General features: G+C 64.7%; 49 protein-coding genes and 1 pseudogene (2 of these 50 running past the window's edge). 33 read left to right on the forward strand and 17 right to left on the reverse strand.

Annotated elements, in window-relative coordinates; translation table 11 throughout:
• Nucleotides 1–406: the start of a cardiolipin synthase gene (gene cls, locus F0P97_RS00730; protein WP_182285230.1), read on the reverse strand. It extends 1,040 nt beyond the left edge of the window; only the first 406 of its 1,446 coding nucleotides appear in the window; the start codon lies at nt 404–406; its stop codon lies beyond the left edge, outside the window.
• Between the two features lie 209 nt (nt 407–615).
• Between cls and F0P97_RS00735 the strand changes: the two genes are divergently transcribed.
• Together F0P97_RS00735 and F0P97_RS00740 are read left to right on the forward strand one after the other, a co-directional pair.
• Entirely contained in the window at nt 616–1,848 is a 1,233-nt protein-coding gene (locus F0P97_RS00735; protein WP_182285231.1) for an ammonium transporter, read from the forward strand.
• 26 nt (nt 1,849–1,874) lie between these two features.
• Nucleotides 1,875–2,195 carry a hypothetical protein gene (locus F0P97_RS00740; protein WP_003071883.1) on the forward strand — a complete coding sequence of 107 codons (321 nt, stop codon included), beginning with the start codon at nt 1,875–1,877 and terminating at the stop codon, nt 2,193–2,195.
• Nucleotides 2,196–2,309: 114 nt separating this feature from the next.
• Here the strand turns inward: F0P97_RS00740 and F0P97_RS00745 are convergent, their stop codons facing one another.
• The gene (locus F0P97_RS00745; RefSeq protein WP_232538078.1) at nt 2,310–3,686 is read right to left on the reverse strand and encodes a glycerophosphodiester phosphodiesterase family protein; all 1,377 of its coding nucleotides are present in this window, start codon (nt 3,684–3,686) and stop codon (nt 2,310–2,312) included.
• A 178-nt stretch (nt 3,687–3,864) separates the two neighbouring features.
• Nucleotides 3,865–4,050: pseudogene (locus F0P97_RS27935) on the reverse strand (DUF3224 domain-containing protein); the annotation flags it as partial.
• 453 nt (nt 4,051–4,503) lie between these two features.
• Here F0P97_RS27935 and F0P97_RS00755 point away from each other — a divergent pair.
• Both F0P97_RS00755 and F0P97_RS00760 read left to right on the forward strand, forming a co-directional pair.
• Nucleotides 4,504–4,947 (forward strand): (2Fe-2S)-binding protein, encoded by a 444-nt coding sequence (locus tag F0P97_RS00755; protein WP_371878535.1) that lies wholly within the window; start codon nt 4,504–4,506, stop codon nt 4,945–4,947.
• Nucleotides 4,948–4,960: 13 nt separating this feature from the next.
• Nucleotides 4,961–7,117 (forward strand): xanthine dehydrogenase family protein molybdopterin-binding subunit, encoded by a 2,157-nt coding sequence (locus F0P97_RS00760; protein ID WP_182285234.1) that lies wholly within the window; start codon nt 4,961–4,963, stop codon nt 7,115–7,117.
• Between the two features lie 3 nt (nt 7,118–7,120).
• Here the strand turns inward: F0P97_RS00760 and F0P97_RS00765 are convergent, their stop codons facing one another.
• Both F0P97_RS00765 and trpB read right to left on the reverse strand, forming a co-directional pair.
• Complete coding sequence (locus F0P97_RS00765) at nt 7,121–7,357, reverse strand: hypothetical protein (protein WP_182285235.1); 237 nt, start codon at nt 7,355–7,357, stop codon at nt 7,121–7,123.
• A 71-nt stretch (nt 7,358–7,428) separates the two neighbouring features.
• Nucleotides 7,429–8,631, reverse strand: a complete 1,203-nt coding sequence (gene trpB, locus F0P97_RS00770) for a tryptophan synthase subunit beta (protein WP_182285236.1) — start codon at nt 8,629–8,631, stop codon at nt 7,429–7,431.
• Nucleotides 8,632–8,817: 186 nt separating this feature from the next.
• Here trpB and F0P97_RS00775 point away from each other — a divergent pair, with 186 nt between their 5' ends.
• Entirely contained in the window at nt 8,818–10,266 is a 1,449-nt protein-coding gene (locus F0P97_RS00775; protein ID WP_182285237.1) for a DUF2868 domain-containing protein, read from the forward strand.
• Nucleotides 10,267–10,268: 2 nt separating this feature from the next.
• Nucleotides 10,269–11,825 (forward strand): DUF3482 domain-containing protein, encoded by a 1,557-nt coding sequence (locus F0P97_RS00780; RefSeq protein ID WP_232538079.1) that lies wholly within the window; start codon nt 10,269–10,271, stop codon nt 11,823–11,825.
• Here the strand turns inward: F0P97_RS00780 and F0P97_RS00785 are convergent.
• Complete coding sequence (locus F0P97_RS00785; protein WP_182285239.1) at nt 11,800–12,972, reverse strand: sensor histidine kinase; 1,173 nt, start codon at nt 12,970–12,972, stop codon at nt 11,800–11,802. The two genes, F0P97_RS00780 and F0P97_RS00785, sit on opposite strands and share 26 nt — an antisense overlap.
• Nucleotides 12,957–13,706: a response regulator gene (locus tag F0P97_RS00790; RefSeq protein WP_370545698.1), complete on the reverse strand. Its 750-nt coding sequence runs from the start codon at nt 13,704–13,706 to the stop codon at nt 12,957–12,959. The genes F0P97_RS00785 and F0P97_RS00790 overlap by 16 nt, the downstream gene beginning before the upstream one ends.
• 234 nt (nt 13,707–13,940) lie before the next feature.
• Here F0P97_RS00790 and F0P97_RS00795 point away from each other — a divergent pair, with 234 nt between their 5' ends.
• The 9 genes from F0P97_RS00795 to F0P97_RS00835 are packed head-to-tail and all read left to right on the forward strand — an operon-like array spanning nt 13,941 to nt 21,768.
• Nucleotides 13,941–15,329, forward strand: a complete 1,389-nt coding sequence (locus F0P97_RS00795; protein WP_182285240.1) for an efflux transporter outer membrane subunit — start codon at nt 13,941–13,943, stop codon at nt 15,327–15,329.
• Nucleotides 15,326–16,474 carry an ABC transporter permease gene (locus tag F0P97_RS00800; protein ID WP_182285241.1) on the forward strand — a complete coding sequence of 383 codons (1,149 nt, stop codon included), beginning with the start codon at nt 15,326–15,328 and terminating at the stop codon, nt 16,472–16,474. Before F0P97_RS00795 ends, F0P97_RS00800 begins: the two co-directional genes overlap by 4 nt.
• Nucleotides 16,475–16,484: 10 nt before the next feature.
• Complete coding sequence (locus F0P97_RS00805; protein ID WP_182285242.1) at nt 16,485–17,240, forward strand: ABC transporter ATP-binding protein; 756 nt, start codon at nt 16,485–16,487, stop codon at nt 17,238–17,240.
• A gap of 2 nt (nt 17,241–17,242) precedes the next feature.
• Nucleotides 17,243–18,178, forward strand: coding sequence for an HlyD family secretion protein (locus tag F0P97_RS00810; protein WP_182285243.1), 936 nt, complete (start codon nt 17,243–17,245; stop codon nt 18,176–18,178).
• Nucleotides 18,171–18,884, forward strand: coding sequence for an MtnX-like HAD-IB family phosphatase (locus tag F0P97_RS00815; RefSeq protein ID WP_182285244.1), 714 nt, complete (start codon nt 18,171–18,173; stop codon nt 18,882–18,884). The genes F0P97_RS00810 and F0P97_RS00815 overlap by 8 nt, the downstream gene beginning before the upstream one ends.
• Nucleotides 18,881–19,789 carry an alpha/beta hydrolase gene (locus F0P97_RS00820; protein WP_182285245.1) on the forward strand — a complete coding sequence of 303 codons (909 nt, stop codon included), beginning with the start codon at nt 18,881–18,883 and terminating at the stop codon, nt 19,787–19,789. Before F0P97_RS00815 ends, F0P97_RS00820 begins: the two co-directional genes overlap by 4 nt.
• On the forward strand, nt 19,782–20,150 hold the full coding sequence (locus F0P97_RS00825) for an EamA family transporter (protein ID WP_182285246.1): 369 nt from the start codon (nt 19,782–19,784) through the stop codon (nt 20,148–20,150). Before F0P97_RS00820 ends, F0P97_RS00825 begins: the two co-directional genes overlap by 8 nt.
• A gap of 12 nt (nt 20,151–20,162) precedes the next feature.
• A complete protein-coding gene (locus tag F0P97_RS00830; RefSeq protein ID WP_182285247.1) occupies nt 20,163–20,549 on the forward strand; it encodes a DMT family transporter in 387 nt (128 codons plus the stop codon).
• 1 nt (nt 20,550) lies between these two features.
• Nucleotides 20,551–21,768: a DegT/DnrJ/EryC1/StrS family aminotransferase gene (locus F0P97_RS00835; protein ID WP_182285248.1), complete on the forward strand. Its 1,218-nt coding sequence runs from the start codon at nt 20,551–20,553 to the stop codon at nt 21,766–21,768.
• Between the two features lie 75 nt (nt 21,769–21,843).
• On the opposite strand, the gene F0P97_RS00840 is transcribed toward F0P97_RS00835, so the two are convergent.
• From F0P97_RS00840 to F0P97_RS00875, 8 genes are all read right to left on the reverse strand, one after another.
• The gene (locus F0P97_RS00840; protein WP_182285249.1) at nt 21,844–23,145 is read right to left on the reverse strand and encodes an SAM-dependent methyltransferase; all 1,302 of its coding nucleotides are present in this window, start codon (nt 23,143–23,145) and stop codon (nt 21,844–21,846) included.
• A gap of 47 nt (nt 23,146–23,192) precedes the next feature.
• The gene (locus F0P97_RS00845) at nt 23,193–24,092 is read right to left on the reverse strand and encodes a hypothetical protein (RefSeq protein WP_182285250.1); all 900 of its coding nucleotides are present in this window, start codon (nt 24,090–24,092) and stop codon (nt 23,193–23,195) included.
• Entirely contained in the window at nt 24,089–25,150 is a 1,062-nt protein-coding gene (locus F0P97_RS00850) for a peptidogalycan biosysnthesis protein (protein ID WP_182285251.1), read from the reverse strand. Before F0P97_RS00850 ends, F0P97_RS00845 begins: the two co-directional genes overlap by 4 nt.
• A 153-nt stretch (nt 25,151–25,303) precedes the next feature.
• Nucleotides 25,304–26,677 (reverse strand): aspartate aminotransferase family protein, encoded by a 1,374-nt coding sequence (locus F0P97_RS00855; protein ID WP_182285252.1) that lies wholly within the window; start codon nt 26,675–26,677, stop codon nt 25,304–25,306.
• A 249-nt stretch (nt 26,678–26,926) separates the two neighbouring features.
• Nucleotides 26,927–28,837 (reverse strand): DNA helicase RecQ, encoded by a 1,911-nt coding sequence (gene recQ / locus F0P97_RS00860; RefSeq protein WP_182285253.1) that lies wholly within the window; start codon nt 28,835–28,837, stop codon nt 26,927–26,929.
• A gap of 137 nt (nt 28,838–28,974) precedes the next feature.
• A complete protein-coding gene (hutC, locus tag F0P97_RS00865) occupies nt 28,975–29,709 on the reverse strand; it encodes a histidine utilization repressor (protein WP_232538081.1) in 735 nt (244 codons plus the stop codon).
• A gap of 45 nt (nt 29,710–29,754) precedes the next feature.
• The gene (locus F0P97_RS00870; RefSeq protein ID WP_182285254.1) at nt 29,755–30,903 is read right to left on the reverse strand and encodes an acyl-CoA dehydrogenase family protein; all 1,149 of its coding nucleotides are present in this window, start codon (nt 30,901–30,903) and stop codon (nt 29,755–29,757) included.
• Between the two features lie 32 nt (nt 30,904–30,935).
• Nucleotides 30,936–32,225, reverse strand: coding sequence for a CaiB/BaiF CoA transferase family protein (locus F0P97_RS00875; RefSeq protein ID WP_182285255.1), 1,290 nt, complete (start codon nt 32,223–32,225; stop codon nt 30,936–30,938).
• Here F0P97_RS00875 and F0P97_RS00880 point away from each other — a divergent pair.
• The 6 genes from F0P97_RS00880 (at nt 32,204) to hutH (ending at nt 38,432) form a co-directional block, all read left to right on the forward strand.
• Nucleotides 32,204–33,136: a LysR substrate-binding domain-containing protein gene (locus F0P97_RS00880; protein ID WP_182285256.1), complete on the forward strand. Its 933-nt coding sequence runs from the start codon at nt 32,204–32,206 to the stop codon at nt 33,134–33,136. The two genes, F0P97_RS00875 and F0P97_RS00880, sit on opposite strands and share 22 nt — an antisense overlap.
• A gap of 262 nt (nt 33,137–33,398) precedes the next feature.
• Nucleotides 33,399–34,367 carry an ABC transporter substrate-binding protein gene (locus F0P97_RS00885; RefSeq protein WP_182285257.1) on the forward strand — a complete coding sequence of 323 codons (969 nt, stop codon included), beginning with the start codon at nt 33,399–33,401 and terminating at the stop codon, nt 34,365–34,367.
• Nucleotides 34,368–34,384: 17 nt separating this feature from the next.
• The gene (locus F0P97_RS00890) at nt 34,385–35,248 is read left to right on the forward strand and encodes an ABC transporter permease (RefSeq protein WP_198424707.1); all 864 of its coding nucleotides are present in this window, start codon (nt 34,385–34,387) and stop codon (nt 35,246–35,248) included.
• Nucleotides 35,248–36,027: an ABC transporter ATP-binding protein gene (locus tag F0P97_RS00895; RefSeq protein ID WP_182285259.1), complete on the forward strand. Its 780-nt coding sequence runs from the start codon at nt 35,248–35,250 to the stop codon at nt 36,025–36,027. The genes F0P97_RS00890 and F0P97_RS00895 overlap by 1 nt, the downstream gene beginning before the upstream one ends.
• 10 nt (nt 36,028–36,037) lie before the next feature.
• Nucleotides 36,038–36,805 (forward strand): histidine utilization repressor, encoded by a 768-nt coding sequence (hutC, locus tag F0P97_RS00900; RefSeq protein ID WP_003059699.1) that lies wholly within the window; start codon nt 36,038–36,040, stop codon nt 36,803–36,805.
• A gap of 67 nt (nt 36,806–36,872) precedes the next feature.
• Nucleotides 36,873–38,432: a histidine ammonia-lyase gene (gene hutH / locus F0P97_RS00905; protein WP_182285260.1), complete on the forward strand. Its 1,560-nt coding sequence runs from the start codon at nt 36,873–36,875 to the stop codon at nt 38,430–38,432.
• Nucleotides 38,433–38,572: 140 nt separating this feature from the next.
• On the opposite strand, the gene hutC (F0P97_RS00910) is transcribed toward hutH, so the two are convergent.
• A complete protein-coding gene (gene hutC, locus F0P97_RS00910) occupies nt 38,573–39,289 on the reverse strand; it encodes a histidine utilization repressor (RefSeq protein ID WP_182285261.1) in 717 nt (238 codons plus the stop codon).
• Between the two features lie 145 nt (nt 39,290–39,434).
• Here hutC (F0P97_RS00910) and F0P97_RS00915 point away from each other — a divergent pair, with 145 nt between their 5' ends.
• The 8 genes from F0P97_RS00915 to hutG all read left to right on the forward strand — a co-directional run bounded on the left by F0P97_RS00915 (nt 39,435) and on the right by hutG (nt 49,679).
• Nucleotides 39,435–40,907 (forward strand): purine-cytosine permease family protein, encoded by a 1,473-nt coding sequence (locus tag F0P97_RS00915; RefSeq protein ID WP_182285262.1) that lies wholly within the window; start codon nt 39,435–39,437, stop codon nt 40,905–40,907.
• Nucleotides 40,908–40,938: 31 nt separating this feature from the next.
• Nucleotides 40,939–42,660 carry a urocanate hydratase gene (gene hutU, locus F0P97_RS00920; RefSeq protein ID WP_182285263.1) on the forward strand — a complete coding sequence of 574 codons (1,722 nt, stop codon included), beginning with the start codon at nt 40,939–40,941 and terminating at the stop codon, nt 42,658–42,660.
• 152 nt (nt 42,661–42,812) lie between these two features.
• A complete protein-coding gene (locus F0P97_RS00925; protein WP_182285264.1) occupies nt 42,813–43,382 on the forward strand; it encodes a HutD family protein in 570 nt (189 codons plus the stop codon).
• A 139-nt stretch (nt 43,383–43,521) separates the two neighbouring features.
• Nucleotides 43,522–44,784: an imidazolonepropionase gene (hutI, locus tag F0P97_RS00930; RefSeq protein ID WP_182285265.1), complete on the forward strand. Its 1,263-nt coding sequence runs from the start codon at nt 43,522–43,524 to the stop codon at nt 44,782–44,784.
• 25 nt (nt 44,785–44,809) lie between these two features.
• Entirely contained in the window at nt 44,810–46,198 is a 1,389-nt protein-coding gene (locus F0P97_RS00935) for an FAD-binding oxidoreductase (protein ID WP_182285266.1), read from the forward strand.
• On the forward strand, nt 46,195–47,355 hold the full coding sequence (locus tag F0P97_RS00940) for a histidinol-phosphate transaminase (protein ID WP_182285267.1): 1,161 nt from the start codon (nt 46,195–46,197) through the stop codon (nt 47,353–47,355). The genes F0P97_RS00935 and F0P97_RS00940 overlap by 4 nt, the downstream gene beginning before the upstream one ends.
• Nucleotides 47,356–47,397: 42 nt before the next feature.
• Complete coding sequence (locus tag F0P97_RS00945) at nt 47,398–48,822, forward strand: formimidoylglutamate deiminase (RefSeq protein WP_182285268.1); 1,425 nt, start codon at nt 47,398–47,400, stop codon at nt 48,820–48,822.
• Between the two features lie 41 nt (nt 48,823–48,863).
• Nucleotides 48,864–49,679 (forward strand): N-formylglutamate deformylase, encoded by an 816-nt coding sequence (gene hutG, locus F0P97_RS00950; RefSeq protein WP_182285269.1) that lies wholly within the window; start codon nt 48,864–48,866, stop codon nt 49,677–49,679.
• 7 nt (nt 49,680–49,686) lie between these two features.
• On the opposite strand, the gene soxR is transcribed toward hutG, so the two are convergent.
• Nucleotides 49,687–50,157: a redox-sensitive transcriptional activator SoxR gene (gene soxR, locus F0P97_RS00955; RefSeq protein WP_043002921.1), complete on the reverse strand. Its 471-nt coding sequence runs from the start codon at nt 50,155–50,157 to the stop codon at nt 49,687–49,689.
• 340 nt (nt 50,158–50,497) lie between these two features.
• Here soxR and F0P97_RS00960 point away from each other — a divergent pair, with 340 nt between their 5' ends.
• The 4 genes in view from F0P97_RS00960 to alkB are tightly spaced (at most 12 nt apart) and all read left to right on the forward strand, a layout consistent with a single transcriptional unit that may run on beyond the window.
• A complete protein-coding gene (locus F0P97_RS00960; protein ID WP_182285270.1) occupies nt 50,498–51,697 on the forward strand; it encodes an efflux RND transporter periplasmic adaptor subunit in 1,200 nt (399 codons plus the stop codon).
• Nucleotides 51,698–51,709: 12 nt separating this feature from the next.
• Nucleotides 51,710–54,904 carry an efflux RND transporter permease subunit gene (locus F0P97_RS00965; RefSeq protein ID WP_182285271.1) on the forward strand — a complete coding sequence of 1,065 codons (3,195 nt, stop codon included), beginning with the start codon at nt 51,710–51,712 and terminating at the stop codon, nt 54,902–54,904.
• Nucleotides 54,897–56,369, forward strand: coding sequence for an efflux transporter outer membrane subunit (locus F0P97_RS00970; protein WP_182285272.1), 1,473 nt, complete (start codon nt 54,897–54,899; stop codon nt 56,367–56,369). Before F0P97_RS00965 ends, F0P97_RS00970 begins: the two co-directional genes overlap by 8 nt.
• Nucleotides 56,366–56,506 carry the 5' portion of a DNA oxidative demethylase AlkB gene (gene alkB, locus F0P97_RS00975; RefSeq protein ID WP_182285273.1) on the forward strand. It continues 534 nt past the right edge of the window, so only the first 141 of its 675 coding nucleotides appear in the window; the start codon lies at nt 56,366–56,368; its stop codon lies beyond the right edge, outside the window. Before F0P97_RS00970 ends, alkB begins: the two co-directional genes overlap by 4 nt.

Raw genomic sequence — 56,506 nt, forward strand, 5'->3', positions numbered from 1 at the left:
CATCCATATCGGCGAGCATCTGCGAACGGGCATGTGCACCATCGCGCATCAGCTCGGCCCTGTGGCCGGGCAGCGGCGCAAAGCCATTGATGGACGAGGCATAGCGGAAGGCCGGCAGCCATTGATCGGCCATGGTCGGAAGTGCCTGCGGGCTGCGGCCGGCATCGGTCGCGGCGCCGCTGCGGGACTGGCAGAACTCGCGCACATTGAGTCTTCTGCGGCCGGGCACGCGGCCCAGGGCCACCTCGCCAAACAGGTAGTACAGCAGGCAGCTCACATAGGGCAGCAGCACGATGACCATGAGCCAGGCCAGTCGCACATCGGGCCGCATGTCTCTGCGCAGCAGGATGCGCAGGCCGAAGCCGGCAATCAGCAACACATGAAGAGTCAGCAGCAGCCAGGTCATGAATCAGTGCAGCAACGATGGACCTTGTCGAGCATAACGGGCTCTGCCCCAAGCACAAGCTGCAAGCCCTGATTCATATGCAATGAGCTCGAACTCTTTGATGAAAAAGTGCGGATTGCTATCATTAGTGTAGCGGCAGAGCATCGGCATGGCACTGGCATGGAACCTGCTTCCTTTTCTTGTCAAAGCAAACAAGCAGGGGGGAGTGCATGGAAATGGTGCCATTGACTGCCATCGACAAGGCAGATACCGGTTGGGTCATGGTCGCGTCGGCGCTGGTCTTGCTGATGACCTTGCCGGGTATCTCCCTGTTCTATGCGGGGCTGGTACGTCGCAAGAATGTGGTCAACACCATGGTGGCCGTGTTCGCTGTGGCCTGTGTGGTGACCCTGACCTGGTTCGGCCTGGGCTACTCGCTCGCGTTTACCGCCGAGTCTCCCTGGCTCGGCAATCTGGGACGCGCCTGGTTCGCCTCACTGCACTTTGATGGCCGGCGCAGCGTGATCTCGGTCAGCCATCTGGCGCCGCATCTGCCCGAAGCGGCCTATGCCCTGTTCCAGGCTGCATTCGCCATCATCACCACCTCGCTGATCGTGGGGGCCGTGGTCGAGCGCATGCGCTTTGCGGCCCTGCTGGTGTTTGCCGCGCTGTGGAGCGTTCTCGTCTATGCCCCGGTGGCGCACTGGGTGTGGGAGAGCGGTGGCTGGCTGAACCAGCTGGGCGCGCTGGACTTTGCCGGCGGTGCCGTGGTGCATGTGAACGCAGGTGTGGCGGCACTGGTCTGTGCCTTCATGATGGGGCGCAGGCGTGGCTATGGCACCGAGCCTTTCGAGCCGCACAGCCTGGGCTGGACGGCCATGGGCACTGCGCTGCTGCTGTTCGGCTGGTTCGGCTTCAACGCCGGATCGGCCCTGTCCGCCGACGGTCGTGCAGCGCTGGCCTTTGTGGTCACGCTGGTGGCGGCCTCGGCTGCGGGGCTGGCATGGATGGTGGTGGAGTGGCTGGTGCGCGGCGCTCCGACCTTGCTGGGCCTGCTCTCGGGCATGGTGGGTGGGCTGGTGGCCATCACTCCTGCCGCCGGTTTTGTGCAGGTGGGCAGTGCGGTGTGGATAGGCCTGATTGCGGGCGCTGTCTGCTTCTGGGGCGCAACCTGGCTCAAGCGCCGGCTGGGGGCCGACGACTCGCTCGATGTCTTCGGCGTGCATGGCGTGGGCGGCATTGCCGGCTCCATCCTCACGGCGGTGTTTGCCGACCCTCTGATCGCGGGTACGAGTGCCACGGTGCTGAATCAGCTGATTGCGGTGGCAGCCGTGGCTGCCTACAGCGGCGCAGCCACGGCCGGGGTGCTGGTGCTGATCCGTCTGCTGATGCCGTTGCGGGTGGATGCCGTGCAGGAAATGGAAGGCCTGGATATCAGCCTGCATCTGGAGCGTCAGCACTAGTGATCCATCAAAGACAGGAGCGGTATATGGAGGACAGCGAGCGAGTGGCGGTGGCCGCACATCTGCATGTGGTGTTGCGCCGCAAGACGGGCCGGGTGACCGATACCGAATGGATGGCCTGCAACCAGGCCTATGCACAGGCCATGGTGGCTTTTGCGCTGGAGCACGCGAGAGAGCAACAGGACGAGGAGCTGGCGCGCCTGGCCCGACGTCTGCAGGACAGCTGGAGCGGCGACAAGCCCCGGCATGCAGCGCCTGCCGAGACCGCACAGAGCGATAGCTCGGTCACCACCAAGGCCGCCGAGATACTGCGCACCTCGGCACGCTATATCGGTGGGCTGCGCTGAGGCACAAACCGGATCCGAGTGCGGTACGGCTTGGTGCCACGGATCACAATGCCTGCAATCCGTGGCAGTCCGCTGCAGCACGCTGAAGCAGGCTGTGTCGGCAACAAGCCTAGCCTATTGCTTTTTCAGCTCGGCAATATAGGCATCACGGGCCTTCACGCCATCGGCCGTGAAGTCGGTGAACACGCCGTCAATGCCCAGGCGGTAGTAAGCCAGGTATTCCTGCAGCGGGTCGCCCTTGAAGATGCCTGCGAGCCGGCTGGCCTCGCTGCGGAAGGTAAAGCTGTGCACCACCAGGCCGGCCTTGTGCGCATTGGCGATCAGGCCGGTGTCCTTGAGCGTATTGACGTCCTTGAGGCCTGCGCCGTCCTTGTAGGGAACGACGGAATGGGCCAGCACCTGGGGCTTCCAGGGACCGATGCCGTCGGCATAGGTCTTGATCTCGGCCAGGCCTGCCGGCGTCTGCATGACCGCGAAGGTGCGCGCATCGCCGGCCAGCGTCCAGCTATAGGGGCGGCCGCTGATGAAGGTCCATTCGTCGGCGGTGATATAGCCTACGGAGCCATCCCTGAAGTTGTAGTCGTTGCCATCGATCAACTGCACCCCCTTGGCCTGCATGCCCGCCTTGCGCAGATACTTCAGGCTGTCGGGGTCGAAGCTCTGGATGTAGATGGGCGCTTCCTTGCGGTTGAGATTGTTCCTGTCCAGCAGCGCCATCACGGCGTCTTCGAAGGGGTGGTCACCCGTTCCGCAGCTGTTGGCAATGGCCTGCTGGTTGTTCCAGTAAGGGTTCTTGGTCTCGGCGTAGACGGCAATCGTGCGGCCTGCCGCCTTGCCCTTGGCGAGTGCGATATCGATCACATCCTGTGCGCTGATCAGTGGCAGCCTGCCATTCCATTCGCTGGGGCGATCGGCCCGGTTGTCCAGCGTGGTGCCGCCAAACAGCGTGCGCAGCTCATGCAGGGTGAAGTCCGAGATGGACCAGTCGCCGGTGTGGTCCTCGCCATCGACCACCAGAGCCTGCAGCACCGACTTCTGATTGTTCGGGTCGATGCGGTCGCTCAGGTACTGCGCGGGGCCGTTGGCGGCAATGGCCGGGTACTTCACGTTGACCAGCACGCCGGGCGTGTTGCGCTTGCGGCCCGCCACATAGGCATTGATCTTGGCGACCTCGGCGATATTGGTGCTGTCGCTGAGCCAGGCGTTGTGGCGTGCCACCAGCTGGCAGTCGCGGCTCAGGTGCATGTCCAGCTCGATCATGTCGGCACCGGCATCGATGGCTTTCTCATACGCCATCTGTGTCTGCTCGGGGTACAGCCCCGAATAGCCGCGGTGGGCGATGACCTGGGGCTGCTTGCCGTCCAGCGTCAGAAACTGCGGCGCAGGTGCCGGCGTCGGACCGTCTCCACCGCCACAGGCACTCAGGGCAAGGGCGGCAAGCAAGGTCAGAGCAAAGACGGGGTGGCGGGTATGGGACATGGTTTCAGGCATGGATGGAGATCGCCTCATGCTTGCGGTTGTTGATGACGGTTGTGTGACCGTGCCCTCAGAGCGTGTTCAGCTCCGAAGCACAGGGCTGCGGCCGATACAGCCCCAGCTTCCTGGCGACGCAATCGGCATTCTTGTCGCCGCGGCCCGAGAGGTTGACGAGGATGTGCTGCTCCTTGGCCACATAGCCGGCAGAGTCCTTCACCGGTGTGCCGGCGCTGAGCATCTCGCCCTGGCTGACGGTCTGCAGCCCGCCGTGGAATTGCTTGTCGATGGACATGCGGCCGAGGCCGATGCCGTCGCTGTCCTGTGCATGGGTGGCCAGCGGGCGTAGCTGTACTTCAAAGAATCCGGTGATCTTTGGCATGTCTGGGCTCCTGAGGCATAAAAAAGCGCGATGCACCAGCTCCAGCCGCGCATGAAACTGCGCGGGCAGCGCGATCCACTCGTGGGCCTCGGGTTGCAGGCCATAGGCCTGGTCGAGCGCCGCCCAGCCCGTGGGGATGGCACTGGACCGCGACTATGCCATGCCAGCGTCTGGCCACACGGCGGCGGCTACCGATGGCGGCCGCCGTGCGTGGGCTTGCGCGGCAGTGGAGGTGGCGGAATGGTGGAGCATGATGAATACTGTTAATTTATGCAGTATTCATCAAAACTCCAAGTAACAGCAATACGGCGATCCGGGTCTGGGTTATTTCCCGGTTTTGACAGATTGGCGCCGCCATCCTAAATTGCGTGGCGTGTGCTTCATTGGTGTTCAATGCGAGGCGCCCCACTAGGAGAGCGGCAAACGCTCCCTCAATCCGTCGAGGATTGCATGATTACCTTGAACGTAAATGGGCGCTCGCGCCGTCTGGATGTGGCGGCGGACACGCCGTTGCTGTGGGTTCTGAGGGATTACCTGGGTTTCACCGGCACCAAGTTCGGCTGCGGAGCGGGCCTGTGCGGCGCCTGCACGGTGCATGTGGATGGCAAGGCCGTGCGCTCGTGCATCACACCGGTGTCGGTCGTGGCCAAGGCCCGCATCACCACCATCGAAGGGCTTTCCAGCGACAACACGCACCCGTTGCAGCAGGCCTGGATTGCCGAGCAGGTGCCGCAGTGCGGCTACTGCCAGTCGGGCATGCTCATGGCCGCGGCCGCGCTGCTCAAGGATAAGCCCCAGCCCACCAAGGCGGAGATCGCCGAGGCGATGACCAATGTGTGCCGCTGCGGCACCTATCCGCGGGTGGAGCACGCCATTTTGCGTGCCGCCAAGGCTTGAGGAGGGCGCCATCATGCAAGCATTGCAAGTGGATCGCCGCGACTTCCTCAAGGCCGGCGGCGCGGCGGCCAGCCTGGTGCTGGGCTTCAAGCTGCCGATTGCTGCCGCCAAGGGCCAGCCGGCCCGCGACCCGGATGACATCAACGCCTGGCTGCGCATCGCGCCCGATGGCACCGTCACCATCATGGTGCCCTCGGCCGAGATCGGGCAGGGCGTGTACACCTCGGCGCCGATGCTGATCGCCGAGGAGCTGGAGTGTGACTGGCGGCAGGTGCGCGCGCAGATCGCGCCGACCGACCCGGTGTATGCCAACCGCATGTTCAAGGTGCAGGCCACGGCCAGCAGCACCTCGTCGCGCTGGTCTTTCGAGCCGCTGCGCCGCATAGGCGCGGCAGCGCGCCTGATGCTGGTGGAGGCCGCCGCGCGCGAGTGGCGGGTGGATGCGGCCGGATGCACCGCCGTGCGAGGCCGCGTGCTGCACGCTGCCAGCGGCCGCAGCCTGGGCTATGGCGAGCTGGCGCCCAAGGCGGCGCAACTGCCGCGGCCCGATGTGGCCAGGATCGTGCTCAAGGCCCGGCCCGAGTGGCGGCTCATCGGCCAGCCGGTGCAGCGGCTGGACATTCCGCTCAAGACCAATGGCAGCGCGGTCTTCGGTGTGGATGTGAAGGTGGGCGGCATGCTCATCGGCACCGTGGCCGCCTGCCCGGTGCGCGGAGGCAGGCTCAAGCCCTTCGACGACAAGCCCGCGCTGGCGGTGAAGGGCGTGCACAAGGTGGTGCCGCTGGCTGGCAGCGCCGTGGCCGTGCTGGGCGAGAGCTATTGGCCGGCCAGACAGGGGCTGGCCAGGCTGCAGCTCGACTGGCAACTGCCCGAGGGCCCGCTGGTGGACAGCAAGGCCATGCTGGCCCAGCTGCGCGGCGCAGCGGCGCAGACCGATACCGTGGCGAAGCGCACAGGCGACCCCGAGGCCGCGCTGCGCGAGGCTGCACAGCGCGTGGAAGCAGAGTACGAGGTGCCGTACCTGGCCCACGCGACCCTGGAGCCGATCAACGCCACCGCCGACGTGCGCGCCGACCGTGCGGAGATCTGGGGCCCCACGCAGGTCTGCGGCGAGATTGCCGAGCGCCTGGCACCGCACCTGGGCCTGCCGGCCGAGCGCATCGCGGTGCACTCCACCTTCGTGGGTGGGGGCTTCGGGCGGCGCGAGGAGTTCGACGTCTTTATCCAGGCTGCGCTGGCCTCGCAGGCGGCCAGGCGCCCGGTCAAGCTGATCTGGTCGCGCGAGGAGGACATCCAGCAAGACTTCTACCGCCCGGCAGCCGCTGCGCGCTTCGCGGCCGTGCTGGGCGAGGGCGGCAGCGTGCAGGCGCTGGAGGCCCGGCTGGCCTGCTCGTCGATCTACATCCGCAACTTCCCCGACCGGGTGAAGAACGGCGTTGACCCGAAATCGGTGGAGGGTGTGGTCGATGTGCCCTATGCGCTGCCACATTTCGGCGTGCGCTATGCCATGGTCAACAGCGCGATACCGGCGGGCTTCTGGCGCGGCGTGGGCTACACGCAGAACTGCTTTTTCTTCGAAAGCTTCATCGACGAGCTGGCCCACCAGGCCAGGCGCAATCCGCTGGACTTCCGCCTCGCGCTGCTGAAAGACCAGCCCCGCCATGCCGGGCTGCTGCGGCGCCTGGCGAGCCGCGCGGGCTGGGGGCAGGCGCCTTCGCCATCGGGTGGGGACCGCCACCTGGGTCTGGCGCTGTCCGAGGCCTGGGGCTCGATCTGCGGCACGGCGGTGGAACTGTCGGTGAAAGACAAGCGCATCACCATCCACCGCGTGGTCTGCGTGGTGGATTGCGGCACCGTCATCAACCCGGCCACGGTGCAGCGCCAGCTGGAGGGCGCCACCATCTGGGGCCTCGCTGCCGCCGCCTTTGGCGAGATCAGCATCGAGCAGGGCAAGGTGCTGCAGTCCAACTTCCACGATTACCCGATGCTGCACCTGGCGCAGACGCCGCCGATAGAGACCGAGCTGATCGAGAGCGGCGCCAAGATCGGCGGTGTGGGCGAGTCGGGCGTGCCGCCGCTGGCGCCTGCGCTGGCCAATGCGCTGTTTGCCGCCACGGGCGAGCGGCTGCGTTCGCTGCCGCTGTCGCGCCATGGCTATACGCTGGCCTGAGCGTTATTGCCGGTGTTCCGGCATCAGCGACGAGTGGTGGCTGACGATCAGCCACTGCGTGCCGTCCCAGCGATAGGCGCAGCCGCCGAGGGCCAGGCATGATGCAGCCAAGGTCAATTCCCGAGGGGCTGGCATGGTGTATTCCTTTGTGTTCCAGGTGCGTGGGAGCAGCGGAATACCCCAGGGCGTAGCAGATTCGAAATCGTAAAAATGTTGGCCATCGTCAATGCGGATAGCCATTTTGCCGCCACGGGCGAGCGGCTGCGTTTGCTGCTGCGCCGTGGCTATGTGCTGGCAAAGCCAGCAGGGGCTTACAGGCCGAGCACCCGGGCCACGTAGTCGGCATCCTTGTCGCCGCGGCCCGAGAGGTTGACGAGGATGTGCTGCTCCTTGGGCAGCGTGGGCGCCACCCGCATGGCCCAGGCCACGGCGTGCGCACTTTCCAGAGCCGGGATGATGCCCTCCACACGCGACAGCGTCATGAAGGCATTCAGGCATTCCTTGTCGTCCACGGACTGGTAATCCACGCGCCCTGTATCCTTGAGATAGCTGTGCTGCGGGCCCACGCCGGGGTAGTCCAGGCCCGAGGCAATGCTGTGTACGGCGGCGGGCGTGCCGTCGGCGTTCTCCAGCACATAGCACTTCATGCCGTGAATCTCGCCGGGCTTGCCAACCGACAGCGTGGCGGCATGGCGGCCGGGCTTATCCACGCCCTCACCGGCAGGCTCCACGCCCACCAGATGCACGGACGCGTCATCCAGGAAGGCCGTGAAGATGCCCATGGCATTGCTGCCTCCGCCCACGCAGGCTGCCACATGGTCGGGCAGCTTGCCGTGCCGGGCCTGGAACTGCTCGCGTGCCTCACGGCCGACGATGGACTGGAAGTCCCGCACCATCATGGGAAATGGGTGTGGGCCGACCACCGAGCCAATCGCGTAAATGGTGTTGACGGGGTCTTGCAGATAGACCTCGAACGCGCTGTCCACGGCCTCCTTCAGCGTGGCTGCGCCGCGCGTGACGGGCACCAGATTGCAGCCCAGAATGCGCATCTTGGTGACGTTGGGGTGTTCCTTCTCGATATCCACCTGACCCATGTGAATCTCGCAGGGAATGCCCACCAGCGCACAGGCCGTGGCCAGGGCCACGCCATGCTGGCCGGCGCCGGTTTCGGCGATGACTTTTTTCTTGCCCATGAACTTGGCCAGCAGCGCCTCGCCCAGGCAGTGGTTGATCTTGTGGGCACCCGTGTGATTCAGATCCTCGCGCTTGAGATGGATCTGCGCGCCGCCCAGTTGATCGGACAGGCGCCGGGCGTGAAAGATGGGGCTGGGTCGGCCCACATAGTCGGCAAACAGTGCGGCCAGCTCGTCCTGGAAATCCTGGCGTTTGACGATCTCTTCATAGGCAGCGGCAATCTCGTCCATGCATTGCTTGAGCTCGGGCGGTACGAGCTGGCCGCCGTAGGGGCCGAAGAAGCCTTGCGCATCGGGCATGGCCTGGGGGTTCTGGGTCATGGCTTGTCTCCTTGGTGTGTGGTGCAGCGAAGCTGCATTCATAGCACACGGCGGGCTCAATGCGCTTGCAGGCAAGTCCGGATGGAATCAGTACAGAAATGAACGCAGCCCTCAAGATGAAAGCGCTGACAGCTATTGTTTTGATATTGGCGGCAACCTGCCCCTGCTCTGAAACACAATAGCAACATGAAAGCCAGCTCAGCCCGCGACATTGTCTTTGCCCATGCTCTGGAAACCGCAGCTCCACACGAGGTGCTGCCCACGGCCGAGCGTTGCACTGCCATCACGCAGGAGTGCCTGCACGCCCAGGGCAAGACCAAGGGTGGCGGTCGTGCAGCGTTCGAGAGTTTTCTGCTGGAGCGGGCACAACGCGTGATCGCTGCAGCGCAGCTGCCTGCCGACATACGAGTGATGGCCCGGCAGCGCGCCGGTATTTCGCGCTGGATGGTGCTGGCCGTGATGGCAGCAGCATTTGCGCTGGGCTTTGCGGGTCATGCGATCACGGACCCGCATCGTGTGGATCTGCTCTCGGCCTCACTGATCGGCATCGTGCTGTGGAATCTGCTGGTCTATGTGCTGTTGCTGCTGTCCTGGCTGCGCGGTCTTGTTCGGCGCAGGCAAGCAGTGATTGAACCGCTGGTGCCTGAGACAGGTCAGGACGCTGCGCTGCAGCAGCCCGTGGCAGCACCCGGCGGCTGGCTGCAAAAGCTGCAGATGAAGAAGTGGAGTGTTTCGCGCGGCACGGGGCTGCGCAAGATGGCGCTGAACTTCGAGCGCAACTGGTGGCAGGTCAACCAGAGACCGCGCCATGCGCAATGGCTCATGTGTCTGCATCTGGGAGCTGCCATGCTGGCGCTGGGAGCGCTGGCATCGCTATGGATCACCGGGCTCACCAAGGCTTATCAAGTGGGCTGGGAGAGCACTTTTCTCTCGCCGTCTGCCGTGCAGACCTGTTTGAACCTGCTGTTTGCTCCGGTGCAGCATCTGCTGGGCCTGGCGCCGTGGGGTCTGGCGCAGATCCAGGCGTTGCAGGGTTGGTCGGCCGGTGATGCCGCAGATGCGGGGCCGCGCTGGGTGCAGCTCTACAGCTGGCTGCTGGGATTGATGGTGGTGGCGCCGCGCCTGCTTCTGGCGCTGTGGCAAGGTGCCAGGGTCTGGTGGTTGAGCGAGCATCTGGCCTTGCCGCTGCAGCAGCCTTATTTCCAGAAGCTGCAGCGTGACTGGGCGGGACGCGCCACGGCGCTGCTGGTGCAGCCCTACAGCCTGGACATCACGCCCGAGCGCGAGGCCGCTCTGCGCAACCATGTGGCGCAGAGCTACGGCGCTGGTGCGCAGCTTGAGCTGCTGCCTGTGCTGGCCTATGGCTCGCCCTTGCCGGACGCTTCGGCTGTTGATGCACAGCAGGTGCTGCTGCTCAATCTGGCTGCCACGCCGGAGGCGGAAATTCATGGCGTGCTGCTGGCGCAGGCATTGAACCGCTGGGGCGCGCAGACCGATGTGTGGCTATGGGCGGCGGATTTTCGTGCGCGCAACAGCGGTGCCCCGGCGCGAGTGCAGGAGCGCGAGCAGCTGTGGCGGGAATTTGTGCGCGGCGCGGGCCTGAACGCGACCCTGGTGCCCGGCGCAGGAGTGTGATGATGAGTGAGAACAATGAGCTGGCTCTGAGTGACAGCAGCATTCAGTGGTGTCTGCTGTCGCACACCAATATCGGCAAGACCACGCTGACCCGTACGCTGATGGCCGACGATGTCGGCGAGATTGACGACGCAGCCCATGTGACCACGCAGTCACAGCGCTATCTGCTTCAGAAAACGCAGCAGGGCGATGAGCTGTGGCTCTGGGATACACCGGGTTTCGGCGACTCCGTGCGGCTTTATGAGCGCCTGCGGCAGCAGGGCAATCCGCTGGGCTGGTTTCTCAGCAATGTCTGGGATCGTTGGCGCGACAGGCCTTTTTACCTGAGCCAGCGTGCCTTGCTTGCTGCGCGCGATCATGCGGATGTGATGCTCTATCTCGTCAACGCGGCAGAAGACCCGGCCGATGCAGGCTACTGGAGCGCCGAGATGAACATCCTGGCCTGGATGAACAAGCCGGTCATCGTGCTTCTCAACCAGATCGGCAGCGACACCACCGCAGAGCAGACACAGGAAGATTTGCGGCGCTGGCAACAGGCGACGCAAAGCTTTCAAAGCGTGGTGCGCGATGTGCTGGTGCTGGACGCCTTCACGCGCAGCTGGTGGCATGAACGCAAGATGATGCAGAGCATTGCGCCATTGTTGCCTAGCTCCAAACAGTCTGCCTATCAGCGCCTGCTGGAACAGCGAGCTTTGCTGCAGCAGCAGCGAGAACAGGCGAGCCTGGCGGTCATGGCAGATCAGTTGCTGGCTGCGGCAGGTCTGCATGAAAAGCTCGATCCCGAGCAAGGCAAGCTGCTGGCGCGTGCCTGGAAAAGCCTGAGCCAACTCACCGCCAAGCTGGGCAAATCGGCAGAGGATGAAGAGCGGCTCGGAGCGCAAGCCAAGGCAGCCGTTCAGCGGCTGATGCAGGCTTTGCGTCAGGCCGATGTGCAGGCCACCCAGCGCTTGCTCGAGATTCATGGACTCGACGGTCAGGCGGCCAGTCAGATTCAGGAGCAATTGCGCAGCCAGCTTCAGATCACCACGCCTGTGGATGCGCAGGCGGCCAGCTTGTGGGGGGCGTTGACTGCCGGTGCGGCCACAGGACTGGGGGCCGATCTGATGGCAGGAGGCTTGACGCTGGGTGCCGGTGCCCTGGTGGGGGCGCTGTTGGGGGCGCTAACCTTTGGGGGAGCGGCCTGGGGAGCGAACAAGATGTTCGACCAGGAGCAGCAGAGCTTTCAGCTTTCGACCGATTATCTGAACGCCGCAGCGAGTCAGGTATTGCTCAAGTACCTGCTGATCTCGCATTTCGGCCGTGGTCGCGGTCGCTACACCAGCCCTGCTGCGCCCCGTCAATGGAGCGAGCTGACCCAGGGCACGGTGCAGACATATGCTGCGCAATGGGGGGCGCTCTGGGCGCAGCTGCGCGAAGCACATGCCGCAGGGGCGGCTGCCGATGCGCACAGAGTCGCCATGATGGAGCTTCTCTCGCAAAGCCTGCAGCAGATCATGGCCAATCTCTATCCGGGGCTGAACGCAGAGTCCGGTGTCAGAGACGGGGAAAGCGCACCGTAAACAGGGCACCGCCACGCTCGGACACGCCGGCGCTGACGGTCCCGCCCTGTGAAGTCACCAGTGCCTTGACGATGGACAGGCCCAGACCCGAGCCTTCCCGGCGGCGCTTGCCGGGAGTCTGGGCAAAGCGCTGGAAGGGGTGGGCCTGAACTTCGTCGGCAAGGCCGGGCCCCGCATCGCCCACTTCCAGGGTCACCCATGACTGGTTCTGGTGGTCGGAGGTCGTATGCACTCTGATGCTCAGCCAGTGGCCGCTGCTGGCATGACGCAACACGTTGCCGATCAGGTTGGTGGTGATCTGGCGCAAGCGATCGACGTCGGCTTTGATGTCGGTGCTGCCATCGCCGTCCTGCATGGGCAGATCCAGTGACAGCGCCATGTCCAGCTTTTGCAGCTGCGGGTGCAAGTCCTCGACGACATCGCCGACCAGTGCGGCAAGGTCTATGCGTTCCTTGCGCAGGGACAGTTGTCCTGCGTCGGCCATGGACAGGGTGTGCAGATCGCCGACCAGCCGGCCCAGATGCTCGACCTGGGCCAGCAGCGTCTTCATCTCGGCCTGGCTGGAGTCGATGACGCCGTCGCAGATCGCGTGCAGGCGAGCCTGCAACACCGTCAAGGGGGTGCGCAGCTCATGGGAGATGGAGGCGGCCGTGGCCAGGCGCTCTGCTTCCAGCGTCTCCAGCGAATCGATCATGCCGTTGAAGGCGTCGATCATCTCGGCCATCTCGCCATGGGCATTGCCCTTGACGGCTCTGGAGGCCAGATCGCCACGCTCCACGCGCGCAGCCACTTCCACCATGGAGGCCAGCGGACTGGTGATGCGTCGCGAAATCCAGAAGCCCACGGCCATGCCGAAAGGCAGGCTGACAGCCAGACCGATGACCAGCGACCATTTCTCGCCAAACAGGCGGTCGCCTTCCCAGTACTCGGAGTAGATCTGCAAGGCTCTGGGACTGTCCTCCAGATCCTGGGACTTCAGCGCTTCCAGCTCGGTTCTGACGGGGCCTGGCAGGTGGCGGTAGAACTCGCGGTACTGCAGCTCGGAAAACGCAAGCACGCCAATCGCCAGGGAGGCAATGGCCAGCAGCACGGCCGCCGTGATCCACAGACCAAAGCGGACCCAGATGCGGTTCAGTCCCAGGGCCATAGACGATAGCCAATACCGCGCACGGTCTCGATCAGTCCGTCCTGGCCGGCCAGTTGCAGCTTGCGGCGCAGTTTGGAGAGATGGGAGTCGATCACCCGCTCCAGCGCATCGCTTTCCGGCAGGCAGTTCTCAATCAGGTAGGCACGTGAGAAGCAGCGGCGTGGCTGGGCCGCCAGGCATGCCAGCAGACGGAATTCCGTGAGCGTCAGTGCCAGAGGCACGGCCTGGCCCGCATCGTCATAGACGGCTGCGCTGTGGGCTTCCACGTCGATTTCTATGGGGCCGACGCGTATGGGGGCGGCTACCGGCGCAGGCTTGGCCTGGGTGCGGCGCAGCACGGCACGCACCCGGGCCACCACCTCGGGAGGGTTGAAAGGCTTGACCACATAATCGTCAGCTCCCAGGCGCAGTGCCAGCAGCTTGTCCACATCGTCTGCCAGGGCCGTCACCATGATGACGGGGACATCGCTGTCGTTGCGAATCATGCGCAGCACATCAACGCCATCGACCTTGGGCAGATGAATGTCTAGCAGCACCAGGTCCGGGCGCAGCTGGCGAAAGCTCTGCAGGGCTTCCTCGCCGTCTTGCGCCATGCGGATGCGCAGGCCGTCGCGCTCCAGATAGGCACTGAGAACGCCCGCAATTCCGGGTTCGTCTTCGACGACAAGCACCATGGGCGTGGAAGCAGGTTGAGCAAAAGTAGTCATGGTTTTGTGTGCAGCAAAGTCATGCATCTGCTGGACTCCCTGAAACTTGTTATCTGCACATTATGTGCGTTGCCGCTGCAATAGCCGAATGGCGACGGCTCTCCATAATTCCTACATAAACCCTGCAATCTGGCGAAAGCTTGCTGCCGTTCAATGGAGAGGATGGAAAGCTGTTTCTGCTTTCTGCAGGTTCCCGGGGTACAACCTAAAGCTTGAGCCAACTGCGCTGTGATATTTCCCTCCCACGTCTCGCGTCTTCGCATGGGCAGTCTTTGTCTGTGTGCTTTGTCCTTGCTGGCAGGCTGTGCCGCGCCCGAGGCAGTCAAGCTGGACCGAACCACGCCACCTCGATGGCAGCAGCAGGAGTCGGCCCCAAAGCCGGCCTCTGCGGAGCTGGCCCAATGGTGGCGCGCCTGGAATGACCCTGCTCTCAATGCGCTGGTGGACGAGGCGCTGGCCCAGAATCTTGATGTGGCTCAGGCCGTGCTGCGCCTGCGTCAGCAGCGCTTGCTGGCCGGTACGGCCGATGCGGCTTTCCGCCCCACGGTCAGCACCGGAGCGCGGACCTTGCAGGATATTGCAGCAGTTGATACTTACTTCCATGCCAGCATTGATGTGAGCTGGGATCTGGGCCTGTTTGGCGATTCAGCCGCGGCACGCCGTGCAGGCGCGGCCGGCGTGCTGGACGCACAAGCCCAGCTGCATGCGTCGCGGGTGGCCCTGGTGGCCGATGTGGTGCACCGTTATCTCGATATCCGGCTGGCCCAGGTGCAGCGCAGTCTTGCAGAAAAGCAGGTGCAGCAGGCAAGGCGACAGCTGCAGCTCTTGCAGATTCGGCATGCGCAGAGGCTGGCCGATGCCCAGTCTCTGGAGCAACAACAGCTGCAGCTGCGCACCGCAGAGTCTCAGCTGTCCATCCTGAACGAAGCCCAGGCGCGTGCAGCCCATGCGCTGGCAGCCTTGCTGGGGCGGGAACGCGCCGAGCCGCAATGGCTGCAGCCAAGTGCCGATGTCGCGCTGCCCGTAGTGCAGGCGCTTGCCGTGCTGCCGGCAGACCTGCTGCGCAACCGCCCCGATATTCAAAGCGCCGAGGCCGCGGTGGAGCAGGCCGCGGCCGAGGTCGGCGTGTCGCGCGCGGCGCTCTATCCGCGGTTGACCCTGACGGGGTCCTTGTTGTATGCCTACAACCTGACGCGCAATCACCGCACGACCTCGGACTCCATTCCCATGGTCGGTCCGCAGATCGATATTCCGCTCTTTGACTGGGGTCGCCGCCGTGCGGTGGCGGACGGCAAGGAGCTGGCGCTGCAGGCCAGCATCAAGGCCTACCGCCAGGCCGTGCTCAATGGCATTGCCGAGGCTGAAACCGCCCTGGCAGCCGTTGCTGCTCAGCAGCAAAGGCAGCAGCAGCTGCAGTCCGAGCAGCAGGTTCATGCCGGGCGCGAGAAGGCCCAGGCAGTGCGCCAGCAACTGGGCCTGTCCAGTGAATTCGCGGGCATCGACAACGCCCGCGCCAGCCTGCAAAACCAGAGCGAGCTGGCAACCGCCAGGGCTGCCGAGGCGCTGGCCTATGTGGCTCTCTACAAGGCCGTGGGCGCTGCGCCTGTCGATGCTGCGCTTGTTACCCAGACCACAGAGGCTCAGCCATGATTGCCCTGGCGCGCAAGACGCTGATCTATGAGTGGCGACGCTTTGTCCCTTCGGTGTTTGCCGTGGGCTTTTCGGGCGTTTTGCTGGCCATGCAGGCAGCCCTGGTGCTGGGCATATTCGGCTCTGCCGCGATCTACGTGACGGCCTCGTCAGCCGACCTCTGGGTGGGCTATCCGGGCACGCAAAGCGTGAACTTCGGGCGCAATATCGGCAGCGATGTGGAAATGCGTCTGCGCATGGATCCCGATGTGGCGGCCGTGGAATCCTATGTCTGGGTCGACGGCGACTGGCGCGCACGCGTCGGTGACCAGGGGGCGGCCGGAGGCGGAGTCTCCGTCTATCTCTCGGGCATCAGCACTGCGTACAACTCCATGATGTTCACCAAGGTTCTCAACTCCTGGCAGCGTCAGCTGCTGCGCGAGCCCGGTGCCGTGATTGTGGACAGGGCGGACCTGGGTACTCTGGGCGCGCAGGAAGGCAGCACGGCCTGGATCAACAACCATGCGGTCAAGATCGTGGCTGCCGTCGACGGCTTGCGCGGACTGGGTGGCGTGAATGTGATCGCCTCGCTCAGTACGGCCCGCGAAATTGCAGAAACCAGTGCCGAGCATGGCAGCACCTATTTCGTGGCGCGCCTGAAACAAGGTGCCAAGGCAGCCGAGGCCCAGGCGAGATTGAGCCAGTCCAGCAGCAGCTTCGGCCCCTATGAGGTCTGGACGGCGGATGCCTTTGCGCGCCGCTCGCAGCGTTACTGGATGCTCGATACCGGAGCCGGTGCCGGCGTCCTCTTCATGGCCGTCATCGTCTGCCTGGTGGGTGCCATCGTGACCAGCCAGTCGCTCAAGGCGGTGGTGGCGGGGTCCGCCCGCGAGTATGCGGTGCTCAATGCTCTGGGCGTGAGCCGAGCGGCACTGGGCCGCGTGGTGGTCGAGCAGGCCTGCTGGATTGGCGGACTGGGATTTGTGCTGGCGGCACTGGCCAGCGCGGTGCTGCTCAGCATTGCATACAGCTATCGCGTGCCCGTGGCCCTCAACCTGTCCGCAGTACTGGCTTGCGGTTTTCTGGTAGCCGTGCTGTCGCTGCTGTCGGGCCTTGGTGCCATGCGCAGCCTGCTGCGTGCCGATCCGGCAACCCTGTTGCGTTAAGGCCTGAAACATGCCAGCCGAGACCATGGAACGCGTCAAAACACCTGCTGCAGCCAAGGATGCTGTGCCCAGCCTCGAGGCCGTGCGCCTCGACAAATCCTTTGTGTCGGGCATCGTCCAGGTGCATGTGCTGCAGGGGCTGTCCGTCAGCCTGTATGCGGGGGAGTTGAGCCTGATCTCCGGTCCTTCGGGCTGCGGCAAAAGCACGCTGCTGTCCCTGATGTCGGGTCTGCAAAAGCCCGATGCCGGCCATGCGCTGGCATTGGGCGAGGACCTGGCCAAGCTCAGCACGGCGGCGCTGGAGAAATTTCGCCTGCGCCATACGGGCTTTGTCTTCCAGGGCTTCAATCTGTTTCCGGCCTTGACGGCACTGGAGCAGGTGCAGTTGCCGCTGGGCTATATGGGCCTCAGGAACGCCGAGACATTGCGCCGTGCCAGGGAGGCGCTCGATGAAGTGGGGCTCTCGCACCGCAGTCATATGCGCCCGGCTCAGCTTTCCGGCGGCGAGAAGCAGCGTGTGGCCATCGCACGTGCCATGGCCAAGCAGCCTCGCCTGCTGTTCGCCGACGAGCCCACCAGTGCGCTGGACGCCGAGAGCGGCCAGCGTGTCATCGATTTGCTGCACCGTGCAGCGCGCACGCATGGCACCACGGTGCTCTGCGTCAGCCATGATCCGCGCCTGGTGCGCCATGCCGATCGTGTGCTGGGCATGGAAGACGGCGCCATTCGCAGCGACTGGCGCCAGAACAGCCCCATCAAGGAATAAACATGAACGCAAGCCCATTTCGTCTCAGCATCGTGTCGGGCGCGCCGCTGCTGGCGGCTGCCGTGCTGGTGCTGGGCGGGTGCTCTCCGTCTCAGGACGCTGCCTCCGTGATCACGCCGGCTGCAGCCCAGATCAAGCCTCAAAGCCAGGTCGCCGTTGCGCGAGGCAAGATCGACGTCGAGGGCGGCCTGCTCGACCTCTCGTCGGCCGCATCGGGCGTGGTACAGCAATTGCTGGTCAAGGAAGGCCAGAGCGTACAGAAAGGCCAGGCGGTGCTGCGTCTCGCGGACGATGCGGCGCGCGCCGATCTGGCGGTGGCGGAGTCCGAGCTGCAGCTGGCACAGACCAGGCTCAAGACGCGCCAGGATCGCCTGCCTGCGCTCAAAGCCACGCTGACGCGCTGGCAGGCCGCTGCCAAACAGGGTGCGGCGGACCTGCAGAGCGTGGACGAAGCCGTGCAGGCCCTGCGTGACGCGCAGTCCGAAGTGGATATTGCGGCTGCGGAAGTCACGGTCGCCAAGCGCAAGGCCGAGCAGCTGCGGGCCCTGCTGCAGCGCCATGAACTGCGTGCGCCCGAGGCCGCTGTCGTGGTGCGTCTGCTGGCCCAGGGCGGCAGCATGCTGCAAAGCGGCAGCCCGGTGGCGGTGCTGCTGCCCAAGCGCCCTCTGATCGTGCGTGCCGAAGTCAACGAAAGCTATGTGACGGCGATTCGCGAAGGCATGAAAGCCCAGGTGGCCGCTGACGCAGACGGCAGTGCTGCCCGGCAGGAGTTTCCCGCTGCGACCGTGCTGCGCATCAGTCCCGTCTATGGCGCCGCCAAGCTGCAGGACGATGCACAGCGCGGCCCGGTAAGGGTTGTGGAATGCGTGCTGGCGTTTGATCAGCCGCCCGCCAATGTCAAGGTCGGTCAGAACGTGAGGGTCAGTTTCCATGAATAAGCGCATTCAGATTTTCCCGTCGCCTGCAGGTACAGCTTCGGTCGGCTGGATGGTGCAAAGCGATTTCGACGGCACCATCAGCCTGCTGGACGTGACCGATACCCTGCTCAACCGCTTCGGCAAGCCGGGTTGGCAGGATCTGGAAGACGCCTGGGAACGTGGCGAAATCGGCTCGCGCGAATGCATGAAGGGGCAGGTGGCCCTGCTGGACATGAGCGAGGCCGAGCTGCAGAACCATCTCGACAGCATAGAGATCGACGAGCACTTTGCCGGCTTCGTGGCCGAGGCCAGGTTGCATGGCATCAAGGTGCAGGTCGTCAGCGACGGCATTGACTATGCGATTCGCCATGTGCTCGCACGCCATGGCCTCGGGGATCTGGAAGTCATCGCCAATCACCTGGTGCAGACGGGAGAGCGCAGCTGGCGACTGGATTCGCCCTGGGCCAGCAATCGCTGCACACGGGCCAGCGGCAACTGCAAGTGCGAACGCCTGGCCGAGCAGCAGGCCGTGCACGGGCGGGTGCTCTATATCGGCGACAGCACGTCGGACTTCTGCGTTTCCGGCAAGGCGGATTTCGTGCTGGCCAAGTACAAGCTCATCGACTATTGCGAGAGCCAGGGGATTGCCCACGCGCGCTTCGAGCATTTTGCGCAGGCCACCCAGCTGCTGGAGCAGGTTGTGCTCGGCATGGAGCAGACTGCATGAATGCTGCCGATGGATTGGGGCTGCTGCTGCAGCCGGATTTGCAGCAGCTGTGCGTGACGCCGCATGAGTTCGTCATGCCCGGCGAAGGCCTCAATGCCCGCACCGGCGTGCTGCTGATTCATGGCCTGACCGGCACGCCGGCCGAGATGCGCCTGCTCGCCAAAGGGCTGAACAAACAGGGCTTCACGGTCTACGGGGTGCAGCTGGCAGGACATTGCGGCAGCATGGAAGACCTGGTGGCAGCCCGCTGGACGGACTGGCTGGCAAGTGTGGAGTCGGGTCTGCAGCGATTTTCGCTGCATGTGGACCATGTCGTGGTCGGCGGTCTGTCCATGGGGGCGCTGCTGTCGCTGGCCGTTGCCGAGCGCCATCCCGACAAGGTGGCTGGCGTCTGTGCGCTGTCCACCACCTTCCGCTATGACGGCTGGAGCATTCCGGCCTATACCAAGCTGGCGTTCCTGCTGCCTCTGTTCCGCCTGCTGGGCATTGGCCGCAACAGCGTTTTCATGGAGGCACCGCCCTACGGCATCAAGGACGAGGCCTTGCGCGCGCGCGTGGTCGAACAGATGAACAGCGGCGACAGCTCTGCCGCAGGCCTGCCCGGCAATCCCTGGTGGAGCGTCATCGAGCTGCGCGCCCTGTCCGCGAATGTGCAGGCCAGGCTGGCGCAGCTGCGCTCGCCCTGTCTGGTCATTCATGCCAGGGAAGACGATATTTCCTCGGTCAGCAATGCCCACGATATCAAGCGTGGCGCGGTCAACGCCCATGTCGACCTGGTGCTGCTGGACAATTGCTATCACATGGTCACCATCGACCGCGAGCGCCGCACCGTGATTGCCAAGCTCAACGAATTCATCGCGCGCATCGCCAGCTCGGCGGCGCCTGCCAGGGGTGCGAATGGGTAGTGATCTCTCGCCCCTGGTGGTGACGCTGTGGATACTCAATGTGCTGGTAGACAGCGGGGGGCAGCTGGCCTTCAAGGCCGCGGCCAGCGAGCCGGGGCATCGCAATGGCACCGAGCGCTGGCGCTTCATGCTGACCAGGCCCTGGCTGTGGGTGGGTATTGCCTGCTATGTGGCGGAGTTTCTGGTCTGGCTGGCGTTTCTGTCGCTGGTGCCGCTGTCGGACGGGGTGCTGCTGGGCTCCATCAACATCGTTGCCATCATGATTCTGGGACGGGTGCTGTTTCGCGAAAAGCTCGCGCCCATGCGCGTGGCCGGCATCGTGCTGGTGTCCATAGGCGTGGCCATCGTTGGATTGCACTGAGGGCCCTCGGCTATGAAGCGTTTTTATATTGTCGGCTTTCTGGTACTCATGGCCTTTGACACGCTGGCGCAGCTCAGCTTCAAGCAGGCCGGTGATTCCGCACTGCCGCTGGAGTTCTCGACCGGCTGGCTGCTGCGCGTGTTCAGCCAGCCCTGGATATACGGTGCCTTCGTGGGCTACATCGGGGCCTTTTTCACCTGGATGAGTCTGCTCAAGCACGCTCCCATCGGCCCGGCATTCGCGGCCTCGCATCTGGAGATCATCTCGGTGCTGGCGATCTCGTACTGGCTGTTCAACGAGCCCATTGGCTGGCCGCAGATCATTGGCTGTCTGTTCATCGTGGCCGGCATCATGTGTCTGGCCGTGAGCGAGAAGCCAGAGGCCGAAGAGGCCGCCTGACATGCGCCAGCCCACCGTGCCGCCAACGGCCGGCTTGCCGCTGCAGCTCGGCGATCTCTGGCCCTCGGGGGCGGGCAGCCTGGCGGTGCAGCTGGCCGCGTGGCTGGGAGTGGATGCGGTGCAGCTCGAATGCTCGGGCACCTCGGCCCTGATGGTGGCATTGCGAAGCCTCAAAACCCTCAGTCCGGAGCGCAGCGAGGTCGTTGCACCGGCCTATACCTGCCCGCTGGTGGCGCTGGCGATTGCGCAGTGCGGGCTGCAGCTGCGCCTGTGCGATCTGCGCGCCGATGCGCTGGACATGGACCCGGTTTGCCTGCAGCGCCTGTGCAGCGAGCGCACGCTGGCCGTGCTGCCCACGCATCTGTGCGGGCGTGTGGCCGATGTGGACGCGGCCCTGCAATGCGCGCGTGCCGTGGGCGCCTATGTGATCGAGGATGCGGCCCAGGCGCTGGGAGCGCGCAGCGACGGAACGTCGGTGGGCCTCAAGGGCGATGTCGGCTTCTTCAGCCTGGCCGTCGGCAAGGGACTGAGCACCTTTGAAGGTGGCGTGCTGATGGCGCGCGAGCCTTCCATGCGTGCTGCGCTGCGCGCTGCCGGCGCCGCCACGCGCTTCAGCCCGTGGTGGGAGCTGCGCCGCAGCATCGAGCTGCTGGGCTACGCCATGCTCTACCGGCCCTCCGGCCTGCGCATGGCCTATGGCAAGCCACTGGAGAAATCATTGTCGCGTGGTGACTGGGTAGAGGCCGCAGGCGATGACTTCGACGACCTCATTCCCCAGCACCGTCTGGGGCGCTGGCGCCAGAGCGTGGGCGCCAAGGCATTGCGGCGGCTGGCGGCATTTCAGCGACAGACATCCGGGCAGGCCGGCTTGCGCATCGCCCGGTTGCAGGCCTGCGGGCTGGAAGTCGTGCAGGATGCCGTTTCCGGGGCGCAGGGCGTGTGGCCGGTGATACTGCTGCGCATGCCCAGCCAGCAGGCCAGGGATGCCGTGCTGCGCGCGCATTGGGGCGGCGGCTGGGGTCTGTCCCTGCCCTTTGTCCATGTGCTGCCCGACTATGGCCGCTACGACCATGTGCTCGGTGCTGCGCGGGGCGACACCGTCGGCCAGGCACGTGACTGGGCGCAGCGCCTGCTGGCCATCAGCAACAGCCCGTGGCTGGATGAAGCACGGTTTGCCCAACTGGCGAGCCACCTCGGGTCCGCAGTTCAGCGTGCCTGATTCTCATAAAACGATAGCTGCTTGCGCTTGAGATAAAACGATTTCAGGTCTTGTTGATTCTGAAATCGAAGACAGTCAAGCTGTGGATGCTTTGATTTTTGCGGCGCCTGCCATGACCGGTGCGCTCAGGCCCAGGGCCGCTTCCCGGCTTTTGAGTGCCCCTTCGCGCTGGTGCACATAGTCACGCGTGAGCGGCACGGCATCCTGCCTGCGCGCCAGCTGAACCTGGAAGATGGCAATGTCCTGATAGCGGAACGCAGTTTCCGACATGGACAGATAGAACTCCCACATGCGGCAGAAGCGCTCGTCATACAGGGCTGCGGCTTCGGCACGACGTGCCATGAAACGCTCGCGCCACAGGCGCAGGGTCTGGGCATAGTGCAGGCGCAGCACCTCGATATCGCAGATCACCAGTCCCGCGCGCTCTATGGCCGGCGTGAACTCCGACATCGACGGAATATGACCGCCGGGAAAGATGTAGCGCTCTATCCAGGGATTGTTGAAGTCGGGCACATCGCTGTTGCCGATGAAGTGCAGCAGCATCACGCCGTCCTCGCTGAGCAGTTCATGGCATTTGCGGAAGAAGGCGTCATGGAATCTCGTGCCCACATGCTCGAACATGCCGACTGAGACGATGCGCTCGAAGGGCCCCTGCGTATCACGGTAGTCTTCCAGCCGGTACTCCAGCCGCTCGCCATGGATGGACTGCGAGGCCCTGGACTGCGCGCCGGCCAGCTGCTCCGTGGACAGCGTGATGCCGGTGACATGGTCGGCTCCGGCCACCTCGGCCAGATAGCGCGAGAGACCGCCCCAGCCGCAGCCGATGTCTAGCACGCGCTGGCCCGGCGCTATCAGCAGCTTGGCGGCGATATGGCGTTTCTTGGCCAGCTGTGCCGTTTCCAGGTCTTCGTTGCCCTGCTCGAAATAGGCGCAGGAGTATTGGCGCTCGCTGTCGAGAAACAGCTGATAGAGCCGGTCGTCCAGATCGTAGTGATGCGCCACGTTGGCACGCGATTTGCCGCGCAGATTGTTCTGCAGCAAGGGCCGCAGCTTCATGCGCCAGGCATCGAGCATGCGTACCGTGGCGCTGACGGGCACATGCCTGGCGCCGCGCAGCACCAGCTCCAGCACGTCGTAGACCGTGCCTTGCTCGACCAGCAGGCGCTGCTGCATGAACAGCTCGCCAAAGTTGAGGTCGGGGTCGCGCAGCAGCGCAAGGACGGCGCGTCTGTCGGCAAAGCGCAGGCGCGCCTGGGGCTGGCCGTCGTCGCCGAAGATCAGCGCCTTGCCTGAAGGGGTGATGACTTCGAGCCGTCCCGTTTTGACCAGAGGGGCAAATGCCTGTTGCAGCAATTTTTCGGTCAACCGGTCCAGCATGTCAGCTCCTTGAGGCGAAGTGTTGAAAAGTGGTCGGTGGAATCGCTCTAACTCGTGCTGCTGAGCGCTATGTGCTGTATCAGCCGCTGGTTCAATGCATGTTGCCCGGCCTGCCAGCCGGCCAGCGTAGCGGCGTCAATCTGTGTGTCCTGGCCGTCGCCCGCGCTCATCAGTCGCTTCCACCAGGTGCCATAGTGCCATGACGACACATCGCCCGTGATGTCGCTTCCCGTGATCTGTCCGCGCAGCGCATCGATCAGCTGCTCGGCCTGCTCTTGCAGCATCCGGCCCTGGTCCCAGTTGGTGCGCACGACTTCAGCGGCGAACACATCCTTGTCTATGCTCAGATACGTGTCCTGCGGCCAGTCATGCAGGTGGCTGGACAGCGCCTGTACCAGCTCGGCGATATCGGCAAAGCTGCGAAACGCCTTGCCCGCGCCCAGGCGCCTGGCCCAGCCGGTGTCCACGCCGCAGCTCCAGTAGGTGAGCTTGCCCGCGCGCAGCGGCCGCAGATAGTTCTCCCAGGCGTGGCCCGAGCCTATGTCCTGCGAGGTAATGCCTGCCACATGGACCTGCGACACGGCCGGGTGCATGGCCACGCGCCGCACCCAGGAGCCGCAGTGCACGCCCCAGGGAAAGCGCATATTGTCAGGGTGGTTGTCCAGCACCACCACGCGCAGCGGATGCTTGGCGCTGAAGCCCTTCTGGGCAATGCAGCGCTCGATCAGCGGCCAGCTCAGATGGTGAAAGTCGCCGCTGCCCATGAGCACGGTTCCGTGCTGCGCGGGCAGCTGCTCCTGCATGGCCTGGCTGAAGCGCCTGAAGCTGCGCAGGCCGCAGCCAAAGCGCACCAGCTCCTGCCACTGGGTGAGCGCAAGGCGGTTTTCCTGGAACAGCGGGCCTACCGATCCATCGACATCCAGCACCACAGGTGTTTGTTGCATCATGGCTTGTCACTCCACTGACGATCGCTTTCAAACAGGCCAGAGAAGCGTCGCCCCAACGCGCGCAGCACGGGATTGCGGATGAAGACCAGATGCTGCGTCATGGTGAAGCTGGCGCCGAGCTGGGCCTTGACTTCCGGGTCGGTCCAGCCCGCCACATAGTGGGACAGACCCCGCTCCAGTGCATACTCGAGGTTGACCATCCAGCTCACGAAATAGAGATTCGCCTCACGCGCTGCCGGGTACGACAGGCCTATGTATTTGTCGATCAGCCTGCCGTCGTGCTCGAAGCACAGATTCCAGCCCAGCAGAGCATCGCTTTGCCGATCCCGGTACTCGAACACGATGCCGCCGTTGTCCGCATCGCGCAGCAGGCCTGCCAGGAAGGCGCGCGAGAGCTTGTCGAAATGGATCTCGCTTTGCGCGTACACCGCCTCGAACAAGGCGTAGTAGGCGTCGATGCGGCTCTCGTCGGCGAAGGCGGCGCCGGTCGGCATGCGGCGGATGTCAAGCCCGGCACGGCTCTTGAGCTTGCGCCTGAGGCTGCTGCGGCGGTTCTTGGACAGGCCGGCCAGATACTCGTCCGTGCTGGCAAAGCCAAGAGGCACATAGGCCAGTGCCTGGCCCTCGAGCGCCACAAAGCCCTGCTCCGCCAGCGCCTGGGACAAGGCCTTGGCAAAGTCGTTGTCGTCCGCACTCAGCAGGGGCGATGCCTGCGGCAGATCCTTGACGATGGTGAGCATGGCGCGGCCCGCCACTGCGCGCAACTGCCGGGCCAGCGTGGCGGCATCCATGCCCTGGGGCAGGGGCGCATACTCGCTGACCGTGCTGCCGACGAAGTCCGTTTTCAGCCTGAGTCTGGAGCTCAGCCAGCGCCCGCCCGGCAACGACAAAAGACGCGCCTTGAGCGCGTCATCTGCAGTGGTCAGCAAATCGAAGGGGGCGGTGAATGCTGGCGCCGGCCATTCCTTCAGCAAGGCAAAGCCTTCTGGAGGATGGTTGGTGAACTGCTGCAGCAAGCCACTGGGTTCGAGCTGGTTGCGGAAATTTTCCGTCGCCATTTCGCCTTTTTGTAGTCGGTTTTGATGGCGCCTGAGTGTGTCTGCAGCGCAGAAAACTGGCACAACCCAAGCAAGAGACAGCGAGGCTGCCGTCCCCTTCCCGAAGCGAGAGGGGGAAGCGGCGCAGCCGCCTAGGCAAAGCCGCTCAGGGGGTTACGCCTTCTTCGCCTTGGTCAGCAACTGATCGAGCAGCACCATGGCTTCGTCGATCTCGCTGCGCGAAATCATCAGCGAAGGCGCGAAGGTGATCACGTTCTTGTAGTAGCCGCCCACGTCCAGCACCAGGCCGCGCTTCTGACCCTGGTATTCCAGGCCGCCTTCGAGGCCGATGTCTACCATCTTGTCCAGCAGCGCCTTGTTGGGCGTGAAGCCGTCTTCGGTGCAGATTTCGGCACGCAGCGCCAGGCCCAGGCCGTCCACATCGCCGATTTCCTTGTGGCGTTTCTGCAGCTCCTTGAGGCCTTCGAGGAAGTAGGCACCCGATTCGCGCACCTGACGGCCGAAGTCCATCTCGTGGGTCATCTTCATGACTTCCAGGCCCAGGGCCGTACCCAGCGGGTTGGAGGCAAAGGTGGAGTGGGTGGAGCCGGGCGGGAACACCGTGGGGTTGATCAGCTCTTCGCGAGCCCACAGGCCGGACAGCGCATTCAGACCATTGGTCAGGGCCTTGGCAAACACCAGCACATCGGGCTTGATGCCGAAGTTTTCCACCGACCACAGCGTGCCGGTACGCCAGAAGCCCATCTGGATTTCATCGACCACCATCAGCACGCCATGGTCGTCCAGCACCTTCTTCAGACCCTTGAAGAAGTTGGGAGGAGGAACCACGTAGCCGCCCGTGCCCTGAATGGGTTCCACGTAGAAGGCTGCGTATTCGCACTGATTGGTCTTGGGGTCCCAGACCGCGTGGTATTCGTTCTCGAACTTGCGCGCGAACTCGCGCACGATCTGATCCGCATACTCCTCGGACGTCATGCCCTTGGGGCGGCGGAAGGGGTAGGGGAAGGGGATGAACTGCGCGCGGTCGCTGAAGTGGCCGAAACGGCGGCGGTAGCGGTAGCTGGAGGTGATCGAGGATGCGCCCAGCGTACGGCCGTGATAGCCGCCTTCGAACGCGAACATCAGGCTCTTGCCGCCGCTGGCGTTACGCACGACCTTCAGCGAGTCCTCGATGGCTTGAGCGCCGCCCACGTTGAAGTGCACGCGGCCGTCATGGCCCCATTTGCGCTTGGCGTCCTCGGCGATGAACTTGGCCAGTTCGATCTTGGTGGGGTGCAGATACTGGCTGGCCACCTGGGGCAGCTCCTGCAGCTGCTCGATCATCTTGGCTTCAAGACGCTTGTTCTTGTAGCCGAAGTTGACGGCCGAATACCACATCTGCAGATCGAGGTAGGACGTGCCGGCATCGTCGTACATATAGCTGCCTTCGCAGCCCGTGAAGATCTTCGGAGGATTGACGTAGTGGACGGTGTCGCCAAACGAGCAGTATTTGGCTTCGTCAGCCAGCAATTGGGCAGTATTGATCACAGCAGAAAGCGCTCCGCAAAAATGGATTCGGTCAACGGTATGCGGCAGCAGTGTGCGTTTGCAATATTTCCGGGCTGTCGAGCATTTGTGTGGGAATTGTGGAGAGGTCTCTATTGGCCGGCTTCCTGCGGCCTCAGGGATTTGAAACCGGCGTGGCAGCCCTCCCGCTGCGCTTTCAGCTGGCCCAAGGCTCGGGGCCGAGCCGCCACGGGCTGGCCAGGCGGCACCGTAGCCGTTGCGGCGGGCCGATCAGCCCAGGGCCACCACGCGCAGCACCTCGGCTCCATAGGCATCGAGCTTCTTGGTGCCCATGCCGCTCACGCCCTGCAGCTCCTGCAGGCTCTGGGGATTGAGTTCGGCAATCGATGCCAGCGTGGCATCGTGGAAGATCACATAGGCCGGCAGATTGTGAGACTTGGCCACTTCGGCGCGCCAGGCCTTGAGGTTGATGAAGCGAACCTGCGCATCGGGGCCCAGATTGACTGCAGCCGCATTGGCGGCGGACTTCTTGCTCTGCTTCCTGCTGCGTGAAGCGGCCACGGCTTCGCGCAGCTGCACCTGTATCTCGCCCTTGAGCACGGCACGCGAGCCGGCGGCCAGACACAAGGTGTCAAACACATGGCCGCTGTTCTCGCTCACCACCTTGTGCAGGCCCAGGGCCCCGGTGGCCAGCAACTGGCGCATCACGGCGCGCAGCTGCGGCTCCGAATATTCCTTGCCGATGCCGAAGGTGGACACCTTGTCATGCCCGTACTGCGTGACCTTGTCCGTCTCCTTGCCACGCAGCACGTCCATGATGTGGCCTGCACCGTATGTCAGGCCGCTGGCCTCGTGCACGCGGAAGATGGTGGACAGCAGCTTGCGCGCCGCATCCGTGCCGTCCCAGAGCGCCGGCGGCTCCAGGCAGTTGTCGCAGTTGCCGCAATGGGTGCGGGCAACGGCCTGCAGTGGCTTGCCGTCCAGGCTTGGCTCCTGTCCATACTGTTCGCCAAAATAGGCCAGCAGGCGCACACGGCGGCAGTCCGTGGCCTCGGCCAGACCGAGCAGGGCATCGAGCTTGCCGCGCATCACCTGCTTGAACTGTTCCTCGGCCGGGCTTTCGTCGATCATGCGGCGCTGGTTGACCACGTCGCTGAGACCGTAGGCCATCCAGGCATCGGCGGGCAGGCCGTCGCGGCCCGCACGGCCGGTTTCCTGGTAGTAGCCCTCGATGTTCTTGGGCATGTCCACATGGGCCACAAAGCGCACATCGGGCTTGTTGATGCCCATGCCGAAGGCAATCGTCGCCACCATGACCACGCCGTCCTCGCGCAAGAAGCGGTCCTGGTGGTTCTGCCGCATGTCCTGGGGCAGGCCCGCGTGATAGGGCAGGGCATTGATGCCGTTTTGCACCAGGGTCTGGGCCAGCTCCTCGACACGCTTGCGTGACTGGCAATAGACCACGCCGGCCTCGCCCTCATGCTCGCGCTCGATAAAGCGCAGCAGCTGGTTGCTGACGTCCTTTTTCTCGGCGATCTTGTAGCGGATGTTCGGGCGGTCGAAGCTGCTGATGAAATGCTGGGCTGCTTCCAGCTGCAGGCGCTCGATGATGTCGGCGCGCGTCAGCGCATCGGCAGTGGCCGTCAGCGCGATGCGCGGCACCTCGGCATAGCGCTGGTGCAGCACGCTCAGCGCGCGGTATTCGGGGCGGAAGTCGTGTCCCCACTGGCTCACGCAATGCGCTTCGTCGATGGCGAACAGCGACAGCTTGCCCTGGGCATGCAGATCGTCGAGCAGGCCCAGAAAACGTGGTGTGTTCAGCCGCTCGGGCGCGGCGTAGAGCAGGGTGATGTCGCCGCTTTGCAGGCGCAGCTCCACCTCCTGCGTCTCGTCGTAGCTCAGGGTGGAGTTCAGATAGGCGGCGCTGATGCCGGCCTCATGCAGTGCGCCGACCTGGTCGTGCATGAGCGCGATCAGCGGCGAGACCACGATCGTCACGCCATGGCCGAGCTGCTGGCGCGCAATGGCCGGCACCTGATAGCACAGCGATTTGCCGCCACCCGTGGGCATGAGCACCAGCGCATCGCCGCCGTTGATGACATGCGAGACGATGGCCTGCTGGGGGCCACGGAATTGCTCGTAGCCAAAAACGGCTTGCAGAATGGATTGCGCGGAAGACACCGGGTACTCTTGAATCGATAGCTGGTAGCGCTTGCTGTATATGAGTTTGAGGCTGATTTAACCTCGGTTGCAAGCATCAGGACTGGCCCTATTGTGCGCCGCGACCCGACGCGCTGCCCGGGCCGGGTTATGCACAATCAGCCAGCCTGCCCTATGGTGGAGGGCGAAAAATGCGCATCCAGCTCGTAGAGATCGGCGGGATAGGTCAGGCGCACAAAGGTGATGGGCAACTGCCCGGTCCAGGTGCGGCGGTCGATCACCAGGCAGGGAAAGCCGGGCTTGATCTCCAGCAGGCCGGCGGTTTCCTCGCTGGCTGCCTCGGCGCGAATGCGGTGTTCGGCCGAGCTCCAGGGCACATGGTTGACCATCCAGGAGCTGGGGCTGTGTTCGGTGAACGGCTCGTGCTCGGCGTCCGGCACGGATTCGAGATTGATCAGGCGGTCTTCGATGCAGAACGGCCGGGATCCCGCCATGTGCAGGCACAGCACATGGACGATGGGGGCCGGCCGCGTCATGCGCATGGCCTCCATGTCCTCGCGCGTGCTGCGCCGCTGCGTGCGGCCGAGCAGTCTGCTCGAGTACTCCTGCCCCATGCCAAGCACCACCTGACGCAGATCGGGAATCTCGAGCACGGCAGAGCTGGTTTGCGGGCTCGTCACAAAGCTTCCCGCCTTGCGCTTGCGCACCAGCAGACCGGCTTCTGCCAGCTTGTTCAGCACCTTGCTCACGGTCATGCGCGAGCATTGGTAATGGACGGTCAGCTCCATCTCCGACGGGATGCGATAGCCGGGCGGCCAGCGGCCACTGAGAATGTTCTGTTCAATCTCGGTGAGAATTTTCCCGTGCAGCGACATGGAAGAGTGTTTGTCCATGGAGTGGATTACACCAGCAAATCCTCCCGGGTGCCGCTGCGACCCCTAGGTGCTCAGTACGGCACGTGCAATGATGGTGCGCTGAATCTCGGAAGAGCCTTCGTAGATGCGCAGGATGCGGGCGTCGCGCACATAGCGCTCCAGGGGCATTTCACGGGTATAGCCGTAGCCGCCATGGATCTGCAGCGCCTCGTCGGTCACGAAGCCCACCATCTCCGAGGCGAACAGCTTGGCCATGGCCGACTGCTGGGTGAACGGCTGCCCCTGCTGGCGCAGTGCCAGGGCCTGCATGGTCAGCCCCCAGGCGGCTTCCAGACGCAGCTTCATGTCGGCGAGCTTGAACTGGATGCCCTGCTTGCCGGCTATCGGTTCGCCGCCCACCAGACGCTGGTTGGCCCAGTCGGCTGCTGCCTTGAGCGCGGCCTCGGCGATGCCCAGAGAGGTCGCGGCCACGTCCAGGCGGCTGTTGTCCAGCACTTTCATGGCGGTCTTGAACCCGGTGCCCTCGGCGCCGAGGCGGTTGGCAGCCGGGACGCGTACGCCGTCCAGCGAAACCTCAAAGGCATGTCCGCCGCGGATGCCCATGAGCTTTTCGGGCGACGATACCTGTATGCCGGGCAGCTCGCGCGGCACGATGAAGGCACTGACTCCGCGTGCCGCAGCCTGCGCATCGGTCTTGGCGAAGACCACCATGAAGCGGGCCTCTGCCGCATTCGAGATGAAGTGCTTGACGCCCGTGATCAGATAGTCGTCGCCGTCGCGCACGGCCCGGGTACGCATGTCTGCTGGGTGGGAGCCGCCACGCGGCTCGGTCAGCGCGAAGGCCGCCAGCCATTCCCCGCTGGCGCAGCGCGGCAGCCATTGCTCGCACTGCGCCTCGTCACCGCCGATGAGAACGGCATCCGTGCCCAGGTAGTGAGCACCGATCATGGACGAGGTCGCTGCACAGGCGCGCGAGATGGCGACCAGCGACATCAGCATGGCGGTGGGAGTGACGCCCGGCCCGCCAAAGCGCTCCGGCAGATTCATGCCCATCACGCCCAGCGCGGACAGGCCGGGCACATGACGCGTGGCGGAAAAGGCTTGCTCGTCCATGGCCTGGGCCACGGGCGCCAGGGCTTCCTCGGCAAAGCGTGCAACGGCATCGGCAACGGCCTGATCTTCTTCGGTCGCGCCCAGACGAATCAATGACATGGCTGTCTCTCCTTGTTTTCTTGCTATCAGAATCAACCCAGGGCGCCTGCTTCGCGCAAGGCAGCAATGGCGTCCGTGCTGCGGCCCAGCCAGCTTTGCAGCAGCAGCTCCGTGTGCTCGCCCAGGGCCGGCGCGCGTTGCGCACGATTGGGCAGAGCGCCGTTGAAATGCACGGGCTGTGTCGGCAGCTGCAGGCCCGGAAGGCGTTCGTCTTCGATCTCGCGGAGCAGGCCACGCGAGCGGATCTGCTCGGAATTCAGGGCCTGCTCGATATTCCAGATGGGGGCTGCGGGAACGCCTGCGCTCTCCAGCCGCGCGACCACCTGGGCCACATCGTGCTGCGTGCTCCAGCCCTCCAGCGCAGCGCGCAAGGCGGGCTCGTTGGCCGAGCGGCTTTCGTCACTGGCAAAACGCGGATCGCTGGCCAGTTCGGGCAGTTCCATCGCGGCAGCGGTGGCATCGAACAGCTTCTTGTTGAGCACGGCCAGGGCGTAGTGGCCGTCACGTGCCCTGTAGACGCCGAACGGCGCCGAGAGCGGATGCCGGTTGCCCACACGCCGGGCAGGCAGGCCGGTGAACAGATAGCGTGACATCGATGTCGCCAGAAAGCTCAGCGTGGTGTCGAACATGGCGACATCGACATGCTGGCCGGTGCCTGTTCTCTGCGCCTGCAGCAGGGCCGCCAGTGTCGCCCAGGAGGCAAACAGGCCGGCAACCACATCGCTGACCGCTTCGCCGACCAGGGTGGGCGCGCCTTGAGGCTCGCCCGTGGCTTCCATCAGGCCGCTCATGGCCTGAACAATGATGTCGTAGGCCGGGCGATGGGCCAGCGGGCCGGTCTGGCCGAAGCCGGAGACGCTGACATACACCAGCCGGGGATTGAGGGCGCGCAGCGTTTCAGGGCCGATGCCCAGGCGCTCGGCCACGCCAGGCCTGAAGTTCTCGACCACCACGTCGACCTGCCGGACCAGCTCATGCACCACGGCCACCGCGTCCGCATGCTTGAGATCGAGCACCAGGCTTTGCTTGTTGCGATTCATGACCGTGAACAAGGCGCTTTGCCCGTTCTTCATGGGGCCGATGGCACGGTAGTCGTCGCCCTGGGGCGGCTCCACCTTCACGACTTCCGCTCCCAGATCGGCCAGCAAGGCCGTGGACATGGGGCCTGCCAGAACCCGGGTGAAGTCCAGGATGCGGATGCCGTCCAGCGGACGGGAGGCAGATTTTTCGGTGGATTCAGGCATGGGATTCCCGCTGTTGATCTGAAGCGATGTCTGCATGCTGCCCAAAACATGAATCAATGGAAAATATTCATTTCCCATTCATTGGATTCAAAAAATTGATTCAGATAAATCTGCGACAGCTCGAGTACTTCGTGGCCGCCGCACGCCACGGCAGCACGGCCAAGGCGGCGCTGGCCATCAATGTTTCACAGCCCTCCATCTCCAAGGCGATTGCCGACCTGGAGGCCCAATGGGGCGAGAAGCTGTTTGTGCGCAAACATGCCGTCGGGCTGGACCTGACCGCGGCAGGGCTGGCCAGAAGCCGGGAGGCCCTGAGCCTGCTGGAGGCTGCGCAACTGCTTCAGGAGCCACGCAAGCAGGCGGTTTCCGGCACGCTGAGGCTGGGCTTTCTGAGCACGCTGGGCGCGCTGTGGATTCCGCAGTTGCTTACCCAGATGCAAAAGCGCCACCCCTCCATCGACATCGAACTGGTCGAAGGGGACATCGCCTCCCTGACGCGGCAAGTGGAGCGCGGGGAGATCCATGCCGCGCTGCAATATGACCTGGGCCTGGCTCGCCCTCTGCTGACCATGCACCCGGTTGCCGCGTTGCCGCCCTATGCCTTGCTGCCCGCAAGGCATGCCCTGGCTGCGGCGCCCAGCGTGAGCCTGGCGGAGCTGGCCCAGTCGCCGTTGCTGCTGATCAACCTGCCGCAGAGCCGAGAGTACTTTCTCTCGCTGTTTCGGGAGGCGGGCGTGGTGCCCACGGTGAACTATGAACTGGCGTCGATAGAGCTTGTTCGCTCCATGGTCGCCAACGGGCATGGTGTCAGCGTTCTGACCACGCGGCCGGTGGTTGACCGAACCCACGACGGCAAGCGACTGGTCTGCAAAAGAATCAAGGGCCGTGTCGCCAAGCAGGCCGTGGTGCTGTCGGTGCCAAGGAGCAATGCCTCGGCGCTGATTGCACCATTTCTGACCGCGGCGAAAAGCGTGATTGCACCCGACTAGCGCAACTCGGATGCTGTTTTGGTGCGCGTCTCCGGGAGACGGCGGAGGCGGTCCGTGGGCGAGCGAGTTGGCACATTGCTTGCTCTTGTCGATTGTTGGTGCATGTCTATACAGCTGAGAAATGCTGTAACTATGGCGCTCGGGTAAGCCTGTATATACATGTTCAATCAGCAACCGCAAACTTCGCTGCCTGCACTGTCGTGCAAGGCTTGAAGTCCGCATCAACAACCGAACTGCTCTGGCATCGACCGAGGAGAGTCCCATGAAATCGACACGTCGCGTTCCAATCTGGCAATTGGCATTAGCCGCAACCGTTCTAGTGTCTGCTGCACAACATGCAGCGGCTCAGGAGACCAAGATCGTCCTGGGCATGTCGGGATGGACCGGCTTCGCTCCACTGACGCTCGCGGACAAGGCAGGGATCTTCAAGAAGAACGGCCTCAATGTCGAAATCAAGATGATTCCCCAGAAGGACCGTCACCTGGCGCTGGCCTCGGGTGCCGTGCAATGTGCCGCCACCACCGTGGAGACGCATGTGGCCTGGAACACCAATGGTGTGCCCATCGTGCAGATCTTCCAGATGGACAAGTCCTATGGCGCAGACGGTATTGCCGTGCGCAACGACGTCAAGAACTTTGCCGATCTGAAAGGTAAGACCGTCGCCGTCAGCGCGCCGGGTACGGCTCCCTACTTCGGTCTGGCCTGGATGCTGAACAAGAACGGCATGACCATGAAAGACATCAAGACCGTATCGCTGGAGCCGCAGCCTGCGGCACAGGCTTTTGTCTCCGGGCAGAACGATGCGGCCATGACCTATGAGCCCTACCTGTCCACGGTCCGCGCCAACCCCAGCGCGGGCAAGATTCTGGCCACCACCATCGACTACCCGATGGTGATGGACACCGTGGGTTGCGATCCCAAGTGGCTCAAGGCCAATGCGCCGGCGGCCAAGGCCCTGACCCAGTCCTACTTCGATGCGATCGCCATGATCAATTCCGACAAGGAAAAGAGCTACGAAATCATGGGCGCGGCCGTGAAGCAAAGCGGTGAACAGTTCGGCAAGTCGGCTGCCTTCCTGAAATGGTCGGACAAGGAAGCCAATCAGAAATTCTTTGCCAACGACCTGCTGCCTTTCATGAAGGAGTCAGCCGCCATCCTCAAGGAGGCTGGCGTGATTCGCAGCATTCCTGAGAACTACGGCGTCATGTACGACGCAAGCTTCATCAAGTAAGCGCAAAGAGGTTGCACATGGAAGCGGTATCACCTTCTATCAAGTCAGCGTCGCCCGCATCGGTTCAGGTGGCATCGCCTTCCGGACGGCCGGCTCGTCGGCGCTATATGGCCCCTCTGGAACCTGTCAGCCCCAAGGCCAAGTGGCTGCTCGGCACGGGCTTTTTTGCGCTTTTTGTGCTGATCTGGTCCGCCGTGACCTTTGGCGGCCTGGTGTCGCCGACCTTTCTTGCCAGCCCTCTGACGATGCTGCGCGAAGGCATTCTGCTGTTCACGGAGTTCGACTTTCACCATGACATCGGCATGACCGTATGGCGTGTCATGGGGGGCTTCATACTGGCCAGCGTCGTGGCCGTTCCGCTGGGCATTGCCATGGGGGCCTGGAAGCCCGTGGAGGCGTTTTTCGAGCCCTTTGTCTCATTCTGCCGCTACCTGCCCGCATCGGCCTTCATTCCGCTGCTGATCCTCTGGGCCGGCGTGGGCGAAGCACAGAAGCTGCTGGTCATCTTCATCGGCTCGGTGTTCCAGATCACCCTCATGGTGGCCGTGACCGTGGGCGGTGCACGCAAGGATCTGGTGGAGGCCGCCTACACCCTGGGTGCCAGCAATACCGGCATCGTCAAGCGGGTGCTGATTCCCGGTGCTGCTCCTGGCATCGCGGAAACCCTGCGCCTGGTTCTGGGCTGGGCCTGGACCTATGTGATCGTCGCCGAGCTGATCGGCTCGTCCTCCGGCATCGGACACATGATCACCGACAGCCAGGCGCTGCTCAATACCGGACAGATCATCTTCGGCATCATCATCATCGGGCTTATCGGTCTGGTGTCGGACTTCATCTTCAAAACCTTCAACCGTCGCATGTTCGAATGGAGTTCCCTGTGATGAACCAGCTGTCCATTCAAGGCGTTTCGCGTACCTTCACCAGCCACAAAGGTGTCAGCACCCAGGCGCTGCTGCCGGTGGATTTCGAGGTCCGGGAGAACGATTTCGTGACCATTCTCGGGCCCTCCGGCTGCGGCAAATCGACGATGCTGCGCATTGTTGCGGGTCTGGATTTTCCGACGACGGGGCAGGTGCTGCTGGACGGGAAACTGGTGCAGGAGCCCGGCGCCGACCGCGGCATGGTGTTTCAAAGCTATACCTTGTTTCCCTGGCTGACCGTAGCCCAGAACATTCGCTTCGGGCTGCGCGAGAAGGGTGCAAGCGAAGCCGTCCAGAAAGAGCGCAGCGACTACTTCATTGCCAAGGTGGGTCTGCGCGGGTTCGAGAATCACTATCCCAAGCAGCTGTCTGGAGGCATGCAGCAACGCACGGCGATCGCGCGTGCGCTGGCCAACGATCCCAAGATCCTGCTCATGGACGAGCCCTTCGGTGCGCTGGACAACCAGACCCGGGTTCTGATGCAGGAGTTGCTGCTGGGCATCTGGGAGGCCGAGCGCAAGACGGTGATGTTCGTGACCCACGATATCGATGAAGCCATCTTCATGGCCAATCGCGTGGCCGTGTTCAGCGCGCGTCCGGGCCGCATCAAGGCAGACATCCCGGTCCATCTGCCGCACCCGCGCCACTACACCGTCAAGACCTCGCCAGAGTTCATGGAGCTCAAGGCCCGGTTGACGGAAGAGATTCGCGCCGAGTCACTGGCTGCGGCTGCTCACTGAGGCCTGCATCATGAATGTCCGAGACCCTGCCCAACGCAAAACGGCTCCTGCAGCCCAGATGCCGCTCGCGTTGTACCAGCAGGTCAAGGACCATGTGCTGCGCAAGATCGGCGACGGCTCGCTGGCGGCCGGCGCGCGTGTGCCTTCCGAGCAGGAGCTGGTCAACGAGTTCGGCGTGGCGCGCATGACGGTGAACCGCGCGCTGCGCGAACTGGCCGAGCAGGGCGTGATCGTGCGTGTGGCGGGAGTGGGCTCCTTCGTGGCCGAGGAAAAGCCGCAATCGACCCTGCTGCGCATTGCCAATATCGGTGAAGAGATCACCCAGCGCGGTCACGATCATCGCTTCGAGCTGCTCGATATGCGCCGCGAGTCCGCCTCGCCCGAAGTCGCCGCGGCGCTGGACCTGGCGGTCGGCGCCTCGGTCTTTCACCTGCACGGCGTGCACTTCGAAAACGAGCTGCCGGTCCAGATCGAAGACCGCTATGTGAACCCCCGCCTGGTCCCTGACTTCATGGACCAGGATTTCTCTGCCGTGCAGCCCTCGGTCTATCTGGTGCGCAATGTGCAGTACGACCAGATCGAACATGTGGTCGATGCGATCTTGCCGACGGCCGAACAGGCCCGGCTGCTGCAGATGGCTATCGACCAGCCTTGCCTGATGCTCACGCGCCGTACCTGGTTGCGCGGCGTCCCTATCACCTGGGTGCATTGCGTGCATCCAGGCATGCGCTACCGACTCGGTAGCCGTTTCCGAACCGATTCAGTGCACGGCGGCTGATCCCGGCCAGGCTCTTGAATCCCTCAGTACGTTTTTGTTTCTCTTGACTGTATAGACAGGTATAGCCATGAACACTACCACCACCCAAGAGCTCTCGAACTCCGAACTGGAACTGCATCCCGGCGAACTCACGCTGGCTCAGCTGCGCCGCATTCAGGACGGCGGCGTGCAGCTCAGCATGGCGCAGGCCGCCTATGCCGCCATGCGCAAGGCCGAGGCGCATGTGCAGCACATCGTCGATGAAGACCAGGTGGTCTACGGCATCAACACTGGTTTCGGCAAGCTGGCTTCGACCAAGATTGCCCATGAGCGTCTGGCCGAGCTGCAGCGCAATCTGGTGCTTTCGCACAGCGTGGGCACGGGCGAGCCACTGCCGGATCATGTGGTGCGTCTGGTTCTGGCCACCAAGGCCGTGAGTCTGGCCCGCGGGCATTCGGGAGCCCGCACGGCGCTGGTGGACGCGCTGCTGGCGCTGGCCAATGCCGATGTCCTGCCCGTGATTCCCTCCAAGGGGTCGGTGGGCGCTTCGGGCGATCTGGCGCCGCTGTCGCACCTGGCCTGCGTGCTGATCGGCGAGGGGCAGGCCAAGGTGGACGGCAAGATCGTCTGCGGCCGTGAAGCCATGAAACATATCGGTCTGGAGCCCTTTGTGCTGGGTCCCAAGGAGGGGCTGGCGCTGCTGAATGGAACCCAGGTCTCCACCTCGCTGGCGCTGGCGGGTCTGTTCCAGGCCGAAAGCGTGCTGGCCGCAGGCCTGGTCGCCGGCTGCCTGACGCTGGAAGCCATACAGGGCTCGATCAAGCCCTTCGATGCGCGCATTCACGAGGCCAGAGGCCAGCAGGGACAGATTGCCGTGGCGGCCGCCGTGCGCTCGCTGCTGGACGGCAGCGCCATCGACCCCTCGCACCCCAATTGCGGGCGCGTGCAGGATCCCTATTCCATCCGCTGCGTGCCGCAGGTCATGGGCGCCTGCCTGGACAACCTCAGCCATGCTGCGCGCGTGCTGGTCATAGAAGCCAATGCAGCCTCGGACAATCCGCTGGTGTTCGACAACGGCGACGTGATTTCGGGCGGCAACTTCCACGCCGAACCCGTGGCTTTCGCCGCCGACATCATGGCCCTGGCGATCGCCGAAATCGGCGCCATCTCCGAGCGTCGCATGGCCTTGCTGCTGGACACCGGGCTGTCGCGCCTGCCGGCCTTCCTGATCGAAGACAGCGGCGTCAACTCGGGCTTCATGATCGCCCAGGTCACGGCGGCCGCCCTGGCGGCCGAAAACCAGTGCCTGGCGCACCCGAGCAGCGTGACCAGCCTGCCCACATCGGCCAACCAGGAAGACCATGTCTCCATGGCCACCTATGGCGCGCGTCGCCTGGCCGACATGGCCAGGAACACGGCGGTGATCGTGGGCGTGGAGGCCATGGCCGCAGTCCAGGGCATGGACTTCGACCGCCGTCTCAAGAGCTCGCCGCTGATCGAGGAGCAGTACGCGCTGATCCGCAGCCAGGTGCCTTATCTGGACAAGGACCGCTACCTGGCCCCCGATATCGAAATCATGCGTCTGTGGGCGCTGGAAACCGCCTGGCCCGAGGTGTTGCAGAACATCCTGCCAAGCACGGAGCGCTAAAACTGCTGCCTACAACCCTCATCGCAAAAATCGCCGGTGCCTCAGGCCAGGGGGGGCAAGCAAGTGCCTCAGCCGGCCGCGCCGCCTCGCAGCGAGGGCGCCGTCCCCTTGGGGGAAAGCGGCGCAGCCGCTCAGGGGGATCAAAAACTTCCCGCGAATTGGTAGCGCGATGCCGGGTGCCACAGGGCCGAAACCGAGGCCACCTGGCCCTGGGAGCGGGTTTTGCGGCGCAGCACCAGGCAGGGCTCGGAGGTTTCCATGCGCAGCAGATCAGCGACCTCGGCCGTGGGCATGCTCGCCTCGATGGAGAAGCTCACTCCCTGCAGCGGAGCCACGCGCACCAGATAGGCATTCGGCGTCTGGCTTGCAAAGTCCTGGCTCAGATAGTCGGGAGCCACGGCCGGGTTCACATAACGGTCTTCGACCTGGATGGGAACATCGTTTTCGAAGTGCACGACCACGGAGTGAAACAGATGGGGGGCGGCGTTCAGCTCGAACTGGCGCAGCAGGGCGGCGTCGACCTTGCAGCGCTCGAGCCGCTGCAGCTCCCCCCGATGGCGGTGGCCGCGAGCCGCGATCTCGTCGGCGATATTGCGCAGCTCGACCAGGGTGGCCTGGTACTTCTGCTGGGCCACGAAAGTGCCCGAGCCCTGGACACGCGTCAGTGTCTTTTCGTCGCTGAGCTCGCGCAAGGCACGGTTGACGGTCATGCGCGCCACATTGAACTGCTTGACCAGCGCGGCCTCGCTGGGAATGGCCTGGCCTTCCTGCCATACGCCACTGTGGATCTGCTGCAGCACATGGTCTTTGATGCGCTGGAACGCAGGTACGGCGGCGGTGGTATCGGTTCGCGACATAGGGTTTGTTTGGATTAGAAAAGCTGTCTAGATGATTGACGTTGGCAGGAGTAAATCACAAAATTCGTATAGACAACTTTATGGAAATTACTGAAAGTTGTTCGGACATATAAGAGACATCCAGAGGGATTGACGGAGCAATTTCATGAGTATTGATACAGCAACGCTGGGTTCCTCTGGCGCCATCGAGAGCAGAACCATAGACATGGTTCCGGAGAGCGAGCGCCACGGCACGCCCTCCAGCCAGTTCACCCTCTGGTTCGGTGCCAACATGCAGATCACGGCGGTGGTGGACGGCGCCCTGGCCGTGGTGTTCGGCGCCGAAGCCATGACCGCCATCCTCGGTCTCCTGATCGGCAATATTCTCGGCGGCATCGTCATGGCGCTGCACTCGGCCCAGGGGCCGCGCCTGGGTCTGCCCCAGATGATCTCCAGCCGCGTGCAGTTCGGCGTCAAGGGCGCAGCCCTGCCATTGGTGCTGGTGATCCTGATGTATGTGGGCTTCGCCGCCACGGGCACCGTGCTCTCGGGCCAGGCCATCAATCTGATGTTCGGCTTTCACAGCCCCGCGGCCGGCATCATCATCTTCGGCGCGCTCACGGCCCTGGTCGCGGTGGTGGGCTACCGGCTCATCCATGTGGTGGGGCGCATCTCCACCGTGGTCGGCATTCTGGGCTTTGGCTATCTGGCCTGGCAGCTGTGCCATCAGTTCGATGTGGTCTCGGCGTTCGGCCAGAAGCCTTTCACCTGGGCCAGCTTTCTCACCGCCATGGCTCTGTCGGCAGGCTGGCAGATGACGTTTGCCCCCTATGTGGCCGACTATTCGCGCTATCTGCCCACCAGGACCTCGACCGCCGCCACCTTCTGGACCACGTTCGGCGGCAGTGTCATCAGCTCGCAGCTGGCCATGAGCTTCGGTGTGCTGGTCGCAGCCCTGGGCGCCAACTTCATCAAGAACCAGGTCGGCTTCATGGGCCAGCTGGCTGGCCCGCTGGCCGTGGTGATCTATCTGGTCATCGTCACCGGCAAGCTTACCGTGAACTGCCTCAACGCCTATGGCGGCTTCATGACCGTGCTGACAACGGTCAGCGCCTTCAACCGGAAAACGCAGTTCACCGCGACATCGCGCCTGCTCTACATCCTGGGCTTTGTGCTGGTGACGGTGCTGGTGGCCCTGCTGGCCAGCTCCAACTTCCTGGCCACCTTCAAGAATTTCGTGCTGCTGCTGCTCACCGTGTTCGTTCCCTGGAGCGCCGTCAATCTGGTGGACTACTACCTGGTCTCCAAGGAAAAGGTGGACATCCCGGCGCTCTATGACAGCCAGGGCCGTTATGGCGCCTACAACTGGACGGCCCTGTCCTGCTATGTGATGGGCGTTGCGGTGCAGATTCCCTTCATCAACCAGGCCATGTATGTGGGCCCGCTGGCCAAGGCCATGAACGGCGCCGACATCTCGTGGATCGTGAGCCTGATCGTCACCTCGCTCGTCTACTACCCGCTGGCCAGGAAAAGCATGAACGTGCCCGGCCAGATGATCTACCCCAGCCCGGCTCCTGCCGCGACCACAGGCGCAGACAGGAACTTTGCTGGTGCCACTTACGCCGTGCAAGCCGGCTGAATCCTCCCACCCATTCTTGAAGGATACGACCATGAACGCCAACGACGCCATCCTCAGCGCGGCCAAGCAAGACCCCCGCTACGACGCCAGCCGAGAAATCCGCGCTCCCCGCGGCAGCGAGCTGCACTGCAAGAACTGGCTCGCCGAAGCGGCCTACCGCATGATCCAGAACAACCTGGACCCGGATGTGGCCGAGAACCCCAAGGCGCTCGTCGTCTACGGCGGCATCGGCCGCGCGGCCCGCAACTGGGAGTGCTATGACGAGATCCTGGCCCAGCTCAAGAAGCTCGAGGCCGACGAATCGCTGCTGATCCAGTCGGGCAAGCCGGTGGGCGTGTTCAAGACCCACCCCGATGCGCCGCGCGTGCTGCTGGCCAACTCCAACCTGGTGCCCAAGTGGGCCAACTGGGAGAAGTTCAACGAGCTCGATCAGAAGGGCCTGTTCATGTACGGCCAGATGACGGCCGGCAGCTGGATCTACATCGGCGCCCAGGGCATCGTGCAGGGCACGTTCGAGACCTTTGTCGAGGCCGGTCGCCAGCACTACAACAACGACCTGACCGGCAAGTGGATTCTCACGGCCGGCCTGGGCGGCATGGGCGGTGCCCAGCCGCTGGCCGGCGTGCTGGCCGGTGCCTGCGTGCTGGCCATCGAATGCAAGCAGTCCAGCATCGACTTCCGCCTGCGCACCCGCTATGTGGACAAGCAGGCCAAGGACATCGACGATGCACTGGCCCTGATCAAGCATCACACCGAAAAGGGCGAGGCCGTCTCCATCGCCCTGCTGGGCAATGCGGCCGAAGTCCTGCCCGAGCTGGTCAGGCGCGCCAAGGCCGGCGGCATCCGTCCCGATATCGTGACCGACCAGACCTCCGCCCATGATCTGATCAACGGCTATCTGCCCGTGGGCTGGACCGTGGAGCAATGGAACGCCGCTGCGGCCGATCCCGGTCAACATCCCAGGCTCAAGAAGGCCGCCGCCCAGGGCTGCGCCCAGCATGTGCAGGCCATGCTGGACTTCCAGGCCATGGGCATTCCCACGGTGGACTACGGCAACAACATCCGCCAGGTGGCCCTGGACGAAGGCGTGAAGAACGCCTTCGACTTCCCCGGCTTTGTGCCCGCCTACATCCGCCCCCTGTTCTGCGAAGGCAAGGGCCCGTTCCGCTGGGTGGCGCTGTCCGGCGACCCCGAGGACATCTACAAGACCGACGCCAAGATCAAGGAGCTGTTCCCCGAAAACAAGCACACCCACCGCTGGCTGGACATGGCCAAGGAGCGCATCGCCTTCCAGGGCCTGCCATCGCGCATCTGCTGGCTGGGTCTGGGCGAGCGCCACAAGGCGGCCCTGGCCTTCAATGAAATGGTCAAGAACGGCGAACTCAAGGCGCCCATCGTGATCGGCCGCGACCACCTGGACTGCGGCTCGGTGGCTAGCCCCAACCGCGAGACCGAAGCCATGAAGGACGGCACCGACGCCGTCTCCGACTGGCCGCTGCTCAACGCACTACTCAACACTGCGGGTGGTGCCACCTGGGTCAGCCTGCACCACGGCGGTGGCGTGGGCATGGGTTACTCGCAACACGCTGGCGTGGTCATCGTGGCCGATGGTACGGACGAGGCTGCGGCCCGCCTGAACCGCGTGCTCTGGAACGACCCCGCCACCGGCGTGATGCGCCATGCCGATGCAGGCTACGAGATTGCCGTGCAAGCGTCCAAGCGCCATGGCTTGAATCTGCCGATGGTGAAGTAACGTCGTCCCCCCTGAGCGGCTGCGCCTAGGCGGCCCCGCCGCTTCCCCCCCAGGGGGACGACGCCCTTTGCTGCGGGGCGGCCCTTGCTGGGCGTCCCGCACCTGGGGCATGCTTGTTTTTAGAGCTTCGGCTTCACTCACAACAGTCTTCGATGCAACGCTTTGACCTGAACCAGATTGCGCCCAGCCCGTGGAAGAACGGGGGCGGCAGCACGCGCGAGATTGCCTGCTGGCCGCAGGGCGCGGGCATGGACAGCTTTGGCTGGCGCGTGAGCGTGGCCAGGATTGCCCAGGCCGGCCCGTTTTCGGCGTTTGCGGGCATAGACCGGCAGATCATGCTGCTCGATGGCGACGGGGTGCAGCTGCACAGCGCCCAGGCCGGGCTCGAGCATGCATTGACCGAGCGCTGGCAGCCGTTCGCCTTTTCGGGCGATATGGCGCTGGATTGCGATCTGCTGGGCGGCCCGTCCAGCGACTTCAATGTCATGACCCGGCGCGGACAATGGTCGGCCCGGCTGGAGCTGCTCGGCGGCCAGGCCGAGGCGGGGCTGAGCGCTGCGGGGCTTTGCATGGTGTTGCAAGGTAGCTGGAAATGCGCCGACGGGTGGATACTGCAAGCCGGTCAGGGGCTCTGGTGGAGCAGCGTCCGGTCCAAAGAGCTGCTGGTGGCGCAGGGCGAGGATGCCAGGCTGATCCTGGTCAGCCTGACAGCGCACACCTGAAACAGGAGCGGCTTGCGCCTTTGTACCGGACATTTCAGTGAAGATTGATCTGAAAAGTTAAGGGAGGCAAGCGCTGGAAGCTATGAAATCAGGAGTTTCATGGCCTGGACTGACATCATCGAACACGAGGAGCATCGCCATGGCGCAAGCTAATCCCCATCCCGCAGTCTCCGCCGACGGCTGCTGGCAAAACCTGCGTCTGGCGCCGCAGCTGTATGTCTCCGAGGTGGCGGATATTCCCGAAAGTACGCTGGCCTGCATCGTGGTGCAGCAGGGCCGCATGGTCTGGGTGGGACCGCAGGATGCCATGCCTGCCCAATACCAGGCGCTGCCCAGGCACGATGGCGCAGGGCGTCTTGCCACGCCGGGCCTGATCGACTGCCACACCCATCTGGTCTATGGCGGCGAGCGCGCCAACGAGTTCGCCATGCGCCTGGCCGGTGCCAGCTACGAAGAAGTGGCCAGGGCCGGCGGCGGCATCGTCTCCAGCGTCAGGGCCACGCGCGAAGCGTCGGAGGATGAACTGGTGGCGCTGGCTCTGCCGCGTCTTGAGCAGTTGCTGGCCGAAGGCGTGACGGCCATAGAGATCAAGTCGGGCTACGGACTGGCCCTGGAACACGAGCGCAAGCAGCTGCGTGCCGCAAGGCGTCTGGGCGAGCTGTGTGCCGTAACCGTGCGAACCACCTTTTTAGGGGCCCATGCGCTGCCGCCCGAGTATGCGGGCCGCAGCCAGGAATACACGGATCTGGTCTGTCAGGTCATGCTGCCGGCGCTGGCCGCCGAAGGCCTGATCGATGCCGTCGACGTGTTCTGCGAACGCATCGCCTTCTCGCTGGCCGAGACCGAGCAGGTCTTCCAGGCGGCCAAGGCATTGGGCCTGCCCGTCAAGCTGCATGCCGAGCAGCTGTCGAATATGGAGGGTGCAGCCCTCGCGGCCCGCTATGGCGCGCTGTCCTGCGACCACATCGAGCACCTGTCCGAGCAGGGCATCGCCGAGATGAAGAAGGCAGGCACCGTGGCCGTGCTGCTGCCCGGGGCCTTCTACACGCTGCGCGACACCAAAGTGCCCCCGATTGAGGAATTAAGGGCCGCCAAGGTCCCGATGGCCGTTTCTACCGATCACAATCCGGGTACCTCCCCGTGCTTGAGCTTGCTGCTCATGGCCAATATGGCTTGCACGCTGTTCCGTCTGACGGTTCCCGAGGCTCTGGCCGGCATTACCCGGCACGCCGCGCAGGCTCTGGGCCTGCAGGACGAGCAAGGCCTGATTGCCGTGGGTCGCCCCGCCAATTTCGTGCTCTGGCCCGTGCAGCGGGCTGCAGAGCTGGCCTACTGGTTCGGCAGCAAGCCTGACTGCACGGTGGTGCGCCAGGGCCTGATTGCACAGCAAGCCAAAGCCTGAATGCGGGGAGCGCGAAAGGTTGCTGATGTCTCACGAACAATTTCTCAATGAACTGATTTCCACCCTGGGCGCCGATGTAGCGCTGCGCGGCACGGACACGCCCGAGCGTTGTCGCACCGATTGGAGCGGCACGCCGCCCCGGCAGCCGCTGGCGCTGGTGCGCCCGCGCACCACGGAGGAAGTCAGCGCCGTCATGCGCCTGTGCAGCGCCCACAGGATTGCGGTGGTCCCCCAGGGTGGACTGACCGGGCTGGCCGGTGCCGCAGTCCCCATGGAGGGGGCAGTGGCCCTGTCGCTGGATCGCATGAACCGCATCGAGGACATCGATGCCAAGACCGGGCTGATGCAGGTGCAGGCCGGCGTCACCCTGCAGGCCGTGCAGGAGGCTGCCGTCGATGTCGGCATGGTGTTCGGCGTGGATCTCGGCGCTCGCGGCAGCTGCCAGATCGGCGGCAATGTCTCCACCAACGCGGGCGGCAACGGCGTGCTGCAGCACGGCATGATGCGCGAGCAGGTGCTGGGCCTGGAGGTGGTGCTGGCCGACGGCACGGTGCTGCCCATGCTGCGCCCCATGATCAAGAACAACACGGGCTATGACCTCAAGCAGTTCTTCATCGGTGCCGAAGGCACGCTGGGCATCATCACGCGCGTGCTGCTGCGCCTGCGTCCCGCGCCCCAGGCCACGGCCACGACGCTGGTGGCCATGCCCGATTTCGACTCGGCGCTGGCCGTGCTCAAGCGCATGCAATCGCGCTTCGGCAACAGCGTCGCTGCCTATGAGCTGATGTGGGACAGCTTTGTGCAGGCCTCCATGGCCTGGCTCAAGCTCGCTGCGCCTTTTGAACAGCGCTACCCCTTGCTGGCCCTGATCAATGTGGACGGCAAGGACGAGGCGCAACTGCAAGGCGATGTGCAGCAGGTGCTCGAGGAAGCCATGGAAGCCGGCGAGGTGCTCGATGCCATCGTGGCCCAGTCGGGTGCCCAGGTGCAGCAGCTGTGGAAGCTGCGCGAGGCACCGGCCGAGCTCAACAACAATATGCATCCCGCCATCAACTTCGACGTGAGCCTGCCCCAGGCCGACATCGGCCGTTTTGCCGAAGCCTGCATGCAGGCCTTTGCCGCTCGCTGGCCAGGTCACCAGGCGCTGTACTTCGGCCATGTGGGCGACGGCAATCTCCATGTCTCGGTGGATGGCAAGACCGTCAACGGCGAATGCGAGCAGGTGGAGGCGCTTCTCTACCGCATCGTGGGCGAGATGCAGGGCAGCGTCTCCGCGGAGCACGGCATCGGCCTGCACAAAAAGCCTTTTCTCAGCAACAGCCGCACGCCCGCAGAGCTGGCGGCGATGCGGGCCATCAAGCTGGCCCTCGATCCCCTGGGCCTGATGAATCCCGGAAAGGTGTTCGATCTATGACGAATTCTCTGGTGGCCTCGCTGGCCCGTGCCCAGGTGCGCCCGCTGCCCGCATACAACGCCGGCCTGTCCAATGAAGCGGTACGGGCGCGCTATGGCGTGACCGATATCGCGCGACTGGCCAGCAATGAAAATCCCTTCGGTGCCAGTGCCTCGGTGCGCCGCGCGATTGCCGAGGTGGCCGACGATGTGGGTAACTATCCCGATGCCAACTGCACGGCCTTGCGCGAAGCCATTGCCGAGCGCACAGGGCTGCCCGCCGGGCGTCTGGTGTTCGGCGACGGCTCGGAAGACCTGATCAAGATTCTCTGCGAGGTCTTCCTCGCCCCCGGCGATCTGGTGGTGACCCAGCGTCCCGTGTTCGGCCTGCACGAAATCTATCCGAAGATGATGGGCGCGGAAGTCGAGCTCCTCGAGCTGAACGAGGAACTGGGCTTCGATCTGGGCGCCTGGTGCACTGCCGTGGCCAAGGCCCCCAAGATCGCCTTCCTGCCCAACCCGTCCAACCCCGTGGGCTGCATGATGGATGCGGCGCAGTTTGCGCAGGTGCTGGAGGCCACGCCCGCCAACACCGTGCTGGTGGTGGATGAGGCTTATTACGAATACGCGCTGCATGACGATGACTACCCCGATGTGCTGGCCATGCTGGACGCGCGGGTCGGACCCTGGATCGTGCTGCGCACCTTCTCCAAGGCCTGGGGCCTGGCCGGTCTGCGCGTGGGCTACGGCATGGCCGACAGCGCCGAGCTGGTGGGCCTGATGGACAAGGTGCGCTCGCCCTTCAACGTGAACATGGCGGCCCAGCGCGCGGCGCTGGCGGCCTGGAACGACCCTGCGCACATGCGCAGCGGCGTGGCCGCCACGGTGGCGCTGCGCGAAGATCTGCGCAGACAGCTGCTGGCGCTGGCAGGACCGGGCCAGCCGCTGCAAGGCCTGCGCATTGCGCCCTCGGTAGCCAACTTCCTGTTTCTCGACCTGGGCCGTCCCAATGCCCCGGTGACCGAGGCGCTGCTCAGGCAGGGCGTGATCGTCAAGCCCTGGAAGGAGCCCGGTTTCGAGCATTTCATGCGCGTGTCCATAGGCACCGAAGGCGACAACGCGCGTTTTGTTCTGGCTTTGCTGGCTGCGATGGAGCAGACTGAGCGCGTGACTGCATGAGCTGCGCGGTTTGATCTTTTTCGCTTCACAGAGACCATCATCATGACTGCATCCCCATCCATTTCGCGTACCTTGTTTGCCGAAGACGCCTTACTGCCCACGGGATGGGCGCGCAACGTCCTGCTGAGCTGGGATGAGAGCGGGCGTCTGGCCGAGGTGCTCACCGATGTGGATCCGCAAAGCGGCGAGGCCGGCGAGGTCGATACCGCCATCCGTGCAGCCGGCCCGCTGATCCCCGGCATGCCAAATCTGCACTCGCATGCCTTCCAGCGCGCATTCGGCGGGCTGACCGAGTTCCGCGGCCAGGCGCAGGACAGCTTCTGGAGCTGGCGCAAGCTGATGTACGGCTTTGCCAATCGCATGACGCCCGAGGCCCTGGAGGCGATCGCGACCTGGCTGTACCTGGAAATGCTGGAGGCCGGCTACACCTCGGTCTGCGAGTTCCACTATGTGCACCATGATGTGGGCGGCAAGCCCTATGCCAACGATGCCAGCCTGTCTCTGGCGCTGCTGCGTGCGGCGCAGAAGACGGGCATAGGCATGACCTTGCTGCCCGTGCTCTATCAGACCAGCGGCTTCGGGGGCCTGCCGCCTCGCGAGGATCAGGCCCGCTTCATTCGCAGCACTGACAATATGCTCGGCCTGCTGCAGCAGCTGGAGCCCGTGACCAGGGCGCAGCAGGCAGCCCTGGGCCTTGCTCCGCACTCGCTGCGGGCCGTGCCCCCGGACAGCCTCAAGACTGCGCTCGCTGGCCTGCACGCCATGCTGCCCAAGGCACCGGTGCACATCCATATTGCAGAGCAGACCCAGGAGGTGGATGACTGCCTGGCCTGGAGTGGTCAGCGCCCCGTGCAATGGCTGCTCGACCATGCACCCGTCGATGCGCGCTGGTGCCTGGTTCATGCCACGCATATGACGCCCGAGGAATATGCAGGCGCGGCTCGCAGCGCTGCCGTGGCCGGCATCTGTCCCACCACTGAAGCCAACCTCGGCGACGGCATTTTCGACATGCCGCTGTGGCTCAGGCATGGCGGTCGCTGGGGCATTGGCTCGGACAGCCACGCTACGGTCAATGCGGCCGAAGAGCTGCTGATGCTCGAATACAGCCAGCGCCTGAACCTGCGCCAGCGCAATGTGCTTGGCGGCGGCGCTCAGCCCCAGGTGGCGACCTCCATGACCCTGCAGGCGGTGGCCGGCGGTGCCCAGGCCTCGGGCCGTGCCATTGCCGGTCTGGCCGTGGGCCAGCAGGCGGATTTCGTGGTGCTCGATGCCCGGCATGTGGCCCTCAACGGGCTGCCTGCCGACAGCGGCCATGCGGCCCATGTGTTTGCCAGCCATCGCACTTCGGCCATTGCCGAAGTCTGGGTTCGCGGCCAGCAGCGTGTGCAGGCAGGCCGCCATACGCTGCACGAAGTCGCTCAGCAAGGCTTTGTGCAGACCCGCAAGGCATTGCTGCAGAACGCCTGAGGGCGGCTGCATCCAGATTTTTGACAGAAGAGAGACGCTCCATGAGCCAAGCCATCGCCCCCTTTGTCTTTCACCAGGGTACGGCACCGCTGCTGATTTCCATGCCGCATACCGGCACCCATGTGCCGGCCGACATTGCGGCCAGGCTCACGCCCGAAGGGCGCGAAGTCCACGACACCGACTGGCACATGCCGCGGCTCTACGACTTCGCCAAGGAACTGGGCGCATCCATTCTGGCCGCCACGCATTCGCGCTATGTCATCGATCTGAACCGTCCGCCCGATGGTGCCAGCCTCTATCCGGGCCAGAGCGTGACCGGGCTGTGCCCGGTTGACGGCTTCGACAGCGAGCCCCTGTATGCGAGCAAGGACCTGGAGCCCGACGAGGCGGAGGTCGCGCGCCGTCGCGAACTCTACTGGCAGCCCTATCATGCGCAGCTGCGCGCCGAGCTCGACCGCATCAAGAGCCAGCATGGCGTGGCCATGCTGTGGGATGCGCACAGCATCCGCTCGGTGCTGCCGCGCTTTTTCGAGGGCAAGCTGCCCGACCTGAACCTGGGCACCGCCGACGGCAAGAGCTGCGCGCCAGCGCTGGCCCAGCAGTTGCTGGATATTGCACGGCAGGCACCGGACCACACCAGCGTGCTCAATGGCCGCTTCAAGGGCGGCTTCATCACGCGCAACTATGGTCAGCCGGAGCAGGGCTTCCACGCCGTGCAGCTGGAGATGACGCAGTCCAGCTATATGCAGGAGCAGATGCCGTTCGACTATCTGCCCGAGGTTGCGGCCCGCATCCAGCCCACCATGCAGCGCCTGCTGCAGGCCGTGCTGGCCTTCGCCCAGGCCAGCGGCCGCTGAGCCGAGGCTAGTGGCCTTCGGCCTGCAGCTCGTCGCCTAGCCAGCGGCGCGGTCCCGGGCCGCCGCGCTGGCACTGGTCGCCGGGGTTGTACATGCTGCACACCTTGAGCGACAGACAGCCGCAGCCTATGCACTGGTTGAGGCTGTCGCGCAGGCGCTGCAGCTCGTCGATGCGCTCGTCCAGCCGCTGTTGCCAGATGCGCGACATCTTCTGCCAGTCGCCGCCCGTGGGCACATGCCGCGTCGGCAGCCGCGCCAGCTGCGCGGCAATCTCCTCCAGCGTGAAACCCACGCGCTGCGCAAACACGATGTAGGCGATGCGCCGCAGGCCCGAACGGTGGTAGCGCCGCCTTCCGCTGCTGCTTCGCACCGATTCGATCAGACCCAGCGACTCGTAGTAGCGCAGCGCCGATGCGTTGACGCCGCTGCGCTGCGCGAAGTCGCTGATGCTCATCAGCGGATCATCCTCAATTTTCATGATGTCTTTCCCTGGGACTTGACTTAAAGTTCACTTGAACTTGAAGAATGCCGCCATTGTGATCGAGAGCCGGTGGAGCCGCAATCAACGGCCCATGCGCTGGTCGGAGTTTTTCTTGTATTCATAGCTGCATCCGATTGATAAAAAACAATTTCAGATGGTTTTATGCCTGAAGTTGTTTATTGAAAAGCGATAGCAGCTATCTTTATTGAATCTCTTCCAGCCACCTGCCAATGCCTGTCACAAGCATGGCCGCTCCTGCGTCTTATCGGCAGAGGCGGTCGTTCCGTCAGCCTGCTGCCGCCAGCAGGGCGGGCGCATTCATTCAGGGAGAGTCCATATGTCAGTCCATTCCACGCCGCCGCTGCGGCCCTTGCTGCTGGCCGGAGGCCTCGCGGCGCTGGCCCTGCTCTCCGGCTGCGGCCGCCCCGGCGCGAGCGATGCCCATGCCGGCAACGGCCCGCCGCCCGCGCCCGAGGTGCAGGTGGCCGAGGTCGCCTTGCAGGCCATACGCCCCTGGGACGAGTTCAACGGCCGCATCGAGGCCGTGGAGTCGGTGCAGCTGCGCTCGCGCGTGTCGGGCTATATCGAGCGCATCGCCTTCGCCGAGGGCCAGGAGGTGAAGAAAGGCCAGTTGCTGTTCGTGATCGACCAGCGGCCCTATCGCGCGGCCCTGGCCAGCGCCCAGGCCCAGCTCGAACGCGCGCGTGCCGCTGCCGGACTGGCGCAGACGCAGGACCAGCGCGCGCGCCAGCTGGTGGCCGAGAATGCGGTCTCGCGCGAGGAAGCCGACACGCGGGCCGCAACGCTGGCCCAGGCCACGGCCCAGGTGCGTGCGGCCGAGGCCGAGCTGGCCACCGCCCGGCTGCAGCTCGACTTCACCGAGGTGCGCGCGCCCATCACGGGCCGTGCCAGCCGCGCCCTGCTCACCGTGGGCAATATGGCCCAGGCCGACCAGAGCGTGCTGACCACCCTGGTCTCGCAGGACCCGGTGTATGCGTATTTCGATGCCGACGAGCACAGCTTTCTGCGCTACCAGAAGGCAGGTCTGGCCGGCCTGACCGGCCAGGGCCGCGCGGTGCGTGTCGCCCTGGTCGGCGACAGCGGTTTTTCCCATGCGGGCACGCTGGACTTCAGCGACAACCAGCTCCAGCCGGGCACGGGCACCATGCGTTTGCGCGCGCGCCTGGCCAACCCCGACCGGATGCTGACGCCGGGACTGTTCGCGCGCGTGCAGATGCAAAGCGGCCCGGACCGGCAGGAGGCCGAGTCCCAGGCGCTGCTGATCGACGACAAGGCCGTGCTCACCGACCAGGACCGCAAGTACGTCTATGTGGTGGGTGAAGGCAATCTGGCCGAGCGTCGCGACCTCACGCTGGGTCGCATGGTCGATGGCCGGCGACTGGTGGAAAAAGGCCTGGCCGCGGGTGACCGGCTGGTGGTGGGCGGCGTGCAGCGCATCTACTACCCCGGCATGCCCGTCAATCCCAGGCCGGTGGCGGCAGCGGCCGCACAGCCCGCGCCAGCCGCTGCGCAGTAAGGAGGGCGTGCCATGGACTTCTCCAAATTCTTCATAGACCGACCCATCTTCGCGGTCGTGCTCTCCATCATCATGTTTGCCGTCGGCCTGGTGGCCATTCCGCAATTGCCGGTGGGCGAATATCCCGAGGTCGTGCCGCCCAGCGTGGTGGTGCGCGCCACCTATCCGGGAGCCAATCCCAAGGAGGTCGCCGAGTCGGTGGCCGTGCCGCTGGAGGAAGCCATCAACGGGGTCGAAGGCCTGATGTACATGAAGTCGGTTGCGGCTTCGGACGGCAGCCTGCAGGTGGTCGCCACCTTCCGCCCCGAGATCGACCCCGACACCGCCGCGGTGCGCGTGCAGAACCGCGTCAGCCAGGCCCAGAGCCGGCTGCCCGAGGAGGTGCGGCAGTTCGGTGTGACCACGCAGAAGCAGGCGTCCACGCCGCTGATGTACGTGGGCCTGGTGTCCCGGGACGGCGCGCATGATGCGCTGTATCTGCGCAACCATGTCACGCTCAAGATCAAGGATGTGCTGGCGCGCATCCCCGGCGTGGGCGACGTGGGCATCTACGGCGCGGGCGACTATGCGATGCGTGTCTGGCTGGACCCGCAAAAGGTGGCGGCACGCCAGCTCACGGCCGGCGAAGTGATCGCCGCGATCCGCGAGCAGAACATCCAGGTTTCGGCCGGCCAGCTGGGCGCCGAGCCCAGTGCGCAGAAGTCCGACAAGCTGCTGTCCATCAATGTGCGCGGGCGGCTGAAGACGGCCGAGGAGTTCGGGGACATCGTGCTCAAGAGCGGCGAAGGCGGTCAGGTCGTGCGTCTGGCCGACGTGGCGCGCATCGAGCTGGGCGCCAGCGACTACACGCTGCGCTCGTGGAGCGACACCAAGAACATGGCTGCCGTGGGCATCTTCCTGTCGCCGGGCGCGAATGCGCTGGGCGTGGCCGAGCAGGTCTACGCGGCCATGGACAGGCTTTCCAAGGACCTGCCCGAAGGCGTGGCCTTCGAATCCGTCTGGGACCCCACGGTCTTTGTGCGCGATTCGATCAAGGCCGTGCAGAGCACGCTGATCGAGGCCGTGATCCTGGTGGTGCTGGTGGTCATCGTCTTTCTGCAGACCTGGCGCGCCTCCATCATTCCGCTGCTGGCCGTGCCCGTGTCCATCATCGGCACTTTCGCTGGTCTGTACCTGCTGGGCTATTCCATCAACACGCTGACGCTGTTCGGCCTGGTGCTGGCGATCGGTATCGTGGTGGACGACGCCATCGTCGTGGTCGAGAACGTGGAGCGCTACATCGAGCAGGGCCACAGCCCGCAGGAGGCGGCCCATCTGGCCATGAAGGAGGTCTCCGGGCCCATCATCGCCATCGCCCTGGTGCTGTGCGCGGTCTTCGTTCCCATGGCCTTTCTCAGCGGCGTCACGGGCCAGTTCTACCAGCAGTTCGCCGTGACGATCGCCATCTCCACGGTGATCTCGGCCATCAACTCGCTGACCCTGTCGCCGGCACTGGCGGCCAAGCTGCTGCAGCCGCACGGCGCACCGCGCGACGCGCTGGCGCGCGTCATCGACAAGGGCCTGGGCTGGATCTTCCGGCCCTTCAACCGCTTCTTCGATCGCAGTGCTCACGGCTACCAGAACTCGGTGGGTCGCTCGCTGCGCCGGCGCGGCCTGGTGTTCGCGGTCTATGCGGCACTGCTGGCCGGCACCGCCGTGCTGTTCCATGTCGTGCCCGGCGGCTTCATCCCCATGCAGGACAAGCTCTACCTGTTTGCCGGCGCCAAGCTGCCCGAAGGTGCGTCGCTGAACCGAACCGATGCGGTCACGCGCCAGATGGTGGAGGCGGCCAAGAGCGTGGATGGCGTGGACATGGTCGCGGCCTTCGCGGGCTTCAATGCGCTGCAGTCCACGACCACGCCCAATCTGACCAGCTCCTACATCATGCTCAAGCCCTTTGGCGAGCGCACGCGCAGCGCCGAGGCCATCAATGCCGAGCTGGGTGCCAAGTTCGCGCAGATCGAGGGCGGCTTCGCCTATGCGCTGATGCCGCCGCCCATCCAGGGCCTGGGCAACGGATCGGGTTATTCGCTGTTCCTGCAGGACCGCGCAGGCCTGGGCTATGCTGCGCTGCAGCAGTCGCTTGCGGCCTTCCAGGCCGAGATTGCGAAGACGCCTGGCATGACCTACCCGGTCAGCAGCTACCAGTCCAACATCCCGCAGCTGGAAGTGAAGGTGGATCGCATCAAGGCCAAGGCCCAGGGCGTGGCGCTGACCGATCTGTTCCAGACCCTGCAGGCCTATCTGGGCTCGGTCTACGTCAACGACTTCAACGCCTTCGGCCGCGTCTGGCGCGTGATGCTGCAGGCCGATGCCGACTACCGCCAGGCCGTGGAGGACATCGCCCAGCTGCGCACGCGCAACGCGCGCGGCGAGATGGTACCCATAGGCTCCATGGTCACCGTGGTGCCCAGCTACGGACCCGATCCGGTGCTGCGCTACAACGGCTTTCCGGCTGCCGACCTGATCGGCGACTCCGATCCGCGCCTGCTGTCGTCGGCCGAGGTGCTGACCAAGCTGCAGGAGATCGCGCAGCGCACGCTGCCGCGCGGCATCGAGCTGGCCTGGACGGATCTGAGCTACCAGCAGGTCGAGCAGAGCCATGCTGCGGCCGTGGTCTTCGTCATCGCCGTGATGCTGGTCTTCCTGGTGCTGGCCGCGCTCTACGAAAGCTGGACTCTGCCGCTGGCCGTGATCCTGATCGTGCCCGTGTGTATCTGCGCGGCGCTGTTCGGCGTATGGCTGGCCGGGGGGGACAACAATGTCTTCGTGCAGGTCGGCCTGGTCGTGCTCATGGGACTGGCCTGCAAGAACGCGATTCTGATCGTGGAGTTCGCACGCGAGCTGGAGATGCGCGGCTCGCCAACAGTCGATGCCGCGCTGCAGGCCTGCCGCCTGCGGCTGCGTCCCATCGTCATGACCTCCATCGCCTTCATCGCGGGCGCCGTGCCCTTGCTGATCGGTAGCGGCGCGGGCAGCGAGGTACGCGCGGCCACGGGCGTGACGGTGTTCTCGGGCATGCTGGGCGTGACCCTGTTCGGCCTCTTCCTCACGCCGGTGTTCTACGTCACGCTGCGCCGTCTGTCGGGCCGTTCGCTGGCGACCCGCACGCCTGCTCATCTAGCTTCACATGTTTCACCCACATCCCTGGAGGGCAGTCATGTCTGAGATCCGCAAACCCTTGCGCCGGCATGCTCTGGCATATGCCGTGACAGGCCTTGCGACCCTGCTGGCAGGCTGCGCCGTCGGCCCCGATTTCCGTGCACCCGAGTTGCCCGCAGCCGGCGCGCAGTTCGCGCGGGCCGAGCCGTCTGCAGTCCTGGAGCTGGCATCCCCCGAGGTCGGTTCCGATGCCGCGTTCTGGCGCCAGTTCCAGGATGAGCAACTGACGCAGCTGGTCGAGCAGGCCCTGCGGGCCAACCAGGAGCTGCGCGGTGCACTGGCGAGGCTGGATGAGGCCCAGGCCCTGCTGCGCGAAAGCCGTCTTGATCAGCTCCCTACGCTCACCCTGTCGGGCCAGGCGCTGCAGCAAAGACGCAGCGAAAGCCAGGCACCAAGCGGGCCGCGCAGCCAGCGCAGCTACAGCGCCGGCATCAACGCGAGCTGGGAGCTGGACCTGTTCGGTCGCGTGCGCCGCAGCATCGAGGCCGGCAGCGCCGACCTGCGTGCCAGTGCCGCCGATCTGGCTGCGCTGCAGGTCGCCATTGCGGCCCAGGTCGCGGCCGGCTACGCCGATCTGCGCGGCTGGCAGAAGCGCCTGCATCTGGCCGAGGCCAATGCCGCCAATCAGCAGGACACGTTGCGCCTGGTGCAGCTGCGGCTGGCGCATGGCAGCGGCACCGACTTCGACCTGGCGCGTGCCCAGGCGCAGCTGGAGACCACGCGCTCGCGCATTCCGGCGCTGCAGGCCCGGATCGCCGTGGCCCAGCACCGGCTGGCCGTGCTTACCGGCCAGGTGCCCGAGGCTCTGATCTCGGCGCTGGACGCGCCGGCCGCGTTGCCGCAGTTGCCAGAGAGCATCGCTCCCGGCACGCCCGCCGAGCTGTTGCGCCGTCGCCCCGATGTGGCCGCCGCCGAGGCGCGTCTGCATGCCGCCACGGCGCGGGTGGGCGTGGCCACGGCCGAGCTGTTTCCGCGCCTGTCGCTGGGCGGTCTGCTGGGCAGCTCCGCTCTCAGCACGGGCGCGCTGTTCGAGGCCGGCAGCGCGAGCCGCAGCGTGTTTCTGGGTGTGGACTGGTCTTTCCTCGACGTGGGCCGCGTGCGCGCACGCATCGCTGCCAGCGAGGCCGGTGCCCAGGTCGCCCTGGCCCAGTACCAGCAAAGCGTGCTGCTGGCACTGGAGGACACCGAGAACGCCCTGGTGGGCCTGGCGCGCACCCGCACCGAGGATGCCCATCTGGCCCAGGCCGCCGAGCAGCGTGCCCGGGCCGAGCAGCTCGCGCAGCGCCGCTACCGCCTGGGCAGCGTGGGCCTGTACGAGGTGCTGGACGCGCAGCGCGACCTCTACGCGGCCCAGGACGCGGCGGCCGACAGCCGCGTGCGTGGCCTGCGTGCCGCCGTGGCGCTGTATCAGGCGTTGGCTGGCGGCTGGGAGGGGCAGCCGCCGACCGGGCCTATGATAGCGTTGCAATGACGCTTTCGCTGTTTCCTGACGACCCCCTGCCCGCCGAGATCATTGATGACGGAGCCGTGCTGCTGCGGGGGTTTGCGACAGCCGAGGAGCAGCGCTGGGTGGCCGAGGTGAGGGCCTTGCAGACACGGGCAGCGTTT

The sequence above is a fragment of the Comamonas testosteroni genome (genome assembly GCF_014076415.1).
GTDB lineage: Bacteria > Pseudomonadota > Gammaproteobacteria > Burkholderiales > Burkholderiaceae_C > Comamonas > Comamonas testosteroni_F.

Bases quoted from the DNA above. Each gene is read 5' to 3' on its own strand.
- F0P97_RS00735 (WP_182285231.1), top strand. From the start codon at position 616: ATGGAAATGGTGCCATTGACTGCCATCGACAAGGCAGATACCGGTTGG.
- F0P97_RS00740 (WP_003071883.1), top strand. From the start codon at position 1,875: ATGGAGGACAGCGAGCGAGTGGCGGTGGCCGCACATCTGCATGTGGTG.
- F0P97_RS00745 (WP_232538078.1), bottom strand. From the start codon at position 3,686: ATGCCTGAAACCATGTCCCATACCCGCCACCCCGTCTTTGCTCTGACC.
- F0P97_RS00760 (WP_182285234.1), top strand. From the start codon at position 4,961: ATGCAAGCATTGCAAGTGGATCGCCGCGACTTCCTCAAGGCCGGCGGC.
- F0P97_RS00765 (WP_182285235.1), bottom strand. From the start codon at position 7,357: ATGGCTATCCGCATTGACGATGGCCAACATTTTTACGATTTCGAATCT.
- trpB (WP_182285236.1), bottom strand. From the start codon at position 8,631: ATGACCCAGAACCCCCAGGCCATGCCCGATGCGCAAGGCTTCTTCGGC.
- F0P97_RS00775 (WP_182285237.1), top strand. From the start codon at position 8,818: ATGAAAGCCAGCTCAGCCCGCGACATTGTCTTTGCCCATGCTCTGGAA.
- F0P97_RS00780 (WP_232538079.1), top strand. From the start codon at position 10,269: ATGAGTGAGAACAATGAGCTGGCTCTGAGTGACAGCAGCATTCAGTGG.
- F0P97_RS00785 (WP_182285239.1), bottom strand. From the start codon at position 12,972: ATGGCCCTGGGACTGAACCGCATCTGGGTCCGCTTTGGTCTGTGGATC.
- F0P97_RS00790 (WP_370545698.1), bottom strand. From the start codon at position 13,706: ATGCATGACTTTGCTGCACACAAAACCATGACTACTTTTGCTCAACCT.
- F0P97_RS00795 (WP_182285240.1), top strand. From the start codon at position 13,941: ATGGGCAGTCTTTGTCTGTGTGCTTTGTCCTTGCTGGCAGGCTGTGCC.
- F0P97_RS00800 (WP_182285241.1), top strand. From the start codon at position 15,326: ATGATTGCCCTGGCGCGCAAGACGCTGATCTATGAGTGGCGACGCTTT.
- F0P97_RS00805 (WP_182285242.1), top strand. From the start codon at position 16,485: ATGCCAGCCGAGACCATGGAACGCGTCAAAACACCTGCTGCAGCCAAG.
- F0P97_RS00810 (WP_182285243.1), top strand. From the start codon at position 17,243: ATGAACGCAAGCCCATTTCGTCTCAGCATCGTGTCGGGCGCGCCGCTG.
- F0P97_RS00815 (WP_182285244.1), top strand. From the start codon at position 18,171: ATGAATAAGCGCATTCAGATTTTCCCGTCGCCTGCAGGTACAGCTTCG.
- F0P97_RS00820 (WP_182285245.1), top strand. From the start codon at position 18,881: ATGAATGCTGCCGATGGATTGGGGCTGCTGCTGCAGCCGGATTTGCAG.
- F0P97_RS00825 (WP_182285246.1), top strand. From the start codon at position 19,782: ATGGGTAGTGATCTCTCGCCCCTGGTGGTGACGCTGTGGATACTCAAT.
- F0P97_RS00830 (WP_182285247.1), top strand. From the start codon at position 20,163: ATGAAGCGTTTTTATATTGTCGGCTTTCTGGTACTCATGGCCTTTGAC.
- F0P97_RS00835 (WP_182285248.1), top strand. From the start codon at position 20,551: ATGCGCCAGCCCACCGTGCCGCCAACGGCCGGCTTGCCGCTGCAGCTC.
- F0P97_RS00840 (WP_182285249.1), bottom strand. From the start codon at position 23,145: ATGCTGGACCGGTTGACCGAAAAATTGCTGCAACAGGCATTTGCCCCT.
- F0P97_RS00845 (WP_182285250.1), bottom strand. From the start codon at position 24,092: ATGATGCAACAAACACCTGTGGTGCTGGATGTCGATGGATCGGTAGGC.
- F0P97_RS00850 (WP_182285251.1), bottom strand. From the start codon at position 25,150: ATGGCGACGGAAAATTTCCGCAACCAGCTCGAACCCAGTGGCTTGCTG.
- hutC (WP_232538081.1), bottom strand. From the start codon at position 29,709: ATGGACAAACACTCTTCCATGTCGCTGCACGGGAAAATTCTCACCGAG.
- F0P97_RS00870 (WP_182285254.1), bottom strand. From the start codon at position 30,903: ATGTCATTGATTCGTCTGGGCGCGACCGAAGAAGATCAGGCCGTTGCC.
- F0P97_RS00880 (WP_182285256.1), top strand. From the start codon at position 32,204: ATGGAAAATATTCATTTCCCATTCATTGGATTCAAAAAATTGATTCAG.
- F0P97_RS00875 (WP_182285255.1), bottom strand. From the start codon at position 32,225: ATGGGAAATGAATATTTTCCATTGATTCATGTTTTGGGCAGCATGCAG.
- F0P97_RS00885 (WP_182285257.1), top strand. From the start codon at position 33,399: ATGAAATCGACACGTCGCGTTCCAATCTGGCAATTGGCATTAGCCGCA.
- F0P97_RS00890 (WP_198424707.1), top strand. From the start codon at position 34,385: ATGGAAGCGGTATCACCTTCTATCAAGTCAGCGTCGCCCGCATCGGTT.
- F0P97_RS00895 (WP_182285259.1), top strand. From the start codon at position 35,248: ATGAACCAGCTGTCCATTCAAGGCGTTTCGCGTACCTTCACCAGCCAC.
- hutC (WP_003059699.1), top strand. From the start codon at position 36,038: ATGAATGTCCGAGACCCTGCCCAACGCAAAACGGCTCCTGCAGCCCAG.
- hutH (WP_182285260.1), top strand. From the start codon at position 36,873: ATGAACACTACCACCACCCAAGAGCTCTCGAACTCCGAACTGGAACTG.
- hutC (WP_182285261.1), bottom strand. From the start codon at position 39,289: ATGTCGCGAACCGATACCACCGCCGCCGTACCTGCGTTCCAGCGCATC.
- F0P97_RS00915 (WP_182285262.1), top strand. From the start codon at position 39,435: ATGAGTATTGATACAGCAACGCTGGGTTCCTCTGGCGCCATCGAGAGC.
- hutU (WP_182285263.1), top strand. From the start codon at position 40,939: ATGAACGCCAACGACGCCATCCTCAGCGCGGCCAAGCAAGACCCCCGC.
- F0P97_RS00925 (WP_182285264.1), top strand. From the start codon at position 42,813: ATGCAACGCTTTGACCTGAACCAGATTGCGCCCAGCCCGTGGAAGAAC.
- hutI (WP_182285265.1), top strand. From the start codon at position 43,522: ATGGCGCAAGCTAATCCCCATCCCGCAGTCTCCGCCGACGGCTGCTGG.
- F0P97_RS00935 (WP_182285266.1), top strand. From the start codon at position 44,810: ATGTCTCACGAACAATTTCTCAATGAACTGATTTCCACCCTGGGCGCC.
- F0P97_RS00940 (WP_182285267.1), top strand. From the start codon at position 46,195: ATGACGAATTCTCTGGTGGCCTCGCTGGCCCGTGCCCAGGTGCGCCCG.
- F0P97_RS00945 (WP_182285268.1), top strand. From the start codon at position 47,398: ATGACTGCATCCCCATCCATTTCGCGTACCTTGTTTGCCGAAGACGCC.
- hutG (WP_182285269.1), top strand. From the start codon at position 48,864: ATGAGCCAAGCCATCGCCCCCTTTGTCTTTCACCAGGGTACGGCACCG.
- soxR (WP_043002921.1), bottom strand. From the start codon at position 50,157: ATGAAAATTGAGGATGATCCGCTGATGAGCATCAGCGACTTCGCGCAG.
- F0P97_RS00960 (WP_182285270.1), top strand. From the start codon at position 50,498: ATGTCAGTCCATTCCACGCCGCCGCTGCGGCCCTTGCTGCTGGCCGGA.
- F0P97_RS00965 (WP_182285271.1), top strand. From the start codon at position 51,710: ATGGACTTCTCCAAATTCTTCATAGACCGACCCATCTTCGCGGTCGTG.
- F0P97_RS00970 (WP_182285272.1), top strand. From the start codon at position 54,897: ATGTCTGAGATCCGCAAACCCTTGCGCCGGCATGCTCTGGCATATGCC.